The organism is Pseudomonas sp. GW821-FHT09A09 (genome assembly GCF_059418405.1).
Window position 1 is genome coordinate 1 of record NZ_JBWKPU010000034.1, and the last position, 56,988, is coordinate 56,988.

General features: G+C 62.1%; 52 protein-coding genes and 1 riboswitch (1 of these 53 only partly in view). Of the genes, 27 read left to right on the plus strand and 25 right to left on the minus strand.

Annotated elements, in window-relative coordinates:
• Window positions 1–232 precede the first annotated feature (232 nt).
• Window positions 233–435: riboswitch (cobalamin riboswitch) on the plus strand.
• A 96-nt stretch (window positions 436–531) separates the two neighbouring features.
• The 4 genes from AC07OV_RS24215 to cobM all read left to right on the plus strand — a co-directional run bounded on the left by AC07OV_RS24215 (window position 532) and on the right by cobM (window position 2,642).
• Entirely contained in the window at window positions 532–720 is a 189-nt protein-coding gene (locus AC07OV_RS24215; protein ID WP_176997787.1) for a CbtB domain-containing protein, read from the plus strand.
• Window positions 721–731: 11 nt separating this feature from the next.
• Window positions 732–1,436: a CbtA family protein gene (locus AC07OV_RS24220; protein ID WP_494998020.1), complete on the plus strand. Its 705-nt coding sequence runs from the start codon at window positions 732–734 to the stop codon at window positions 1,434–1,436.
• On the plus strand, window positions 1,433–1,825 hold the full coding sequence (locus AC07OV_RS24225) for a cobalamin biosynthesis protein (RefSeq protein ID WP_495093126.1): 393 nt from the start codon (window positions 1,433–1,435) through the stop codon (window positions 1,823–1,825). The genes AC07OV_RS24220 and AC07OV_RS24225 overlap by 4 nt, the downstream gene beginning before the upstream one ends.
• Window positions 1,826–1,895: 70 nt before the next feature.
• Complete coding sequence (gene cobM, locus AC07OV_RS24230) at window positions 1,896–2,642, plus strand: precorrin-4 C(11)-methyltransferase (protein WP_495093127.1); 747 nt, start codon at window positions 1,896–1,898, stop codon at window positions 2,640–2,642.
• Window positions 2,643–2,876: 234 nt separating this feature from the next.
• Here the strand turns inward: cobM and nfuA are convergent, their stop codons facing one another.
• Both nfuA and AC07OV_RS24240 read right to left on the minus strand, forming a co-directional pair.
• Window positions 2,877–3,461 carry a Fe-S biogenesis protein NfuA gene (gene nfuA, locus AC07OV_RS24235; RefSeq protein WP_003190728.1) on the minus strand — a complete coding sequence of 195 codons (585 nt, stop codon included), beginning with the start codon at window positions 3,459–3,461 and terminating at the stop codon, window positions 2,877–2,879.
• Between the two features lie 952 nt (window positions 3,462–4,413).
• Window positions 4,414–6,705 carry a fatty acid cis/trans isomerase gene (locus AC07OV_RS24240; protein WP_494998017.1) on the minus strand — a complete coding sequence of 764 codons (2,292 nt, stop codon included), beginning with the start codon at window positions 6,703–6,705 and terminating at the stop codon, window positions 4,414–4,416.
• A gap of 166 nt (window positions 6,706–6,871) precedes the next feature.
• Between AC07OV_RS24240 and metH the strand changes: the two genes are divergently transcribed.
• The 4 genes from metH (at window position 6,872) to AC07OV_RS24260 (ending at window position 13,565) form a co-directional block, all read left to right on the plus strand.
• Entirely contained in the window at window positions 6,872–10,582 is a 3,711-nt protein-coding gene (gene metH, locus AC07OV_RS24245) for a methionine synthase (RefSeq protein WP_495093128.1), read from the plus strand.
• A gap of 165 nt (window positions 10,583–10,747) precedes the next feature.
• Entirely contained in the window at window positions 10,748–10,966 is a 219-nt protein-coding gene (locus AC07OV_RS24250) for a DUF2970 domain-containing protein (RefSeq protein WP_176997793.1), read from the plus strand.
• 462 nt (window positions 10,967–11,428) lie between these two features.
• Entirely contained in the window at window positions 11,429–13,087 is a 1,659-nt protein-coding gene (locus AC07OV_RS24255; RefSeq protein WP_178923056.1) for a nitrite/sulfite reductase, read from the plus strand.
• Window positions 13,071–13,565: a DUF934 domain-containing protein gene (locus AC07OV_RS24260; RefSeq protein WP_003235539.1), complete on the plus strand. Its 495-nt coding sequence runs from the start codon at window positions 13,071–13,073 to the stop codon at window positions 13,563–13,565. Before AC07OV_RS24255 ends, AC07OV_RS24260 begins: the two co-directional genes overlap by 17 nt.
• 42 nt (window positions 13,566–13,607) lie before the next feature.
• Here AC07OV_RS24260 and AC07OV_RS24265 read toward each other — a convergent pair whose 3' ends face one another.
• A complete protein-coding gene (locus tag AC07OV_RS24265) occupies window positions 13,608–14,012 on the minus strand; it encodes a MerR family transcriptional regulator (RefSeq protein WP_494998015.1) in 405 nt (134 codons plus the stop codon).
• Between the two features lie 72 nt (window positions 14,013–14,084).
• Here AC07OV_RS24265 and AC07OV_RS24270 point away from each other — a divergent pair, with 72 nt between their 5' ends.
• Both AC07OV_RS24270 and poxB read left to right on the plus strand, forming a co-directional pair.
• Complete coding sequence (locus AC07OV_RS24270; RefSeq protein ID WP_495093129.1) at window positions 14,085–15,317, plus strand: NADH:flavin oxidoreductase/NADH oxidase family protein; 1,233 nt, start codon at window positions 14,085–14,087, stop codon at window positions 15,315–15,317.
• Window positions 15,318–15,394: 77 nt separating this feature from the next.
• Window positions 15,395–17,119, plus strand: coding sequence for a ubiquinone-dependent pyruvate dehydrogenase (gene poxB, locus AC07OV_RS24275; protein ID WP_495093130.1), 1,725 nt, complete (start codon window positions 15,395–15,397; stop codon window positions 17,117–17,119).
• A gap of 3 nt (window positions 17,120–17,122) precedes the next feature.
• Here the strand turns inward: poxB and AC07OV_RS24280 are convergent, their stop codons facing one another.
• Window positions 17,123–17,977, minus strand: a complete 855-nt coding sequence (locus AC07OV_RS24280) for a LysR family transcriptional regulator (protein ID WP_495093131.1) — start codon at window positions 17,975–17,977, stop codon at window positions 17,123–17,125.
• Window positions 17,978–18,072: 95 nt separating this feature from the next.
• On the opposite strand from AC07OV_RS24280, the gene AC07OV_RS24285 reads away from it, so the two are divergent.
• The gene (locus tag AC07OV_RS24285) at window positions 18,073–18,702 is read left to right on the plus strand and encodes an FMN-dependent NADH-azoreductase (protein ID WP_495093132.1); all 630 of its coding nucleotides are present in this window, start codon (window positions 18,073–18,075) and stop codon (window positions 18,700–18,702) included.
• A gap of 99 nt (window positions 18,703–18,801) precedes the next feature.
• Here AC07OV_RS24285 and AC07OV_RS24290 read toward each other — a convergent pair whose 3' ends face one another.
• Window positions 18,802–19,359, minus strand: coding sequence for an NADPH-dependent FMN reductase (locus AC07OV_RS24290; RefSeq protein ID WP_494998010.1), 558 nt, complete (start codon window positions 19,357–19,359; stop codon window positions 18,802–18,804).
• A gap of 228 nt (window positions 19,360–19,587) precedes the next feature.
• On the opposite strand from AC07OV_RS24290, the gene AC07OV_RS24295 reads away from it, so the two are divergent.
• Window positions 19,588–19,824 (plus strand): hypothetical protein, encoded by a 237-nt coding sequence (locus tag AC07OV_RS24295; protein ID WP_176997799.1) that lies wholly within the window; start codon window positions 19,588–19,590, stop codon window positions 19,822–19,824.
• Between the two features lie 60 nt (window positions 19,825–19,884).
• Here the strand turns inward: AC07OV_RS24295 and AC07OV_RS24300 are convergent, their stop codons facing one another.
• A complete protein-coding gene (locus AC07OV_RS24300; protein WP_494998009.1) occupies window positions 19,885–20,241 on the minus strand; it encodes a hypothetical protein in 357 nt (118 codons plus the stop codon).
• 102 nt (window positions 20,242–20,343) lie between these two features.
• Window positions 20,344–20,793, minus strand: coding sequence for a type II secretion system major pseudopilin GspG (gspG, locus tag AC07OV_RS24305; RefSeq protein ID WP_495093133.1), 450 nt, complete (start codon window positions 20,791–20,793; stop codon window positions 20,344–20,346).
• Between the two features lie 131 nt (window positions 20,794–20,924).
• Between gspG and AC07OV_RS24310 the strand changes: the two genes are divergently transcribed.
• Window positions 20,925–21,818 (plus strand): LysR substrate-binding domain-containing protein, encoded by an 894-nt coding sequence (locus AC07OV_RS24310; protein WP_495093134.1) that lies wholly within the window; start codon window positions 20,925–20,927, stop codon window positions 21,816–21,818.
• On the opposite strand, the gene AC07OV_RS24315 is transcribed toward AC07OV_RS24310, so the two are convergent.
• The 3 genes from AC07OV_RS24315 to dnaQ all read right to left on the minus strand — a co-directional run bounded on the left by AC07OV_RS24315 (window position 21,815) and on the right by dnaQ (window position 25,577).
• Window positions 21,815–22,396, minus strand: a complete 582-nt coding sequence (locus AC07OV_RS24315; RefSeq protein ID WP_176997803.1) for a GNAT family N-acetyltransferase — start codon at window positions 22,394–22,396, stop codon at window positions 21,815–21,817. The genes AC07OV_RS24310 and AC07OV_RS24315 overlap by 4 nt on opposite strands.
• An 8-nt stretch (window positions 22,397–22,404) precedes the next feature.
• A complete protein-coding gene (locus AC07OV_RS24320) occupies window positions 22,405–24,660 on the minus strand; it encodes an Orn/Lys/Arg family decarboxylase (RefSeq protein WP_495093135.1) in 2,256 nt (751 codons plus the stop codon).
• A 176-nt stretch (window positions 24,661–24,836) separates the two neighbouring features.
• Window positions 24,837–25,577, minus strand: coding sequence for a DNA polymerase III subunit epsilon (dnaQ, locus tag AC07OV_RS24325; RefSeq protein WP_176997838.1), 741 nt, complete (start codon window positions 25,575–25,577; stop codon window positions 24,837–24,839).
• 200 nt (window positions 25,578–25,777) lie between these two features.
• Here dnaQ and AC07OV_RS24330 point away from each other — a divergent pair, with 200 nt between their 5' ends.
• Window positions 25,778–26,086, plus strand: coding sequence for a DUF2388 domain-containing protein (locus tag AC07OV_RS24330; protein WP_176997805.1), 309 nt, complete (start codon window positions 25,778–25,780; stop codon window positions 26,084–26,086).
• Window positions 26,087–26,089: 3 nt separating this feature from the next.
• Here the strand turns inward: AC07OV_RS24330 and rnhA are convergent, their stop codons facing one another.
• Window positions 26,090–26,542 (minus strand): ribonuclease HI, encoded by a 453-nt coding sequence (rnhA, locus tag AC07OV_RS24335; RefSeq protein WP_016972779.1) that lies wholly within the window; start codon window positions 26,540–26,542, stop codon window positions 26,090–26,092.
• 45 nt (window positions 26,543–26,587) lie between these two features.
• Window positions 26,588–27,346: a class I SAM-dependent methyltransferase gene (locus AC07OV_RS24340; RefSeq protein WP_178923694.1), complete on the minus strand. Its 759-nt coding sequence runs from the start codon at window positions 27,344–27,346 to the stop codon at window positions 26,588–26,590.
• 65 nt (window positions 27,347–27,411) lie between these two features.
• Here AC07OV_RS24340 and gloB point away from each other — a divergent pair, with 65 nt between their 5' ends.
• The 8 genes from gloB (at window position 27,412) to AC07OV_RS24380 (ending at window position 38,165) form a co-directional block, all read left to right on the plus strand.
• On the plus strand, window positions 27,412–28,179 hold the full coding sequence (gloB, locus tag AC07OV_RS24345) for a hydroxyacylglutathione hydrolase (RefSeq protein WP_495093136.1): 768 nt from the start codon (window positions 27,412–27,414) through the stop codon (window positions 28,177–28,179).
• A gap of 98 nt (window positions 28,180–28,277) precedes the next feature.
• On the plus strand, window positions 28,278–29,690 hold the full coding sequence (locus AC07OV_RS24350) for a transglycosylase SLT domain-containing protein (RefSeq protein ID WP_178923698.1): 1,413 nt from the start codon (window positions 28,278–28,280) through the stop codon (window positions 29,688–29,690).
• 237 nt (window positions 29,691–29,927) lie between these two features.
• Window positions 29,928–31,757: an extracellular solute-binding protein gene (locus AC07OV_RS24355; RefSeq protein WP_495093137.1), complete on the plus strand. Its 1,830-nt coding sequence runs from the start codon at window positions 29,928–29,930 to the stop codon at window positions 31,755–31,757.
• The gene (locus AC07OV_RS24360) at window positions 31,754–33,592 is read left to right on the plus strand and encodes an extracellular solute-binding protein (protein ID WP_494998005.1); all 1,839 of its coding nucleotides are present in this window, start codon (window positions 31,754–31,756) and stop codon (window positions 33,590–33,592) included. Before AC07OV_RS24355 ends, AC07OV_RS24360 begins: the two co-directional genes overlap by 4 nt.
• Window positions 33,593–34,666, plus strand: a complete 1,074-nt coding sequence (locus AC07OV_RS24365) for a microcin C ABC transporter permease YejB (RefSeq protein ID WP_176997811.1) — start codon at window positions 33,593–33,595, stop codon at window positions 34,664–34,666.
• Between the two features lies 1 nt (window position 34,667).
• Window positions 34,668–35,687 (plus strand): ABC transporter permease, encoded by a 1,020-nt coding sequence (locus tag AC07OV_RS24370; RefSeq protein ID WP_017738565.1) that lies wholly within the window; start codon window positions 34,668–34,670, stop codon window positions 35,685–35,687.
• 1 nt (window position 35,688) lies between these two features.
• Window positions 35,689–37,293, plus strand: a complete 1,605-nt coding sequence (locus tag AC07OV_RS24375) for an ABC transporter ATP-binding protein (RefSeq protein WP_495093138.1) — start codon at window positions 35,689–35,691, stop codon at window positions 37,291–37,293.
• Window positions 37,290–38,165, plus strand: a complete 876-nt coding sequence (locus AC07OV_RS24380) for an AraC family ligand binding domain-containing protein (RefSeq protein WP_495093139.1) — start codon at window positions 37,290–37,292, stop codon at window positions 38,163–38,165. Before AC07OV_RS24375 ends, AC07OV_RS24380 begins: the two co-directional genes overlap by 4 nt.
• Here AC07OV_RS24380 and AC07OV_RS24385 read toward each other — a convergent pair.
• Window positions 38,107–38,694: a LysE family translocator gene (locus AC07OV_RS24385; RefSeq protein ID WP_176997814.1), complete on the minus strand. Its 588-nt coding sequence runs from the start codon at window positions 38,692–38,694 to the stop codon at window positions 38,107–38,109. The two genes, AC07OV_RS24380 and AC07OV_RS24385, sit on opposite strands and share 59 nt — an antisense overlap.
• 169 nt (window positions 38,695–38,863) lie before the next feature.
• Between AC07OV_RS24385 and AC07OV_RS24390 the strand changes: the two genes are divergently transcribed.
• The 3 genes from AC07OV_RS24390 to AC07OV_RS24400 all read left to right on the plus strand — a co-directional run bounded on the left by AC07OV_RS24390 (window position 38,864) and on the right by AC07OV_RS24400 (window position 41,500).
• A complete protein-coding gene (locus AC07OV_RS24390; protein ID WP_495093140.1) occupies window positions 38,864–39,883 on the plus strand; it encodes an NAD-dependent epimerase/dehydratase family protein in 1,020 nt (339 codons plus the stop codon).
• A 131-nt stretch (window positions 39,884–40,014) separates the two neighbouring features.
• A complete protein-coding gene (locus AC07OV_RS24395) occupies window positions 40,015–40,857 on the plus strand; it encodes an alpha/beta fold hydrolase (protein WP_495093141.1) in 843 nt (280 codons plus the stop codon).
• Between the two features lie 64 nt (window positions 40,858–40,921).
• A complete protein-coding gene (locus tag AC07OV_RS24400; RefSeq protein ID WP_495093142.1) occupies window positions 40,922–41,500 on the plus strand; it encodes a TetR/AcrR family transcriptional regulator in 579 nt (192 codons plus the stop codon).
• Window positions 41,501–41,506: 6 nt separating this feature from the next.
• On the opposite strand, the gene AC07OV_RS24405 is transcribed toward AC07OV_RS24400, so the two are convergent.
• Both AC07OV_RS24405 and AC07OV_RS24410 read right to left on the minus strand, forming a co-directional pair.
• A complete protein-coding gene (locus AC07OV_RS24405; protein ID WP_495093143.1) occupies window positions 41,507–43,195 on the minus strand; it encodes a phospholipase D-like domain-containing protein in 1,689 nt (562 codons plus the stop codon).
• Window positions 43,196–43,248: 53 nt separating this feature from the next.
• Complete coding sequence (locus AC07OV_RS24410; protein ID WP_494997998.1) at window positions 43,249–43,683, minus strand: winged helix-turn-helix transcriptional regulator; 435 nt, start codon at window positions 43,681–43,683, stop codon at window positions 43,249–43,251.
• Between the two features lie 107 nt (window positions 43,684–43,790).
• Between AC07OV_RS24410 and AC07OV_RS24415 the strand changes: the two genes are divergently transcribed.
• Entirely contained in the window at window positions 43,791–44,489 is a 699-nt protein-coding gene (locus tag AC07OV_RS24415; RefSeq protein ID WP_495093144.1) for an SDR family oxidoreductase, read from the plus strand.
• On the opposite strand, the gene AC07OV_RS24420 is transcribed toward AC07OV_RS24415, so the two are convergent.
• Window positions 44,479–45,363 carry an NAD(P)/FAD-dependent oxidoreductase gene (locus AC07OV_RS24420; protein ID WP_495093145.1) on the minus strand — a complete coding sequence of 295 codons (885 nt, stop codon included), beginning with the start codon at window positions 45,361–45,363 and terminating at the stop codon, window positions 44,479–44,481. The two genes, AC07OV_RS24415 and AC07OV_RS24420, sit on opposite strands and share 11 nt — an antisense overlap.
• Window positions 45,364–45,508: 145 nt before the next feature.
• Between AC07OV_RS24420 and AC07OV_RS24425 the strand changes: the two genes are divergently transcribed.
• The gene (locus tag AC07OV_RS24425; RefSeq protein ID WP_176997820.1) at window positions 45,509–45,946 is read left to right on the plus strand and encodes an Rrf2 family transcriptional regulator; all 438 of its coding nucleotides are present in this window, start codon (window positions 45,509–45,511) and stop codon (window positions 45,944–45,946) included.
• Here the strand turns inward: AC07OV_RS24425 and AC07OV_RS24430 are convergent.
• From AC07OV_RS24430 to AC07OV_RS24470, 9 genes are all read right to left on the minus strand, one after another.
• A complete protein-coding gene (locus tag AC07OV_RS24430; RefSeq protein WP_495093146.1) occupies window positions 45,943–46,572 on the minus strand; it encodes a ribonuclease T2 family protein in 630 nt (209 codons plus the stop codon). The two genes, AC07OV_RS24425 and AC07OV_RS24430, sit on opposite strands and share 4 nt — an antisense overlap.
• Before the next feature lie 46 nt (window positions 46,573–46,618).
• Entirely contained in the window at window positions 46,619–47,599 is a 981-nt protein-coding gene (locus AC07OV_RS24435) for a Gfo/Idh/MocA family protein (protein WP_495093147.1), read from the minus strand.
• A gap of 77 nt (window positions 47,600–47,676) precedes the next feature.
• The gene (locus tag AC07OV_RS24440) at window positions 47,677–48,390 is read right to left on the minus strand and encodes a transporter substrate-binding domain-containing protein (protein ID WP_495093148.1); all 714 of its coding nucleotides are present in this window, start codon (window positions 48,388–48,390) and stop codon (window positions 47,677–47,679) included.
• The gene (gene acnA, locus AC07OV_RS24445) at window positions 48,383–51,037 is read right to left on the minus strand and encodes an aconitate hydratase AcnA (protein WP_495093149.1); all 2,655 of its coding nucleotides are present in this window, start codon (window positions 51,035–51,037) and stop codon (window positions 48,383–48,385) included. The genes AC07OV_RS24440 and acnA overlap by 8 nt, the downstream gene beginning before the upstream one ends.
• A complete protein-coding gene (rocD, locus tag AC07OV_RS24450) occupies window positions 51,034–52,227 on the minus strand; it encodes an ornithine--oxo-acid transaminase (RefSeq protein WP_495093150.1) in 1,194 nt (397 codons plus the stop codon). Before rocD ends, acnA begins: the two co-directional genes overlap by 4 nt.
• A gap of 144 nt (window positions 52,228–52,371) precedes the next feature.
• The gene (locus AC07OV_RS24455) at window positions 52,372–53,490 is read right to left on the minus strand and encodes a succinylglutamate desuccinylase/aspartoacylase family protein (protein ID WP_494997991.1); all 1,119 of its coding nucleotides are present in this window, start codon (window positions 53,488–53,490) and stop codon (window positions 52,372–52,374) included.
• A gap of 207 nt (window positions 53,491–53,697) precedes the next feature.
• Window positions 53,698–54,951: an OprD family porin gene (locus AC07OV_RS24460; protein ID WP_494997990.1), complete on the minus strand. Its 1,254-nt coding sequence runs from the start codon at window positions 54,949–54,951 to the stop codon at window positions 53,698–53,700.
• Window positions 54,952–55,062: 111 nt separating this feature from the next.
• Window positions 55,063–56,706: an ABC transporter ATP-binding protein gene (locus AC07OV_RS24465; protein WP_495093151.1), complete on the minus strand. Its 1,644-nt coding sequence runs from the start codon at window positions 56,704–56,706 to the stop codon at window positions 55,063–55,065.
• Window positions 56,703–56,988: the 3' end of an ABC transporter permease gene (locus tag AC07OV_RS24470; protein WP_178923743.1), read on the minus strand. Its footprint extends 593 nt past the window's final position; the window shows 286 of its 879 coding nt (coding positions 594–879); the start codon falls outside the window, past its right edge — the gene reads right to left on this strand; the stop codon is at window positions 56,703–56,705. The genes AC07OV_RS24465 and AC07OV_RS24470 overlap by 4 nt, the downstream gene beginning before the upstream one ends.

Genomic DNA, 56,988 nt, shown 5'->3' on the forward strand with positions numbered 1-56,988 from the left:
TTAGCCGCCCCGCGCCATGGATGGCGCGTGGCGGCGGCCCCCCAAATACCTGTCGGATTACGGGCACACCGAGCCTAAGCGAGGTGCCGAGTGTTGGGGCAAGAGCCCTTTGGTTACTTTGGGGCTCTTTTCCAAAGTGACCCGCCGTAAGGGCGGAACCCATATCAGCCATTACCCAAATAACGGATATCCCCCCAGATCCAATTTGACTCCCCCCAACCCCCCATGCTCTCCTACACATCTTGTTTCGGGTGCCCTGCAAAGGGTGAAACGGGAAACCGGTACGCCATACCCCTATGGCAAGTCCGGTGCTGCCCCCGCAACGGTAAGCGAGCGAAGCGTCAGATCCACTGTGCACACGCATGGGAAGGCGACACTTTCAAAGGCGAACAGCCCCTCGCAAGCCCGGAGACCGGCCCGAAAAAATCAGATAACAAACCCGCGGTGGGCGGGCGCTGTTCGAACCCTGCGTGCCCGGCTCGCGGGGTTTTCATGCGCTCGTGTCACCCTGAAACCCTGAAGGGACGCGCCATGTCGATCATCAGCAGCACCTCGCACGCCACAGGCAACACCACCACCCTCAGCCAACGCCTGACCGCCGCCATCGGTGCGTCGATCCTCGGCGCGTGCCTGGTGTATTTCGCCGGCTTCTCGCATATCGAGGCGGTGCACAACGCAGCCCACGATACCCGCCACAGCGCCGCGTTCCCGTGCCACTGAGACCTGCCGACATGATCAAGCGTATTGCGCAAACCGCAGGATTTACTGGCCTGCTGGCCGCCCTGCTGCTGACCCTGCTGCAAAGCTTCTGGGTCGCCCCGTTGATTCTGCAGGCGGAAACCTTCGAAAACGCCCCGGCCGCCACCGAAGTGGCCCACGAACACGCCGAAGGCGCCGCCGCCCACAGCCATGACGCCGAAGCCTGGGAGCCGGAAGATGGCTGGCAGCGTGTGCTGTCGACCACCGGCGGCAACCTGGTCGTAGCAGTCGGTTTCGCCCTGATGCTGGCCGGTCTCTACACCCTGCGTGCGCCAACCCGCACCGCACAAGGACTGCTGTGGGGCCTGGCCGGTTACGCCACCTTCGTGTTGGCGCCGACCATGGGCCTGCCGCCTGAACTGCCGGGCACTGCCGCGGCCGATCTGGCGCAACGGCAGATCTGGTGGATCGGCACCGCCGCCTCCACCGCCGCCGGTATCGCGCTGTTGGTGTTTGGCCGTAACTGGCTGCTGAAAGTCCTGGGTGCCGCTATTTTGGCCGTGCCCCACGTGATCGGCGCGCCACAACCGGAAGTGCACTCGATGCTGGCTCCGGAAGCCTTGGAAGCACAGTTCAAGATCGCCTCGCAACTGACCAACGTCGCCTTCTGGCTCGCGCTGGGACTGATCAGTGCCTGGCTGTTCCGCCGCAACCGTGACGATCAATACGCCGCATGATCCTGGTGGTCGGGGTGGGTTGCCAACGGGGTTGTGAGATTGACGCCCTGCTGGGTCTGTTCGACAGCGCCCTCGCGGAGGGGGGCGTTGATCGCAGCAGTATCACCGCACTGGCCAGTATCGATCTGAAAAAGGATGAGCCGGGAATACTGGCGATGGCCCAGGCGCTGGATCTTCCGCTGCACTGTTTCAACGCAGAGCAACTGGCGGTTTATGCCGAGCGTTTGAGTCACATGTCCGAGGTCGCCTTTGCCCATACCGGCTGTTACGGCGTCGCCGAAAGCGCCGCACTGGCCCTGGCCGAACACCTCGCGGGCGCCCCTGCCCGACTGCTGATCACCCGCAAAAAAGCCGCCCAGGCCACCTTTGCATTGGCGTGCGCCGGCTAAAATCCCGATAATCGCCGCTCCCGATCATGAGCCATTTTCATGCTCGCCCGTTTTTCGACAGGAATTCCCCATGACCGTCTACTTCATCGGCGCAGGCCCCGGCGACCCGGAATTGATCACCGTCAAAGGCCAACGGCTGATTCGCAGCTGCCCGGTGATCATCTATGCCGGCTCGCTGGTGCCCGCGGCGGTGCTGGAAGGCCATCAGGCAGAAACCGTGGTGAACAGCGCCGAATTGCACCTGGAGCAGATCATCGACCTGATCAAGGCGGCCCACGCCAAAGGCCAGGATGTGGCGCGGGTGCATTCCGGCGACCCGAGCCTGTACGGGGCGATTGGCGAGCAGATCCGCCATTTGCGCGAGTTGGGCATACCTTTCCAGATCATCCCGGGCGTTACCGCAGTGGCCGCCTGTGCGGCGTTGCTGGAAACCGAGTTGACCCTTCCGGACATCGCCCAGAGCGTGATTCTGACCCGCTATGCGGACAAGACCAGCATGCCGGCCGGCGAGGATTTCGACAGCCTGGCGCAGCATGGCACGACCATGGCGATTCACCTTGGGGTAAACCACCTGGACAAGATTGTCGCCGAGCTGCTGCCACACTATGGCGCCGACTGCCCGATTGCCGTGGTGCATCGGGCGACATGGCCGGATCAGGATTGGGCGGTCGGCACCTTGGCAGACATTGCCGAGAAGGTGGCCGCCAAGGGCTTTCGGCGTACGGCGCTGATTGTGGTGGGCCGGGTGCTGGCCAGTGACAGCTTCAGCGAGTCCTCGCTGTACCGCGCAGGTCATGCTCACCTCTACCGCCCCTGATCAAATCCTGAGAGCTATGCAAAACCCTGTGGGAGCCGGGCTTGCCCGCGATGGCGGCATGTCAGATAAACATTTGTCTGCTGAAGTAACGCTATCGCAGCGATGCGGCGACCCGACAAGCCAGCTCCCACAGTTGATTTGTTTTGTTAGATAGATAGTGCAACTCATTGAATTTAAGGCATAAAAAACGGCGCTCACGGGGCGCCGTTTTTTTGTTCGCAGCGAACGCCTTACTCAGTAGTAGGCGTTTTCTTTCTGCGTGTGGTCAGTCACGTCGCGCACGCCCTTGAGCTCTGGAATGCGCTCGAGCAAGGTGCGCTCGATGCCTTCACGCAAGGTCACGTCCGCCTGGCCGCAGCCTTGGCAGCCGCCGCCGAACTTCAACACCGCGATACCATCATCGACCACGTCGATCAGGCTGACCTGACCGCCGTGGCTGGCGAGCCCCGGGTTGATCTCGGTTTGCAGGTAGTAGTTGATGCGCTCGTTGACCGGGCTGTCGGCGTTGACGTTCGGCACCTTGGCGTTCGGTGCCTTGATGGTCAATTGGCCGCCCATGCGATCGGTGGCGTAGTCGACCACGGCGTCGTCAAGGAAGGCTTCGCTGAAGGCATCGATATACGCGGTGAAGCTTTTCAGCCCCAAGGCGGTGTCTTCAGGCTTTTCTTCACCCGGCTTGCAGTAGGCAATGCAGGTCTCGGCGTACTGAGTGCCGGGCTGGGTGATAAAGACGCGGATGCCGATACCCGGGGTGTTCTGCTTGGACAGCAGGTCAGCCAGGTAATCGTGGGCGGCGTCGGTAATGGTTATGGCAGTCATGGAAACTCCTCGCAGGCTTGCCGGCAGTTTACGCCAAAATATTACGCAGGTACAAAGTCCTAGTGTTTTTGTCGGGATAGGCGGGATTCTGGGACGGGGTACATATCCGTTTTTGGGGTAACGGCTGCTTAGGGTTCCGCCCTTACGGCGGGTCACTTTTGGAAAAGAGCCCCAAAAGTAACCAAAAGGGCTCTTGCCCCAACACTCGGCACCTCGCCTAGGCTCGGTGTGCCCGTAATCCGACAGTGATTTGGGGGGCCGCCGCCACGCGCCATCCATGGCGCGGGGCGGCTAAACCGGCATCCCTGCCGGTTTACCCCCCAAATCCCTGCCGAATTCCGGCCAGCGTGTTTGACGGGGCGCTTAAGATCAAAATCAAAAGCAACAGCACAGCGGCCTGACAGCCGGCTTGAGTGGTGTGGAGCAAAGGCAACGGCAAACGCAAACCACTGTAGGAGCCGGCTTGCCGGCGATGGTAGTCAACGATGACGCAAAAAAACCAGACAGAACACCGCGCCTTTTCTGTGGGAGCTGGCTTGCCTGCGATGGCATCAACACGGTGTACCTGATTCACCGAGGTGTCTGCATCGCCGGCAAGCCGGCTCCTACAGGGGAATGCGGTCGGCAAACGCCACCGGTCGGCTCTAAGGCCGCCGCGTTTGCTTTTGATTTTGATCTTAGGCGCCCCGTCAAACACGCTGGCCGAACGCAGGCTTGAATTCGTGGCTAACCCGGCAGGACGCCGGGTTAGCCGTCCTGGGCCAAGGATGGCCCATGACGGCGGCCCACGGATTCAAGCCTTCGTTCGGGCATGCCGAGCCTAGGCGAGGCACCGAGTGTTGGGGCAAGAGCGTTTTGCTTACTTTTGCGCTCTTCAAAAGTGAGCCGCTGTAAGAGCGGAACCCATATCAGCCATCACCCAAATACCGGATATGCCCCCCCCAAAAAACCCTCACAAATTCTCATACCGATTCATATCCAACACCCCCTCCTCCACCGGCGTAGTCTCACGAATGTACTGCGACAAATCATGAAAATACTGCCAAAACAACGGATGGCTACGACGCACGCCCCAACGATCAACGATCTTTTCAAACCGGTTGGCATCCTTGGCCCGCTCCATCTGCGCCACAAACTCGGGCACTTCCTGCGCCGGAATGTTGAACATGAAATTCGGATAGCTACTCAACACCCCCGGGTAAATGGTCACCGTATCCAGCCCCGGCTGATAGCGATAAGCCTCACCCAACAGGAACGCCACGTTACTGTGGGCACGGTTGCGCAGCATGCTGTAAACCACACGCTTGCCACTGGCGGTCTCGATACGCAACATCGTCGCTTCAGGCAATTGGTCAATGACCTTAAGCCCCGCTGCCGGGCGCGAGGTCAGGCGGCTCAAGGCTTGCTCGGCGTCTTGCAACGCCGGGTCGATACCGTCGCGGGAGCAATAGGCTCCATCACAGCGATTAATCGGGTCCGGGCTGGCGTTCAGGTCGCCGTAACGACTGAGCAACTGGTTGGCAAAATCACGTTTGGGGTCTTTCTCATTCAGGTGCAGACCGGTCGGCTTGTCGTCGTCAATGGCCTCATAGTCCAGCCACATCTTGAGTTTGCCGCTGTTCTGGTACCAGTCATCGAGGAACCCGTCGCGGGAGTCGGCCGGCATCAGGCGCAGGAAGTTCTGCTCGGCACCGTTGCGGATCAGATCAAAGTACAAACGGGTCTGGGCCTGGTGCGACACATTGCCAAACACGTCGAAGTTCACCGCCAACTGGTAATAGGTGCGCTCCAGCAACGGGTAGTCGAACAGCCACATCGTCTGCGGCACTTCGCCGATCAGGCCCTTGGTCACCGACGCACTGTCAAAGTGGCGGAAGATGGTCAGCAAGGCATTGTCATTGCCCGCCCACAGGGTCGACCAGCTGGGTGGCGGCACATCGGCGTAACTGTCGCGGCGCAGGGCTTCGTATTGATTGCGCTTGTCGCGATACGACAGCCACAGACTCAGCACGCTGCCCACGTCGTCATTCTGCCCGGGCATGGCCAGCAACGGCGTGGCCTGGCCGCGGTAGCGCGCATCAGTGATGTACAGGTCGTGGTCCGGGTCCTGGAACAGCGTCCAGAAGTTGTCACGGATCACGTCGGTGGCGATCTGCCCACGGCACACCGGCCCGCGGATAAAGGTACGCACAAAGTATTCGGCGTTATCCAGCATGAACTGGTAACGCGCCTTGGCCGGGATGGCCTCGAACGTTTCGAACGGATTGGCCCGGCGCCCTGGCCCATAGCCCGGCAGCGCATTGACCTGCCAGTTACCGGCGTAGAACAGCTCTTTGATCCGCGCCATTTTCTGCGCACTGAACGGGTACGTGATGTGGGTCTTGTGCACGATCACGCCCTGCACCGGCCACAGGCGGTAATACACCTGGGTGCCCGGGTCATCGTTGGGGCGACGGGTGGCGATCAGGTCAATCGGCTGGCCGCTGGGCGTACGCGAGCGCACCCACTGGAAGAAGTGCCCCGGCTCGCCATTCTCGAAATAGATATGCGCCAGGAATAAATGCTCGAACAACCAGCGCGCCACCAGGCTTTCCCGGGCGCCGGGCTGGTTGAACAGGTTTTCCCACTGTTGCACTTGCAGCGCTTCCTTGGCGCTGGGGGCCAGGCCTTGCTCATCGATCGGCGCACCGGAAGCGAGCCAGCGTTGCAACGTCTGGTATTGCTGGTCCGTCAGGCCGGTGACCGCCAGCGGCATGCCTTCCTTGGGATGAGCCCCCGCGTAGGCATTGAACTCGCCGGGCATGGCGCACATGTTTTCGCGATTCAGGCCCAATACGATGTCTTCCGGCAGTTTGGCGTTGGGCTGCAGCGGTGCGTTGTGCCCCAACTCCAGCATGCGCGCCATCAGCGCCGCCTGGCTGCCCTGGGCATCCAGCACCGAATAGAAGCCCTTTTGCTGCCAGGCTTGCTTGCCGAAGGCGTCATAGAACAACCGCGTTGTCGGCGTGGCCTGGCTGCGCTCACCGTCGTACACCGGCACTTTGCTCGCGCCTCGGGCCGCGCCCTCGGCACTGCCCAGGTTAAGTTGGCAGGCGGAGTCGTAGCAGGCATGGCAGGCCACGCATTTCTCGGTGAAGATCGGCTGGATATCGCGGGTGTAGGAAATCGCCGGAGCGGGACTTTGTGCCTGGGTGCTGCTGGCAATCAGCAACAGCACGGCGCTGACGATAAGACGAAGTGACATGTATCCGGTCCCGATTCAATGCGTGCGCTTAAAATTTGCCGGTGATTCTACCGGGCCACATCCCCCAACAACATGAACGATATTCATGCAAATACTGTGCATGCTCTAAATCGGCACAGGTTTGCTATGATTCACGCCCTCCGAAATGCCTGACCAGAGTAGTCCCATGTCCGATCGTAGCGTTCGTCTGCAAGCCCTTCATCAAGCCCTCAAGGAACGTATCCTGATCCTCGACGGCGGTATGGGCACGATGATCCAGAGCTACAAGCTTGAGGAAAATGACTACCGTGGCAAACGCTTCGCCGACTGGCCGAGTGACGTCAAGGGTAACAACGACCTGCTGGTGATCACCCGGCCGGACGTGATCGGTGGCATCGAGAAAGCCTACCTGGATGCCGGCGCCGACATCCTCGAAACCAACACCTTCAACGCCACGCGCATTTCCATGGCCGACTACGGCATGGAAGAGCTGGCCTATGAGCTAAACGTAGAAGGCGCGCGCCTGGCGCGCAAGATCGCCGACGCGAAGACCGCAGAAAACCCGGCCAAGCCGCGTTTCGTTGCCGGCGTGCTCGGCCCGACCAGCCGCACCTGCTCGCTGTCGCCGGATGTGAACAACCCCGGCTACCGCAACGTGACCTTCGATGAACTGGTGGAGAACTACACCGAGGCCACCAAAGGCCTGATCGAAGGCGGCGCCGACCTTATCCTGATCGAGACCATTTTCGACACCCTCAACGCCAAGGCCGCGATCTTCGCCGTGCAGGGCGTGTTCGAAGAACTGGCTATCGAACTGCCGATCATGATCAGCGGCACCATCACCGACGCCTCCGGCCGCACCCTGTCGGGTCAGACCACCGAAGCGTTCTGGAACTCGGTGGCCCACGCCAAGCCGATTTCCGTCGGCCTGAACTGCGCCCTGGGTGCCAGCGAGCTGCGTCCGTACCTGGAAGAGTTGTCGAACAAGGCCAACACCCACGTCTCCGCGCACCCGAACGCCGGCCTGCCCAACGAGTTCGGCGAGTACGACGAACTGCCGTCGCAAACCGCCAAGGTCATCGAAGAGTTTGCCCAGAGCGGCTTCCTCAACATCGTCGGCGGCTGCTGCGGCACCACGCCGGGCCATATCGAAGCCATCGCCAAGGCCGTGGCCGGCTATGCGCCACGTGTGATCCCGGACATTCCAAAGGCCTGCCGCCTGTCGGGCCTGGAGCCGTTCACCATTGATCGCAGCTCGTTGTTCGTCAACGTCGGCGAGCGTACCAACATCACCGGCTCGGCCAAGTTCGCCCGCCTGATCCGTGAAGACAACTACACCGAAGCCCTCGAAGTCGCACTGCAGCAGGTGGAAGCCGGCGCCCAGGTGATCGACATCAACATGGACGAAGGGATGCTCGATTCGAAGAAGGCCATGGTGACCTTCCTCAATCTGATCGCCGGCGAGCCGGACATCTCCCGCGTGCCGATCATGATCGACTCCTCCAAGTGGGACGTGATCGAAGCCGGCCTCAAGTGCATCCAGGGCAAGGGCATCGTCAACTCCATCAGCATGAAGGAAGGCGTGGAGCAGTTCATTCACCACGCCAAGCTGTGCAAGCGCTACGGCGCCGCCGTGGTGGTGATGGCGTTCGACGAAGCCGGCCAGGCCGACACCGAAGCGCGCAAGAAAGAGATCTGCAAACGCTCCTACGACATCCTGGTCAATGAAGTGGGCTTCCCACCGGAAGACATCATCTTCGACCCGAACATCTTCGCGGTCGCCACCGGTATCGAAGAGCACAACAACTACGCCGTCGACTTCATCAACGCGTGCGCCTACATCCGTGACGAACTGCCCTACGCACTGAGTTCCGGTGGCGTGTCCAACGTGTCGTTCTCGTTCCGTGGCAACAACCCGGTGCGTGAGGCGATCCACTCGGTGTTCCTGCTGTATGCGATCCGCAACGGCTTGACCATGGGTATCGTCAACGCCGGCCAACTGGAGATCTACGACCAGATCCCGGCCGAGCTGCGTGACGCCGTGGAAGACGTGGTGCTCAACCGCACGCCGGAAGGCACCGACGCCCTGCTCGCCATCGCCGACAAGTACAAGGGCGACGGCAGCGTCAAGGAAGCCGAGACCGAGGAATGGCGTGGCTGGGACGTGAACAAGCGCCTGGAGCACGCACTGGTCAAGGGCATCACCACCCACATCGTCGAAGACACCGAGGAATCGCGGCTGTCGTTCGCACGCCCGATCGAAGTGATCGAAGGCCCGCTGATGTCTGGCATGAACATCGTCGGCGACCTGTTCGGCGCCGGCAAAATGTTCCTGCCCCAAGTGGTGAAGTCCGCCCGCGTAATGAAACAGGCCGTGGCCCACTTGATCCCGTTCATCGAGCTGGAAAAAGGCGACAAGCCGGAAGCCAAGGGCAAGATCCTGATGGCTACGGTGAAAGGCGACGTGCACGACATCGGCAAGAATATTGTCGGCGTGGTGCTCGGTTGCAACGGTTATGACATCGTCGATCTGGGCGTGATGGTGCCGGCGGAGAAGATCCTGCAGGTGGCCAAGGAGCAGAAATGCGACATTATCGGGCTGTCCGGCCTGATCACGCCGTCCCTGGACGAAATGGTGCACGTGGCTCGCGAGATGCAGCGCCAGGACTTCCACCTGCCGCTGATGATCGGGGGTGCCACCACCTCCAAGGCGCACACGGCGGTGAAGATCGAACCCAAGTACAGCAATGATGCGGTGGTCTACGTCACCGACGCCTCCCGCGCGGTGGGCGTGGCCACGCAGTTGCTGTCCAAGGAGCTGAAAGCCGGTTTTGTCGAACGCACCCGCGAGGAATACGTGGAAGTGCGCGAGCGCACCGCCAACCGCAGCGCCCGTACCGAACGCCTGAGCTACGCGGCGGCCGTCGCCAAGAAGCCACAGTTCGACTGGAACACCTACGCGCCGGTGGTACCGACCTTTACCGGTTCCAAGGTGCTGGACAATATCGACCTCAAGGTGCTGGCCGAATACATCGACTGGACGCCGTTCTTCATTTCCTGGGACCTGGCGGGCAAATTCCCACGCATCCTCGACGACGAAGTGGTCGGTGAAGCGGCCCGTGCGCTGTATGCCGACGCCCAGGAAATGCTCGCCAAGCTGATCGATGAAAAGCTCATCAGCGCCCGCGCAGTGTTCGGCTTCTGGCCAGCCAACCAGGTGCAGGACGACGACCTGGAAGTCTACGGCGAAGACGGCAAGCCCCTGGCGACCCTGCATCACCTGCGCCAGCAGATCATCAAGACCGACGGCAAGCCAAACTTCTCCCTGGCCGACTTCGTGGCCCCCAAGGACAGCGGCGTGACCGACTACGTGGGTGGGTTCATCACCACCGCCGGCATCGGCGCCGAAGAAGTCGCCAAGGCCTACCAGGATGCGGGCGACGACTACAACTCGATCATGGTCAAGGCCCTGGCCGACCGCCTGGCCGAGGCCTGCGCCGAGTGGCTGCACCAGCAAGTGCGTAAAGACTACTGGGGTTATGCCAAGGACGAAGAACTGGACAACGAAGCGCTGATCAAGGAGCAGTACAGCGGCATCCGCCCTGCCCCGGGTTACCCGGCGTGCCCGGACCACACTGAGAAAGGCACCTTGTTCCAGTTGCTCGATCCACAAGCACGGGAGATGGAAGCTGGCCGCAGCGGTGTGTTCCTCACCGAGCACTACGCCATGTTCCCGGCCGCCGCCGTCAGCGGCTGGTACTTCGCTCATCCGCAGGCGCAATACTTCGCCGTGGGCAAGATCGACAAGGACCAGGTCACCAGTTACACCGCGCGCAAAGGCCAGGACCTGGCCGTGACTGAGCGCTGGCTGGCGCCGAACCTGGGCTACGACAACTGATCTGACACAACACCAACCCTGTAGGAGCCGGCTTGCCGGCGATAGCGATTCGCCAGTTGAGAATGTATCGACTGACACATCGCCATCGCCGGCAAGCCGGCTCCTACAGGCCATGTGTGGTGGTTGGGCTATGCTTTCCTTCAGGCTCCGTCTTGCGAGGGATGTATGGACGATCCAGTCAACAACAAGCCGCCTACCTTCTGGCAGATGCTCCACAGCGTCATGGCCGCCGCCTTTGGCGTGCAGAGCGGCAAGAATCGCGCCCGCGATTTCACCCACGGCAAGCCCAGCCACTTCGTGATCCTGGGCATCCTGTTCACGGTGGTGTTCGCGCTGACACTGTTTGGCATCGTCAAACTGGTGCTGCACCTGGCCGGGGTGTAAACCCAACCTGACTGTAGGAGCTGGCTTGCCAGCGATAGCATCACTGCGGTGTGGCTGACAACCGAGGTGAGGCTATCGCTGGCAAGCCAGCGCCTACAGGGGGCCGTCTCTATGGCTACTGGTGGCTGACCCAGAACACCGCGGTGCCCACCACCAGGATGATCAGGAACAGAATGGCCCAGGCATCAACGGTACTGTCGGGTTTACGGGCTTTTGTAGAATTGCTCATCGCATCGCCTCTTGTCGGTTTTGTAGGTGATTGCACTAAGACTCGACGACAGTAAAGTTGATGATTGCCCGCATGACAAATGTGGGTAATGCGATAACCGTTCTCAATAGGCGATTTGGTTATTTGCATATACTCAAACATCACTTTTGCGCATAAACGCAAACTGGTATCGTGCGCCGGCTCCGTTGGGAGTGCGCGGCCGTGCGCGCAGATTTGCCGAGAACAGGACCTATATGTACGTATACGACGAATACGATCAGCGCATCATCGAGGACCGCGTCAAGCAGTTCCGTGATCAGACCCGACGCTATCTGGCAGGTGAACTGAGCGAAGAAGAGTTCCGCCCTCTGCGCCTGCAAAATGGCCTTTATGTTCAGCGCTTTGCGCCGATGCTGCGAGTGGCCGTGCCCTATGGCCAGCTGACTTCGCGCCAGATGCGCATGATGGCCAAGATTGCCCGCGACTACGACAAAGGCTATGCCCACATCAGTACCCGCCAGAACGTACAGTTCAACTGGCCGGCGCTGGAAGATGTGCCGGACATCCTGGCTGAACTGGCCACCGTGCAGATGCACGCCATTCAGACCAGCGGTAACTGCCTGCGTAACGTGACCACCGACCAATTCGCTGGCGTTGCTGCCGACGAGCTGATCGACCCACGCCCCTGGTGCGAAATCGTCCGTCAATGGACCACCTTCCACCCAGAATTCGCTTACCTGCCGCGCAAGTTCAAGATCGCCATCAATGGTTCGACCTCTGACCGTGCGGCCATCGAAGTCCACGATATCGGCCTGGAGCCGGTGTACAACGCAGCCGGTGAACTGGGCTTCCGCGTACTGGTCGGTGGCGGCCTCGGTCGTACCCCGGTGGTGGGCGCTTTCATCAACGAGTTCCTGCCGTGGCAGGACCTGTTGAGCTACCTCGACGCGATCCTGCGGGTCTACAACCGCTATGGCCGTCGTGACAACAAGTACAAGGCCCGGATCAAGATCCTGGTCAAGGCGCTGACCCCTGAGGTGTTTGCCCAGAAAGTCGACGCTGAAATGGAACACCTGCGCGGCGGCCAGACCACCCTGACCGAAGCCGAAGTACACCGTGTGGCCAAGCACTTCGTCGACCCTGAGTACAAGGCCCTGGCCAATCAGGACGCCGAGTTTGCAGCCCTCGATAAAGAGCACCCGGGTTTCGCCCGCTGGCGTGGCCGCAACACCCTGGCGCACAAGAAGCCGGGCTATGTCGCTGTGACCCTGTCGCTCAAGCCTACCGGTGTGGCCCCAGGCGATATCACCGACAAGCAGCTGGACGCCGTCGCCGACCTGGCCGACCGCTACAGCTTCGGCCAACTGCGCACCTCCCACGAGCAGAACATCATCCTCGCGGACGTTGAACAGAGCCAACTGTTCACCCTGTGGGGCGAGCTGCGCGAAGGCGGTTTTGCCACGCCGAACATCGGCCTGCTGACCGACATCATCTGCTGCCCAGGCGGCGACTTCTGCTCCCTGGCCAACGCCAAGTCGATCCCGATTGCCGAGTCGATCCAGCGCCGTTTCGACGACCTGGACTACCTGTTCGACATCGGCGAGCTGGACCTGAACATCTCCGGTTGCATGAACGCCTGTGGTCACCACCACGTTGGCCACATCGGCATCCTGGGTGTGGACAAGAAAGGCGAAGAATTCTACCAAGTGTCCCTGGGTGGCAGCGCCAGCCGCGATGCGAGCCTGGGCAAGATCCTCGGCCCATCCTTCGCCCAGGAAGCCATGCCTGAGGTGATCGGCAAGCTGATCGACGTGTACATCGAGCAGCGCACCGAAGATGAGCGTTTCATCGACACCTACCAGCGCATCGGCATCGACCTGTTCAAGGAGCGCGTCTATGCAGCGAATCATTAAGAACAACGAAGTCCTCGACGAAACCTGGCACCTGCTGCCCAAGGACGCGAGCTTCGACGGCATCTCCAACTGCGACGACCTGATCGTACCGTTGGCGTTGTGGCGCGAACACGGTCACGCCCTCAAGGCCCGCGACGGCGGCCTGGGTGTGTGGCTGGACGCCGATGAAGAAGCCGAAGAGATCGGCGCCGACGTGGAACACTTCCAGGTCATCGCCTTGAACTTCCCGGCCTTCACCGACGGGCGCAACTACTCCAACGCCCGCCTGCTGCGTGACCGCTACGGTTACAAGGGCGAGCTGCGGGCGATTGGCGACGTGCTGCGAGACCAGCTGTTCTACCTGCGCCGCTGCGGGTTCGATGCCTTCGCCTTGCGTGCCGACAAAGACCCGTACGAAGCGCTGGAAAGCCTCAAGGACTTCTCGGTGACGTACCAGGCCGCAACGGATGAACCGTTGCCGCTGTTCCGCCGCCGCTGAACCCTGGCGCACAAAAAAGCCCTGGCAATGCCGGGGCTTTTTTTATGCGTCGTTTTTGATGGCGGCCAGCACACGCTGCTGACCCATGGAACAGGGAGCGCCTTCGGGGTGCGCCCGTACGGTTTCGATCACGCCCAGCAATTGCGCCTTGTTGTGGGCCAATTGCGCTTGCATCTGTTCGATCTGCTGCACCTTGCGCTCCAGCGCGTCGATCAGTTCGTCGCGCTTGTGCTCGCCCGGGGCCGGCATCAAGGCCTTGAGCTCCTGCAAGGTGAACCCGGCCTTTTGCGCGCTCTGGATCAGTTGCAGGGTCTGTAACGCCTCGACAGCGTAGCGCCGGTAGCCATTGGCTTGGCGCCCCACCTGGCTGATCAGGCCTTCGGCTTCGTAAAAACGGATGCGCGATGCCGCCAAGCCACTCTGTTTTGCCAGCTCACCAATATTCATCGCCACGCCCTGCTTGACATTAAAGTTGACTTTAAGCTTAGCCTGAGGCCTCCCCCGCTCAGGAGTCAACCCATGTCACCCTTTGAAGCCTTGCAACTGCCCAACGGCCAAGTCCTCGCCAACCGCATCGCCAAGGCGGCGATGGAAGAGAACATGGCGGATGCCCGGCAGGCGCCCTCCCGCGAATTGAAGCAGCTGTACAAGGCCTGGGCCGACGGCGAACCGGGCTTGCTGCTGACCGGCAACGTGATGATCGACCGCCGCGCCATGACCGGCCCCGGCGGCGTCGCCCTGGAAGATGAACAGCACCTGGCGAGCTTTCGCGAATGGGCCGACATCGCCCGCGCCAAGGGCGTGCACTTCTGGGTACAGCTCAACCACCCCGGCCGCCAGACCATGGCCAACCTGGGCCAGCAAGCCCTGGCGCCCTCGGCGGTCGCGCTGGACCTCGGTGGTTTTTCCAAGATGTTCGCCAAGCCCAAGGCCATGAGCGAAGACGATATCAACGACGTGATCCAGCGCTTCGCTACCAGCGCGCGCCTGGCCGAGAAAGCCGGCTTCACCGGCGTGCAGATCCATGCGGCCCACGGCTACCTGCTCAGCCAGTTCCTGTCGCCGTTGAGCAACCAGCGCACCGATCGCTGGGGCGGCAGCCTGGAGAACCGCGCACGCTTGCTGGTGGAGGTGATCACGGCCGTACGCGCCAGCGTCAGCCCCGGGTTTTGTGTAGCCGTGAAGCTCAACTCGGCAGACTTCCAGCGCGGTGGTTTCGACGCAGCGGATGCGCGGGCGGTGGTCGAGTTGCTCAACACCTTGCCGGTCGACCTGCTGGAGTTGTCCGGTGGCAGTTACGAAGCCCCGGCCATGCAGGGCGAAGCACGGGACGGCCGGACCCTGGCCCGGGAGGCGTACTTTCTGGAAATGGCCAGTGAGCTGGCGGCCATTGCCCATATGCCGGTAATGGTCACCGGCGGCATTCGCCGCTTGCCGGTGGTGCAGCAAGTGCTCGACAGCGGCATCGCCATGGCCGGTATCGCCACGGCGCTCACCCTGGAACCCCAGCTGATCAAACACTGGCGTGAGGGGCGCGACCTCAACCCGCAATTGCAGCCGATCCGCTGGAAGCGCAAGCCACTGGCCTCCCTCGCCACCATGGCCGTGGTGCGCTACCAACTGCGCCGCCTGAGCCGCGGGCGCCTGCCCAACCCGACCGTCGCGCCCCTGCTGGCCCTGGTCCGTGACCAGTGGTTTATCGCACGACGCACCCGCCAATACCGTGCAGCCATGACGCAATCTTCACAATAAGGGCGGAGCATTCGCCGTGATCGAACTGTCCTCTACTGATCAGCAGTTTTTAACCTCACTGACGATTGGAGTGCTTCATGGCGAAAATCAACTTGGCCCAGCAATTGGCAACCACCCTTGAACAGGCGGGCATCAAGCGCATCTGGGGCCTGACCGGCGACAGCCTGAACGGCCTGACCGACGCCCTGCGCACCATGGACAGCATCGAGTGGATGCACGTGCGCCACGAAGAAGTCGCGGCGTTCGCGGCCGGCGCCGAGGCGGCAGCCACCGGCGAACTGACGGTGTGCGCCGGCAGCTGCGGGCCGGGCAACCTGCACCTGATCAATGGCCTGTTCGACTGCCATCGTAACCACGTGCCGGTGCTGGCCATTGCGGCGCAGATCCCCTCCTCCGAGATCGGCCTGAACTACTTCCAGGAAACCCACCCCCAAGAACTGTTCAAAGAGTGCAGCCACTTTATCGAGCTGATAACCAACCCCGCGCAGATGCCCCAGGTGCTGCACCGCGCCATGCGCTCGGCGATCCTCAACCGTGGCGTGGCCGTGGTGGTGATCCCCGGGGACATTTCGCTGCTGGAAGTCGAGGACACGCTCAAGCCCTGGCCTGCGCTGTACGCACCGCGCACCTTGCCGGCCGAACAGGACCTGCAACGCCTCACCGAGCTGCTCGACGGCAGCCAGAAAGTCACCCTGCTGTGCGGCAGCGGCTGTGCCGGCGCCCATGACCAGGTGGTGGCCTTGGCCGACGCTCTGGGCGCACCGGTGGTGCATGCCTTGCGCGGCAAGGAGCATGTGGAATGGGACAACCCGTTTGACGTGGGCATGACCGGCCTGATCGGCTTCAGTTCGGGTTACCACGCCATGCTCAACTGCGACACCTTGATCATGCTCGGCACCGACTTCCCCTACCGCCAGTTCTACCCCACCGACGCGAAGATCATTCAGGTCGACCGCAACCCACAGGCACTGGGGCGCCGTGCCACCCTGGACCTGGGCATCGCCGCCGATGTCGGAGAAACCATTGACGCGCTGTTGCCGCGCCTGACCCGCAAGACCGATCGCAGCTTCCTCGACACGTCGTTGAAGCACTACGAGAAAGCCCGCCAAGGCCTGGATGACCTGGCCCAGCCATCGAAAGCCAACCGCCCGATCCACCCGCAATATGTCGCGCGCTTGCTCAGCGAACTGGCCAGTGATGATGCGATTTTCACCGCCGACGTTGGCTCGCCGACCGTGTGGGCCGCGCGTTATTTGAAGATGAACGGCAAACGTCGCCTAATCGGCTCGTTCAACCATGGTTCCATGGCCAACGCCATGCCCCAGGCGATTGGCGCCCAAGCGGCGTTCCCCGGGCGGCAGGTGATTTCCCTGTCCGGTGACGGTGGGTTCGCTATGTTGATGGGGGATTTCATTTCGCTGGCGCAGTTGAAACTGCCGATCAAAGTCATCGTGTTCGATAACTCATCCCTGGGGTTTGTCGCCATGGAGATGAAAGCCGCCGGCTACCTGGACACCGGCACCGAGCTGAAAAACCCAGACTTTGCGGCCATGTCCAATGCCATGGGGATCCTGGGCATTCGCGTGGAGCAATCCGAAGACCTGGAACCGGCCTTGCGCCGCGCCCTGGCCCATGATGGCCCGGTGTTGGTGGATGTGGTGACGGCGACTCAGGAACTGGTGATGCCGCCGAGCATCAAGCTGGAACAGGCCAAGGGTTTCAGCCTGTACATGCTCAAGGCGGTGATGAGTGGCCGGGGCGATGAAGTGATCGAACTGGCGCGTACCAACTGGTTGCGCTGATCGTCAATAAGGCCGGGCAGCGCCGTATTGGAGCACCACACGGGTGATCACTTCGACCAAGCGCGGGTCTGCGTCCGGCGCACTGAACAAGCGGAACTGGGCGTCGGGCAAAGCGGGCAAACCGTGTTCGGCACCCAGTACAGTCAGGCCCGGCCCAACCTGGCTACGCGCCATCGGAGCGATGGCAAACCCGGCTGACGCGGCGGCCTGCAGCGCAGCATAACTGCTGCACTGCAGGGCGGTGCGCTGGGCGATACCCGCCTGGGCCAGGCGTGAAAGCGCCGCCTCACGGTAGGGGCAAGGCTCGGGAAACAGCGCCAGCGGCAAAGGCGATGGCAGCGTCACCACGGGTTGCGCAGACCAGACCCACACCAGAGGCTCCTGCCATAGCGCCAAACCCGGTTCGCCGGACTCGCACAACGACCCCACCACCACATCCAACTCGCCTTGCTTCATGCGCGTCAGCAACGTGCCGGGAATGCCGACTTGCACGCTGATGTGCATGCCGGGGTACGCGGCAGCGGCATCCTGCAACTCACGCAACAAGCGTGCGTCGGCGAACTCTTCCGACACGCCGACCCTTAACTCACCTTCGAATGCTGAGCGCGTCAGGTCCGCCCAAGCATCCCGATTCAGCGCCAAGATGCCGCGCGCGTAGGCCATCAACCGCTCACCGTCCGGCGTCAAGTGTTGGGAGCGCGTTGTGCGTGTGAGCAAGGGTTTGCCGACTTGCTCCTCCAGCCGTCGCAAGTGCCCGCTGACGGCCGATTGGGTGAGGTGCAGGCGAGCGCCAGCGCGGCTGAAGCCGCCTTCATCCACCACGGCTACAAAGGTTTTAAGCAATAACGTATCGAACATATTCCGCTCGGTGATCAATAGGCCCAATAAACTCAATTTATATTTCAATGAGCGGTATGTTGCAATGAGCGGGTCATCTTATTCCGAGGCTCACCATGACCACGCTCCTGCACGTCGAATGTTCACCGCGCAAACAGCGCTCTGCATCGTTGGAAATCGCTCGTCAATTTATCGCACGCTACCAGCACAACGCGCCGGATACGCAGGTGGTGACCCTGGACCTCTGGGCGCTGGAACTGCCCGAATTTGATGGGCCGGTGATGGATGCCAAATACGCCGGTATCAGCGGCACGCCCCTGAGTGAAGAGCAAGCCGTAGCCTGGGCGACGCTCAAGTCCTTGGCGGCCTACCTGCATCAGGCGGATGTGTGGGTGTTTTCGGTACCGCTGTGGAATTTCGCAGTGCCCTACAAGCTCAAGCACTTTATCGACGTGGTGTCGCAAAAGGATGTGCTGTTCGAATTCAGCCCCGAGCACGGTTTGCGTGGCTTGCTGCAAAACAAGACGGCAGTGAACGTGTATGCGCGTGGCATGGATTTTTCTGCGCCGGACGCGCAGGCCATGGATTTCCAGAAACCTTATATGGAGGCTTGGCTCGGCTTTATCGGGGTGAGCGACGTGCACTCGCTGTACGTGGAAAAAACCATCCTGGGGCCGGAGGTCGATCAGGCGTCGCGCCAGCAGTCCACGGCGCTGGCACTGGCATTGGCCGATCAACTGACCTGATCGTTGTAGGAGCCGGCTTGCCGGCGATGGGCCCTAAAGCCTTGCGGTGATCACGAAACCGCCATCGCCGGCAAGCCGGCTCCTACGGGGTGAGGGGTGTCAGGCGGATTGTTTTTCTACCCATTTGCTGTAGGCGTCGATAAAGGCCTGCAGGAAGGGTTTGGTTTTTTCCGACAGCTTGCCGGCCTCATCGAACAGGCTGCCTGCACCGCCCAGGTAGGCTTCCGGTTGCTGCAGGCACGGCACGTCGAGGAATACCAGGGACTGGCGCAGATGGTGGTTGGCACCAAACCCGCCGATGGCGCCGGGCGACACACTGATGATCGCCCCCGGTTTGCCGCTCCAGGCACTTTTGCCGTAGGGGCGCGAACCGACGTCGATCGCATTCTTCAGTGGAGCAGGCACGGAACGGTTGTATTCCGGGGTCACGAACAACACCGCGTCGGATGAGCTCACCTGTTGGCGGAAAGTACTGTAGGCTGCCGGCGGCGTACCTTGGTCGATGTCCTCGTTGTAGAGCGGCAGATCGCCAATTTCCACAATGTTCAACTTCAGGTTGGCAGGGGCCAGTTTGGCCAAGGCCAGGGCGACCTTGCGGTTGATCGACTCTTTTCTCAAGCTGCCAACCAGGACGGCAATCGTGTAGACCTTGCTCATTGAGGTTTTCCCGACGTCTGACTAAAGGAGCTTTTAGTTATAGAGTCTTCACGGCGTGTTCACCAGCAGGTTTTGATATTCCTCCTGAACGTTACTGCGCGTACGCATGCGTAGGAAGCGTCTGAAATTTTCAACGAATAGTATTTTTTTACTATAGGTAAACTACCCCGCTCCATGACGGTCTACAGAACCGCAAATCGAGTGTTTATCTCCAGAGGTTCTAAACAGATGGCTGCAGTACTTGTCGGACAGTTCCATGCCAGAGACGCGGAAGGACGCGTGTATTCGGTGCATGAGTTCCAGGAATCCAACCCGGCGCAGGACAGCCAGGCTGGCTCGATGCCTACCACCACCTACAAATTGGCCATTGGCGACCGCGTAGAAAAACTGGAAGGGGATGAGTTCAAGCTGATTCAGTCGGGCACCATTATTGTCCGTGAATCGGAAACCACCCTCGCGTCATAAGATCTCGCCTCACTAGACCTGCTCAGTCCTGGCCATCCGCGCCATTGACTGGGCCGGCGATCACTGCCGGCTTATCTGCGTCACCTCCACCCCCTGCTCTCCCTCCACTTGCTTGAGCGTCACCAGCACCCGCCCCTTTTCGCCTTCGACGGCAAACATCGAGCGCGTATAGCCCGGCGTACTACCTGTGGCGCCATAGCCCGGGTGCGCAACCACTTCCCTGACCAGTGCAATATCCAGCACGGCGCCCACCTGCTCGGCGACCTGTTCCTGGGAACGGATAAACGCTTCGAGGGCGTGCTTTTGCGGGGTGCTGTCGTCGGGATTACTGAAGAGGTAAGCGGCCACGCAGCCGACGGTCACCAGGACCAGCAGTTGCTTGGCCGTTACCCCGAGAAAATTCGAGGGTAGAGGCATTCGAGACCAGACCTGTTTTTGTTGTAAGTGCCGGTAACCGGCTTTGGTCGTTGATGATCAGACGCGTCATTCTAATCAGGTCTATGGGTATTGCCAGATGATTCAGTTGTCGCCGTAGGTAATATCCTTATTGACCCCAACACCGCCCAGCGTCCGGTCTTTGCCGAACGAGAACAGGTCAAACGGCGCCTGGCCCTGGGTCGCAGGGTAATGGTACTGGTAGGCAATGCCCCACGGATAGGTCAGCCATTCTTCCTTGATATAGGGGCCCTTCCACTGCGTCAGGTCGACAGGCTGCTCAGTCAAGGCCTCCAGCCCTTCTTCATCGCTGGGATAGCGGCCCGTGTCTTGATGAAAACGTTCGAGTGCCTTGCCCAACTCGGCCACCTGCGTTTTTGCCGTGGCGATCTCGGCCAGGGTCACATCGCCAAACAGCCTTGGCCCCACCGCCAGGGTCAGTAGCCCAACGATGACCAACACCACCAGCACCGCCCAACGGGTAAACCCTCGTTGGCGGTGCAGGCTGTCAATTGCTGCGGTTTTGCCGGACATCGCGACGCTCCCTCATTGTTCGTCGGTTATTACACGCTTTACATGAACCGCAGGTTGCAACGGTAGACCAGGCCCACGCTGTTTTTTGTCCAGCCATTGAAACCCCATCGCACTGAACATAGACTCCGGCGATGCGTTTACGTCATATCGAAGTGATTCAGGCCATCTTGCAGACCGGACACCTCGGCACGGCCGCCGAATGGTTGCAACTCCCCGTGGGCGACGTGGACGCCACGCTCAAGGATGCCGAGCATCTGTTGGGCTTCATGCTGTTTGCCAGTGTGCGCGGGCGTTTGCAAGCAACGCGTGAGACCCTGGAGCTGCAAACCCAGATCGCCCACCTCTACGAAGCCCTGGAACCGGTACAACGCCTGGCCAGCCGACTGAAACACCATCACGCCCCAACCTTGCGCGCCCTGTGCACGCCGCCCCTGGCCAACCAGTTGTTGCCGCAGAGTATCGCCGTGCTGCGCCGACGCTTCCAGGACACCCCGTGCAACCTGTCCAGCCAACCGACCCGGGAGATCGTACGCAGCCTGCTGCTCCACGAGGCCGACGTGGGCTTGAGCCTGCATGACCCGGAACACCCGCAGATCCAGAGCACCGTGCTGGCCCAGGGCAAACTGCAACTGCTGGCCCCCCATGGCTGGCTCAAACCCAAGCAGAAGTACATTGCGCTGCAGGACCTGGCTGGCCAGTCGATGATCGGCCTCGAAGGGCATGACCCCTTGAGCCGCCTGCTGGACGCCAAGCTGCAAGCCCTGCGCCCGCTGCCGGTGGTGCAGACGCGGGTGCAGACCTACCAGATGATGCGCAGCATGGTGGAGGCCGGGGAAGGCCTGGCGATTGTCGACCCGTTCACCGCCTACGGCGCCCGCGAAGCCGGGCTGGATGCGTGCCCGGTGTCGCCACCGATCCCGGTCAGCCTGTATGCGCTGACCCTCAGGGACGGCGCGGCGTCTCCGGCCTTGAATGCACTGCTCGAGATCGTCACGCAGAAGGCCGAAAGCCTGCTGCCGGGTTAAACCTGTTCGACTTCGCTCTTGAACAACCGGTACCAGAAAATCGCCACTTCGCGGGTCTGCGGGTCGATGCCGCGATAGCGCAGGTGGTCGATTCCGCCCATCACGTAACCGCATCGCTCATACAAACGGCAGGCGCCGAGGTTGTTGTTCTGGGTTTCCAGCATCATCCCCGGCAGGTTCTTCTTGCGGCTCCAGAACTGCGCCACATCCAGCAATGCCTTGGCCACGCCATGGCGCCGCGCCGGCAAGGCCACCGCCAGCTCGTCGACGTGGGCAAAACCGTTCCAGTTGGTGCTGACCACGATATGCCCCACCGCCCGGTCGTCCAGATAGGCCATGAAGATCGCGCTGTCCGGCGCGTCACGGAAGCTGGCGAACTCTTCGGGGTCGATCCCGTAGCACTTGCGGTACGGCACGATGCGCTCCACCGGCCACTGATCGACGCGCTTACCCATCTGCGGCTCGCCGTAAGTGCTCACCTCAAAACTGAAGTCATTGCCCCACACATAGGCGTCAAAGCCCTCGTCGGCGACCCTTACACTGAGCCCCGGGTACTTCGGGTTCATTACAGCTTGCATAAACATCCTTAACCCTTGATGCAATCGACGGTGTAACAACGACCACTGCCGTCGTCTTCGTGTTGCAACCCATGAACATCCGCGACAAAACCGGGGAAACTGCTATCGAACGTCCGGGCAAACGCCAGGTAGTCGATGATCGAACGTGTCGATTCGGTAAAGCGCTCACCGGGCATGATCAACGGAATGCCCGGCGGATAAGGCACCAGCATCACGGCTGCGATGCGCCCTGGCAAGGCATCAATGGAAACCGCCTCCACTTCACCCCGCACCAACTGGTCGTACGCGTCGGCGGGTTTCATCGCGATTTCCGGCAATACCGTGTACATGCGCTTGAGGTGCTTGGCCGTCGCATTGCTGCGATAACAGGCGTGCAGCTGGTCGCACAGGTCGCGCAGCCCCAGGCCCTGATAGCGCGCCGGCCCTTGGGCGTACACCGAAGGCAAACAGCTGGCCAAGCTGACGTTGGCGTCGTAGTTGCGCTTGAATTCCAGCAACTCGGTGAGCAAGGTACTCCACTTGCCTTTGGTAATGCCCATGGAAAACAGCACGAGGAAGGAATACAGGCCGGTCTTTTCCACCACCAGCCCACGCTCCCAGAGGAATTTACTGACCACGGCAGCGGGAATCCCACAGTCGCTCAACGCGCCCCCCGCATTAAGGCCCGGCATCACCAGCGTGACTTTGATCGGGTCGAGCAACACATAGTCTTCGGCCACATCACCGAACCCGTGCCAGTCATCCTGCGGCTGCAGCAACCAATCTGCCGTGGCGACGCGGTCGATCCCGGCCACCGAGGGCGGCTGCCAGATGGAAAACCACCAGTCTTCGGCGGCGATGTGCTGGCGCAGGTTAGCCAGGGCCCGACGAAAACTCAGGGCTTCGTCGAACATCTCCTGCAGCAACGAGCGCCCGGCCGGGCCTTCCATCATCGCAGAGGCCACGTCCAGCGAGGCAATGATGCTGTACTGGGGCGAGGTGGAAATATGCATCATGAACGCTTCGTTGAAACGGTCGCGGTCCAACTGGCGAGCGCCGCCATCCTGCACGTGGATCATCGACGCCTGGCTGAATGCCGCCAGTAGCTTGTGGGTCGAGTGAGTGGTGAACACCAGTGGGCTGTCCGGGGTACGCGAGGTGCCCATGCCATAGCGTCCAGCAAAGAATTCGTGGAACGCCGCGTAGGCGTACCAGGCCTCATCGAAGTGCAGCACCTCGACGCTGTTGCCCAATTGCTGCTTGATCAGCTCGGCGTTGTAGCACAGGCCGTCGTAGGTGGAGTTGGTCACCACGGCCATCTTCACTTTCGGCGGGCGTCCTCGGGTCAAGGGGCTGGCTTCGATCTTGGCGCGGATGGACTCAGGGCTGAATTCGCTCAGGGGAATCGGGCCGATGATGCCCAGCTCGTTGCGCTCCGGGCACAGGTACAGCGGGATCGCGCCGGTCATGATGATCGAATGCAGCACCGACTTGTGGCAGTTGCGGTCCACCAGCACCAGGTCATCGCGGCCGACCATGGAATGCCAGACGATCTTGTTGGCGGTGGACGTGCCGTTGATCACGAAGAACGTGTGGTCGGCGCCGAAGTTGCGCGCGGCGCGGGCTTCGGCTTCCGCCAGGGGCCCGGTGTGATCGAGCAGCGAACCCAGTTCAGGCACCGAAACCGACAAGTCCGAACGCAGGGTGTTTTCCCCGAAAAACTGATGAAACGCCTGCCCCACCGGGCTCTTGCGATAGGCCACCCCGCCACCGTGGCCGGGGGTGTGCCAGGAATAATTGGAGTCGGCCGTGTGCTGTACCAGGGCCTTGAAGAAAGGCGGCAACAGGCCATCCAGGTAGCCACGCGCCGCCCGGGCGACTTGCCGGGCCAGGAACGGCACGGTGTCTTCGAACAGGTAAAGAATGCCGCGCAGTTGGTTGAGTTCGCTCATGGCATCGGCCGGCGCGTTCTCCAGGGTGACTTGCTCGCCCAGGGCGAAGATCGGCAGGTTGGGCGCCCGCAGCCGGGCCAGACGGATCAGCTCGACCATGTTTTGCAACAAGTGGGTGTTTTCGCCGGCCCCTTCGGCGGCGATCAGCATGCACGCCAAACCGTGATGGGTAGAGGCCACTAGCCGGCCTTCGGCGTAATCCACCGCGGAGAAGATACTGAAGCCCTCTTGTTCCAGCTCCCGGGCGATGCCCCGAACCCGATCACCGGCCACCGTGTCGGCCTTGATGTCACGGTGCACGATAAGCACAGGGAACTTCAGGTCTTTGTACATAAGTGCGTTCAGTCCTGAGGGCTATGCACTCAAGGGTAGAAGCTTGGGGCGGATGACGCGAATGAAGATTTCGAAAGCAGTCTGTAGGAGCCGGCTTGCCGGCGATGGCGGCCGCGAGCCTTGCGCTAAAGGCAAGGGCCTCATCGCCGGCAAGCCGGGCTCCTACAGAATGGGGGCTATTGCTGGGTCAGGGTCGACCACAACGCCGGCGCACCCGCCGATTTGGCGATGGCTTCGAGGCGCGCCGCATGCTCAGCCATGTCCTGCTCGCTGGCGCGAATGATCACGCTCGGTTTGCGATCTGCCGGCAGGCGACGGATTTCCGAAGGGCGATTGCCCGAACCTTCGGCGGAACCGCTGCCGTCAGAGGCGTTGCCGGCCAGCGACAGGCTGGTCTGCCCGCCCGTCATGGTCAGGTAGACGTCTGCCAGGATCTCGGAGTCGAGCAAGGCGCCGTGGAGTTCACGGCCGGAGTTGTCGACGCCATAACGCTTGCACAAGGCATCGAGGCTGTTGCGCTGGCCCGGGTGACGTTCGCGGGCCATCATCAAGGTGTCGAGGATCGAGCAGTGCTGGGAGATGTCTGCGCGATCGGTCTGCCCCATCAGGGCAAATTCGTTGTTGATGAAGCCGACGTCAAACGCCGCGTTATGGATGATCAGCTGGGCGCCGTTGATGAACTCGAAAAATTCATCGGCGACTTCCGCGAAACGCGGCTTGCCCTTGAGGAACTCGTCGGTGATGCCGTGGACGCCGATCGCGCCTTCGTCACTGTCACGGTCCGGTTGCAGGTACACATGAAAGTGACGGCCGGTGAGGCGACGGCCCATCAGTTCGACACAGCCGATTTCGATGATCCGGTGGCCATCGGTCACCGGCATGCCGGTGGTTTCGGTATCGAGTACAACAGATCGGATGGCCATCAGGGTTCAGCTCTCAACGGGTGGTGTATTTCAAGGAGCGGGATATTAGCACGTCATGCCCCGGGCAGCCCAAGGCTGGCCTCGGGCCCTGGCGGCTCGACAGTTTCTTACACTCTTTAGCAAAGTTGCAGCAGTTCAGCCCATGCGCCCTTGTTAGCCTGCGTTCCCCAGCCCGATGCGGACCTCGCAGAAACATGAACACCTCGAAAACACTGTGCGCGTTGCTGCTGATGAGCAGCGCCCTCACAGCGCACGCCACCAGCTTTGTGATGACGACCGACTTTCTGGTCAGCCTGTCCATGAGTGCCACACGAGGCACCAGCTCTTCGTTCAAGGATGACAAGATCGTTCAGGCTGCCCGGGATGACGCCCAAGCCTTTGTAGCCACTGACGGCCAGATCCACGGCGCACGCCTGGAGTCGGCGCTGGTGCATATCCGCGAATGCCTGCCGGGGCAAACCTTCAGTGACATGCAACTGGCCCAGGCCATCGCCGCGCTTTAAACCTCAGCTCTGCTTGTAGCCGCGCACATCGTCCACGCCACGGTTGGCCAGTTGGTCAGCCCGTTCGTTGCCCGGGTGGCCGATGTGCCCGCGCACCCATTTCCAGGTGATGTTGTGGCGGTTGCACTGCTCATCGAGCAGTTGCCACAGATCGGCGTTTTTCACCGGTTCCTTGGCGGCGGTCTTCCAGCCACGCTTCTTCCAGTTGACCATCCACTCGTTGATGCCCTTCATCACGTATTGCGAGTCGGTCACCAGCAGCACGTCGCAGCGACGCTTGAGTTCTTCGAGGCCACGGATGGCGCCCATCAGTTCCATGCGGTTGTTGGTGGTGTTGGGTTCGCCGCCCCACAGTTCCTTCTCCACGCCCTTGCACACCAGCAACGCGCCCCAGCCACCAGGGCCTGGGTTGCCCTTGCAGGCGCCATCAGTGAAGAGTTCTACGGTATCGGTCATCGGTTGCATCCATCAAGACAGGCACGTCTGAAATCAAAAAAGGTATTAGGGTTCGCTTTGCTTGCGGTTGACCTTGGCCATCGGCATCGGCACCAGCTTGCCCATGGGCTGGCGCAGTACCTGGCGCACAGGGCGCAGCCCGACCACGATCTTGCGCGCGACCAACAGATAGAAGCCGCCACCCGACAGTTGCCAGGCACCCGCGCGGCGCTCCCAACCGGCCAGGCGGCCTTGCCACTTGGCCGAGGCAAGCGGCGGACGATAGCACCCGAAGCGGCGTTTCTCCAGCGCAAAGCCCAGCAGGTTCAGCCAGTCCCCTACGCGCGACGGCGAGATGCAGCGCGCCTGGCGCAAGCCGTCATGGGCGAACACATGACGCAGGCCCCAGCTGCTCCAGGGGTTGATGCCGATGATCAGCAGATGGCCACCCGGGCGCACGCTGCTGGCGGCCTCGCGCAGCAGGCCGTGGGGCGACAGGCAGAAATCCAGGCCATGCTGCAGCACCACCACATCGGCGGCATGCTCACTCAACGGCCAGGCTTGTTCCTCGCAGACGATTTCCACGCCTGGCAGCGGCGCGCCCAGGCGCACATTGCGTTGCACCTGGGGCGCGGTGGGCGGGGTCTCGGCCGACGGGCCGTAATGCACCAGGTAGCCACCGAAGAAGCGGCCCAGCTCGTCTTCGAGCATGCGCCGCTCTTCATCCAGCAAAAATTGCCCGATGGGCCCGGACAGCCATTCACGGGCCGCGCCGATCAAGGCCAGCCATTCAGGATCGGCCTGGGCGAACGCTTTATCAGTCATTGCATTCTCCAACTCGCCTAGACGTTCTAAGATGCACCAATGTGTTCAGCTTGGCGAATCGAAGAATGATACAGATCAGTGCCCTGCCCGCCTTCACCGATAACTACATCTGGTTGTTACAAGACCCCCAAAGCCAGCGCTGCGCGGTGGTCGACCCGGGTGACGCTGCGCCCGTGCTGACCTGGCTCGGGCAAAACCCGCAATGGACCCTCAGCGACATCCTGATTACTCATCATCACCACGACCATGTCGGCGGTGTCGAACAGCTCAAGCAGGTGACCGGCGCCAAGGTCTACGGCCCGGCGAACGAGAAGATCCCGGGGCGAGACGTGGCCTTGCAGGACAACGACCGCGTCAGCGTATTGGGTTGGGACTTCGACGTTTATAGCGTACCCGGCCACACCCTCGGCCATATCGCCTTTTATCACCATGGCGTGCTGTTTTGCGGTGACACCCTGTTTGCCGCCGGTTGCGGCCGCCTGTTCGAAGGCACGCCGGAACAGATGCACACCTCCCTGGAGCGCCTGGCCGCCCTGCCCGCCGACACCCTGGTTTATTGCACCCACGAATACACACAAAGCAACCTGAGGTTCGCCCAGGCGGTGGAACCGGACAACGCCGACATTGCCGAACGGGTAGAGAACGTCAATCAACTCCGGGCCCGCGGCGAGATGACGCTGCCGTCCAACCTGGCCCTGGAAAAACGTACTAACCCTTTCCTGCGTACCACTGAAACATCCGTTAAACAAAAAGCGGACGAACGGAATGGCCGCGACAACCGCTCTGGGGCCGAGGTGTTTGCTAGCTTGAGGGCTTGGAAAGATAAGTTCTAATGGATCGCAATCTGATACGTAATTTCTGAATGGTTGACCGGAACCAAAGCGCTTTCTAGAATCGCCCGACATTTTTGCCCGGAACTTACTTCCAGCCAATGTCGTCATCTATTCGTAAATCCATTTCTTCAGACGCATTGACCCGCCTGGCTCAAGCTGTGGCGGTGGCTGTGTCCGCGACTCTGGCGGGCTGCCAATCGACAAATTTCGCTGCACAATCCACCGTGCAACCCAAACCGAATCTTGCTGCCAAGATCAAGCAAAAACCTATTTGGCTATCAGAGAAGCCCAGCCCCGAAGTGCCCCAGGACGTCTGGGAACGCATGCGACGGGGCTTTCAATTGCAGGACGGCCTGGGCGTCAACCCGCGCATCGAGCAACAGCGCTTGTGGTTCGCCAGCAACCCCTCCTTCTTAGAGAACGCCGGAGAACGCGGCAGCCTCTACATTCATTACATCGTCGAACGCCTTGAAGAACGCAACATGCCGCTGGAACTGGCGCTGCTGCCCGTGATTGAAAGCGCCTACAACCCAATGGCCTATTCGCGCAGCGATGCGGTCGGCTTGTGGCAGTTCATTCCTTCCACCGGGCGTTACTTCAACCTGCGCCAGACCCGCGCCTACGACGGCCGCCGCGACATCACCGCCTCCACCACCGCCGCCCTGGACTACCTGACCCGTCTGCACGACATGTTCAACGGCGACTGGTTGTTGGCCCTGGCCGCCTACAACGCCGGTGAAGGGACGGTGAGCCGGGCCATCGAGCGCAACGAGAAGCTCGGCCTGCCGACCGACTACTGGAACCTGCCCCTGCCCCAGGAAACCAAGGACTACGTGCCCAAGTTCCTGGCGCTATCCCAGGTGGTGCTGGCCCCCGAGGCCTACGGCGTCAACCTGAGCCCGATCGCCAACCAGCCGTATTTCGAAGTGGTCGAAGTCAAGCAGAGCATGGACCTGTCCCGGGTCGCTGCGCTGGCCGAGATCGACGAAGACGAGCTGTTCCAGCTCAACCCCGCATTGAAGCAACGCACCACCCTGGACGGCCCCCAGCATTTGCTGGTGCCAAGCTCCAAGGCGCAGTTGCTGACCAGCACCCTGTCGACGATGAAGCCGGAAGAATTGCTGGCGATGCGTCCGAAGAAGCAGGTGTTCGACGAAGTCGAGACTGCACGTGTTGCCGGGCGCTCACGCAGCTACAAGGTGCGCAGCGGCGACAACCTAACGCTGATCGCCAAGGCCAACAAGGTCGACGTGCATGACCTGCAGCGCTGGAACAAGCTCAACGGCCAGGCCCTCAAGGTCGGCCAGACACTGGTGATGCAGGACACCCGCAAGCTGGTGGCCAAGGCCGACAGCAAGAAGCCGGTGCAATACAAGGTCAAGAAAGGTGACTCGCTGTACATCGTTGCCAAGCGTTTCAACGTCGAGATGCAACATCTCAAGCGCTGGAACCCGCGCACTGGCCAGGCGCTGAAGCCGGGGCAGATGCTGGTGGTGTCCGGCCCAAGATAAACCTGCAGCTGAGCGGGCTTGTGTGGGAGCTGGCTTGCCTGCGATGGCATCACCTCGGTGTATCAGTGATACCGAGCCGATGCTATCGCAGGCAAGCCAGCTCCCACATTTGATCTTCACCCCCTTCAATACCGCGCCAGCCCTCAAACCGAGGCATTCCAACGGCCTTTTTCCAACCGGAACAAGCTGTTACTGTACCGATCATAAAGCCCAAGCCGCCTGGATCGGATCTCTGACTTGAAGCGTCCCCTCCTTCTTCTAATAAGTCTGGCCTTGAGCTTTGCTGCGAACGCGACGATTACCGAGAGCCACGGTTACACGCAGTTCGGCAGGCTCAAGTACCCCGCCACATTCACCCACTTCGATTGGGTAAACCCTGCAGCGCCGAAAGGCGGGACGTTGCGGGTCATGGCATTTGGCACGTTCGACACACTCAACCCCTACACCTTCAAGGGCTCAAGCCCGGTTTCCACCCCCAATTTCCTGCAGTACGGCGTCAATGAGCTCAATGAGCCGTTGATGGTCGGCACGGGGCAGTACGCGCCATCCGGTGATGAGCCCACCTCCAGCTATGGGTTGATTGCACAGTCGGTGGAATACAGCGAAGACCGCAGCTGGGTGGTGTTCAACCTGCGCCCGGAAGCCCGCTTCCATGATGGCAAGCCGATCACCGCCTACGACGTGGCGTTTTCCTATCGCACCCTGCTCACCGAAGGCCACCCGCAGTACCGCACCAACCTGCAGGAAGTGGCCCGGGTCGATATCCTCAACCGCCACCGCATTCGTTTTGTGTTCAAACGCGCCGGCAACCCGTTGCTGATCCTGCGCCTGGGCGAGTTGCCGGTACTGCCCCAGCACTACTGGAAAAACCGCGACTTCAAGGCCACCACCTTTGAACCACCGCTGGGCAGCGGCCCGTACCGCATCACCAAGGTGACGCCGGGCCGGCAACTGGTGTTCGAACGGGTCAAGGACTACTGGGGCAAGGACCTGCCGGTCAACCGGGGCTTCTACAACTACGACAAGGTCGAGGTGGAGTTCTACCGCGACAGCGACGTGGCCTTCGAAGCCTTCAAGGCCGGCGAGTTCGACATTTATATTGAGCACCAGGCCAAGAACTGGGCCACCGGCTACAACTTCCCGGCGGTCAACCGGGGCGATGTGATCAAGGCGCAGATCGCCCACCAGATCCCAACCCAGAGCCAGGGCCTGTTCATGAACACGCGGCGGCCCACGTTCAGCCAGACCAAGGTGCGCGAAGCGCTGGGGCTGATGTTCGATTTCGAATGGACCAACCGCACCCTGTTCAGCAGCGCCTACAAACGCACACTGAGTTACTACCCCAACAGCGAATTCTCGGCGACCGGCGTGCCGGTGGGCCATGAGTGGCTGATGCTGTCGCCCTACCGCGACCAGTTGCCGGCCAGCCTGTTTACCCAACCCTTCAGCCTGCCGCAGACCGACGGCCGAGGCATCCCGCGCGAGACCATGCGCCGCGCCCTGGCCCTGCTCGGCGAAGCCGGCTGGAAGCTGTCGGGCCAGCGCCTGCTCAACAGCGACGGCCAGCCGCTGCGTTTCGAGATCCTGCTGGTGAACCCGAACCTGGAGCGCATCCTGCAGCCCTACGTCGAAAACCTGATCAGCATCGGCATCGACGCGCGCCTGCGCACAGTTGACCGCGCGCAATACAAACAGCGCCTGGATCAGTTCGACTTCGACATAATCCTGATCACCCTCAACCAGACCCTGAGCCCCGGCCTCGAACAGTGGCAGTACTTCCACTCCAGCCAGGCGGTCATCAAGGGCAGCAAGAACTACGCAGGCATCGCCAACCCGGTGGTCGATCACCTGCTGGAACAACTGCTGGCCGCGCAGACCCGCGAAGAGCAATTGGCCGCTGGCCGAGCCCTCGACCGGGTGCTGCTGTGGCAGCACTACAGTATTCCCAACTGGTATCTCAACTATCATCGCTTGGCGTACCGCAACCGGTTCGCCTTTGTCACCACGCCGCCCTACAGCCTGGGCCTGAGCGCGTGGTGGCTGAAAGCTTCGGAGAAAGCCCAATGATGTTTTTGCGTACTGCTCTGCTCTCCAGCCTGTTGCTGAGTGCCGTGGCCCATGCCGCACCGCAACATGCGCTGACGCTGTACAACGAACCGCCGAAATACCCCGCCGACTTCAAGCACTTCGACTACGTGAACCCCGATGCGCCCAAGGGCGGCACCTTCCGCGAATCGAGCATGGGCGGCTTCGACAGCCTCAACCCCTACATCAGCAAAGGCGTGCCCGCCGATAACGTGCCGCTGATCTACGACACCCTGGCCATGCAAAGCCTGGACGAGCCCATCACCGAGTACGGCCTGGTGGCCGGCAAGATCGAGAAGGCCCCGGACAACAGCTGGGTACGCTTCTACCTGCGCCCCGAAGCACGCTTTCATGATGGCCACCCGATCCGTGCCGAAGACGTGATTTTCACTTTCCAGACCCTGATGAAAGAAGGCTCGCCGATCTACCGCACCTACTACGCCGACATCGACGAAGTGGTGGCCGAAGACCCGTTGCGCGTGCTGTTCAAGTTCAAACGCACCAATAACCGCGAATTGCCGCTGATCCTCGGGCAATTGCCGGTATTGCCCAAACACTGGTGGGCCACCCGGGATTTCTCCAAGGGCAACCTGGAAATCCCCCTCGGCAGCGGGCCTTACAAGGTGGCCGAGGTCAAGCCCGGGCGCATGGTGCGCTACGAGCGGGTCAAGGATTACTGGGCCAAGGACCTGCCGATCACCCAGGGCTTCTACAACTTCGATAACCGCGTCACCGACTATTACCGCGACAGCACCGTGGCCCTGGAAGCCTTGAAGGCCGGGCAGTTCGACTACTGGCTGGAGTTCAGCGCGAAGAACTGGGCCAATGCCTACAACATCCCGGCCGTGGCCCAGGGGCGCCTGATCAAGGAAGAAATCCCCAACGGCAACCCCACCGGCATGCAGGGTTTCGTGTTCAACACGCGCAAGCCGATGTTCCAGGACGTGCGTGTGCGCAAGGCCATCAGCCTGCTATTGGATTTCGAGTGGAGCAACAAGCAGCTGTTCAACGGCGCCTACACGCGCACGCGCAGTTACTTCGAAAACTCGGAAATGGCCGCCACCGGTCTGCCCGGCCCGGACGAGCTGAAGATCCTCGAACCGCTGCGCGGCAAGGTCCCCGACGAAGTCTTCACCCAGGCGTTCGAACCGTCCAAAACCGACGGCAGCGGCATGATCCGCACCCAGCAACGCGAGGCCTACCAACTGTTGCAGGAGGCTGGCTGGCGCATCGTCGACGACAAGATGGTCGATACCACCGGCAAGCCGGTGACCATCGAGTTCCTGCTGGCCCAGACCGAGTTCGAGCGCATCCTGCTGCCGTTCAAGCGCAACCTGGCCGACCTGGGCATCGACCTGGTGATCCGTCGGGTGGACGTCTCACAGTTCATCAACCGCATTCGCTCGCGGGATTTCGACATGCTGGTGGGCAGCTTCCCGCAATCCACTTCGCCGGGTAACGAGCAGCGCGAATTCTGGTCGTCTTCCAGTGCCGACAAACCTGGCAGCCGCAACTACATGGGCCTCAAGGACCCGGCCGTCGACCAGTTGGTCGAAGAGCTGATCGACGCCGACTCGCGCAAGAGCCTGGTCGCCCACGCCAAGGCGCTGGATCGCGTGCTGCAGTTCGGCTACTACGTGATCCCCAACTGGCACATCAAGACCTTTCGCGTTGCGTATTGGGACCACCTCGGTCACCCCAAAGTCTCGCCGCGTTATGACGTAGGCACCGCCACTTGGTGGGCCAAACCCGACGCCAAGCCGGCGGTCTCCCTGGACACGACCCAAAGCGCCGATCCGGCGAGTGGAGGCGATTAAATGCTGGCCTATATCATTCGCCGCCTGTTGCTGATCATCCCTACGCTGTTCGGGATCCTGCTGATCAACTTCATCATCATCCAGGCCGCCCCCGGTGGCCCGGTGGAACAGATGATCGCCAAGCTCGAAGGCTTCGAAGGCGCCACCAGCCGCATTGCCGGCGGCGGTGCCGAGGTGTCGGTGGCCGGTTCCAGCTACCGCGGTGCCCAGGGCCTGGACCCGGCCCTGATCAAAGAAATCGAGAAGATGTACGGTTTCGACAAATCGGCGCCGGAACGCCTGTGGATCATGGTCAAGAACTACGCCCGGCTGGATTTTGGCGACAGCTTCTTCCGCGACGCCAAGGTCATCGACCTGATCAAGGAAAAGATGCCGGTTTCCATTTCCCTCGGGCTCTGGAGCACCCTGATCATGTACCTGGTGTCGATCCCCCTGGGGATCGCCAAGGCCACGCGACACGGCAGCCACTTCGACGTGTGGACCAGTTCGGCGATCATCGTCGGCTATGCAATCCCGGCGTTCCTGTTCGCGATCCTGCTGATCGTGGTGTTTGCCGGGGGCAGTTATTTCGACTGGTTCCCGTTACGCGGGCTCACCTCCAACAACTTCGACGAACTGAGCTGGGGCGGCAAGATCCTCGATTACTTCTGGCACCTGGCGCTGCCCATCACAGCCCTGGTGATCGGCAACTTCGCGACCATGACGCTGCTGACCAAGAACAGCTTTCTCGACGAGATCAACAAGCAATACGTGATCACCGCCAAGGCCAAGGGCCTGACCAACCATCGCGTGCTCTACGGCCATGTGTTCCGTAACGCGATGCTGCTGGTGATCGCCGGTTTCCCCTCGGCCTTCATCGGTATCTTCTTCACCGGCTCGCTGCTGGTGGAGGTGATCTTCTCCCTCGACGGCCTCGGCCTGATGAGCTTTGAGGCGGCGATCAACCGCGACTACCCGATCGTGTTCGGCACACTGTTTATCTTCACCCTGCTGGGGCTGATCGTGAAACTGATCGGCGACCTCACCTACACCCTGGTCGATCCGCGTATCGACTTTGCCAGCCGGGAGCATTGAGATGAACCTGTCCCCCCTCAATCGCCGCCGGTTCGAGCGCTTCAAGGCCAACAAGCGTGGCTGGTGGTCGTTGTGGCTGTTCCTGATTCTGTTTGTGCTCAGCCTGGGCGCGGAGTTGATCGCCAACGACAAGCCCCTGGCGGTGCACTTCGATGGCGACTGGTACTTCCCGGCACTCAAGCGCTACCCGGAAACCACCTTTGGCGGCGAGTTCCCGCTGGAGGCCAACTACAAGAGCCCGTACATCCAGGAACTGCTAAAGGCCAAGGATGCCTGGACCCTGTGGGCGCCGATCCCGTTCAGCTACCAGAGCATCAACTACGACCTCAAGGTGCCGGCCCCTGCGCCGCCCTCGTCGGTGAACCTGCTGGGCACCGATGACCAGGGCCGCGATGTGCTGGCGCGGGTCATCTATGGCTTCCGGGTGTCGGTGCTGTTTGCCCTGACGCTCACCGTGCTCAGCTCCATCATCGGCGTGATCGCCGGCGCCTTGCAGGGTTTTTATGGCGGCTGGGTCGACCTGGCCGGGCAGCGCTTCCTCGAGATCTGGTCCGGCCTGCCGGTGCTGTACCTGCTGATCATCCTGGCCAGTTTCGTGCAACCCAACTTCTGGTGGCTGCTGGGGATCATGCTGTTGTTCTCGTGGATGAGCCTGGTGGACGTGGTGCGCGCCGAGTTCCTGCGCGGGCGCAACCTGGAATACGTGCGCGCAGCCCGGGCCTTAGGGATGCAGAATGGCGCGATCATGTTCCGCCACATCCTGCCCAACGCGATGGTCTCGACCATGACCTTCATGCCGTTCATTTTGACGGGCGCCATCGGTACCCTCACCGCCCTGGACTTCCTCGGCTTCGGCTTGCCGGCAGGTTCGCCGTCCTTGGGCGAGTTGGTGGCCCAGGGCAAATCCAACCTGCAAGCGCCGTGGCTGGGCATGAGCGCCTTTGCCGTGCTGGCGATCATGTTGAGTTTGCTGGTGTTTATCGGCGAGTCCGCTCGCGATGCCTTCGACCCGAGGAAATGAGATGAATCAGGATAATCTGATCGAAGTCCGCGACCTCAGCGTCGAGTTTGTCACCGGCGATCACCACCACCGCGTGGTGAACAACGTCAGCTTCGATATCAAGCGCGGCGAAACCCTGGCGCTGGTGGGCGAAAGCGGCTCGGGCAAATCGGTGACGGCCCACTCGATCCTGCGCCTGCTGCCCTACCCGCTGGCGCGCCATCCGTCGGGCAGCATCGAGTACTCCGGCCAGGACCTGCTGACCCTCAAAGAGAAAACCATCCGCCATATTCGCGGCAACCGCATCGCGATGATCTTCCAGGAACCGATGACCTCGTTGAACCCGCTGCACTCCATCGAGAAGCAGATCAACGAAGTGCTGGGCCTGCACAAAGGCCTGCAGGGCAAGGTCGCCACCCGGCGCACCCTGGAGCTGTTGGAGCTGGTGGGGATCCCCGAGCCGCACAAGCGCCTCAAGGCCCTGCCCCACGAATTGTCCGGCGGCCAGCGCCAGCGGGTGATGATTGCCATGGCATTGGCCAACGAGCCGGAGCTGCTGATTGCGGATGAGCCCACCACCGCCCTCGACGTGACCGTGCAGTTGAAGATTCTTGAACTGCTCAAAGAGTTGCAGGCGCGCCTGGGCATGGCGCTGCTGCTGATCAGCCATGACCTGAACCTGGTGCGGCGTATTGCCCACCGCGTGTGTGTGATGCAGAAGGGTTGCGTCGTCGAGCAGGCCGATTGCGAGACGCTGTTCCAGTCGCCACAACACCCTTACACCCAGGAACTGCTGGCGGCGGAACCGAGCGGTGGCCCGGCGACCAATGAGGTCGGCCCGCCGCTGCTTGAAGTGGATGACTTGAAGGTCTGGTTCCCGATCAAGAAGGGCTTTCTGCGCAACACCGTCGATTACGTCAAAGCCGTGGACGGCATTAACTTCAGCCTGCCCCAGGGCCAGACCCTGGGCATCGTCGGCGAGAGCGGCTCGGGCAAATCCACCCTGGGCCTGGCGATTCTGCGGCTGATCGGCAGCAAGGGCGGCATTCGTTTTGAAGGCCAGCAATTGGACCAGCTCAACCAGCAACAAGTGCGCCCGCTGCGCCGGGAAATGCAGGTGGTGTTCCAGGACCCGTTCGGCAGTTTGAGCCCGCGCATGTGCGTCAGTGAGATCGTTGGCGAAGGCCTGCGCATCCACAAGATGGGCACGCCGGCCGAACAGGAGGCGGCGATCATCGCCGCGCTCAAGGAAGTCGGCCTGGACCCGGATGCCCGCCACCGCTACCCCCATGAGTTCTCTGGTGGCCAGCGTCAACGCATCGCCATCGCCCGCGCCCTGGTGCTCAAGCCGCGCCTGATCCTGCTGGACGAGCCCACTTCGGCCCTGGACCGCACGGTGCAACGCCAGGTGGTGGAATTGCTGCGCAGCTTGCAGGCCAAGTACAACCTGACCTACCTGTTCATCAGCCATGATCTGGCGGTGGTGAAGGCGCTGAGTCATCAGCTGATGGTGGTCAAACATGGGCAGGTAGTGGAACAAGGCGATGCCAAGGCGATCTTCGCCGCACCGCAGCATGCCTATACCCGGCAATTGCTTGAGGCGGCGTTCCTGGTGCCCAGTCCATGACCGCCGCAACGGCCCCGCTCTTCTGGCGTGACCCTGCACTGCCCTTTATCGAAGCACGGGCCATCGCCGACGGGCGCGACGTGACCTACAGCCGCCACGCCCACGAGCACTTTTCCATCGGCGCGGTCACCCACGGGCGCAGTTATTACCACTACGGCGCACAGACATTCCAGATCAGCGCCGGCACGGTGGTGTTGATGAACCCGGGGGATGTGCACGCCTGCAACCCCATCGAGAACGAGCCCTGGTCCTACCGGATGCTCTACATCGATACGCCCTGGCTCACGGACCTGCAACACCAGCTGGGTTTCAGCACCGAGGAAGGTTACAGGCCGTTCAACACGCCCTATATCCAGGATGAGGCGCTGTACAGTTGCCTGCTGGAACTGTACCGGGTACTGGTGGACGAGCACGCCGAACACCTGCACAAACAGAGTGCGCTGGTCAGTTATTTCAGCGACGTGCAACAGCGCCTGAACCCGTCGGGCAAGCCGTTGCGTGAGGTCAATGGCAAGCTGGAGCGCGCGGCCGAATACATCCGTGAACACTGTACCCAGGCGCTGAAGCTGGAAGACATTTGCCTGGCCGCCGAGCTGTCGCCCTCCTACCTGATCCGTGCCTTCAAGCAGTACTACGGGCTGACGCCCCATGCGTTCCTGGTGAACCAGCGCATCCAGTTTGCCCGCGCCCAATTGCGCCAGGGCGAGTTGATCGCCGATGTGGCGCTGGCTGCAGGTTTTGCCGACCAGGCGCATTTCCAACGGGCCTTCAAACAGCATTTTGCGGCCACGCCCGGGCAATACCGTGACGTGCTCAAGCCATCAGTAAATAACCCACACTGGCCACCAGCAACGCGGCCATTGAGCGGTTGAACAGGCGCATGCCCTGGGGGTTGCTCAAGTAGCGACGCAAAAAGGTCCCTGCATAGGCCCAGCACGCCACCGACAGGTAACAGATCACCAGGTAGAGCGCCGCAAACAGCCACACCTGCCGCGCATCGCCATCGGCCACAAACAAGCCCATCCCTGCCACGCAGGCCAGCCACGCCTTGGGGTTGAGCCATTGCATGATCGCGCCATACAGCATTGATGGCGCTGTGGCCGTGCCGTCGGCGTCCAGCCGGCCATCGTCTGCCGCCAGCTTCCACGCCATGTACAGCAAAAAGGCCACCCCGCCCCACTGGATCAATTGCGTCAGGATCGGCCAACGCACCAGCACTTCGTGCAACCCCAGGCCGATCAGCACCAGCAGCAACGTGAAGCCACTGGCGGCACCGAACACGTGCTTCTGGCTGGCGACGAAGCCGAAGCGCGCCCCCGAACTCAGCGCGACCACATTCACCGGGCCCGGCGTGATAGACGTGGCCAGGGCGAAGGCGGCCATGGAAAGAAGAGAGCTCATTGCGGTTCCTTTTAGTCGACGAGTCACGAGGGCACACGTTAAAGCGCCGTCTTCGCGGGGTATTGAAGAAAATAACCCTCTCTGAATTATTTTGTATACAACTGTAGACTTATACTGATTTCAGCCCTAGAGTCAGCCTCACTTCGTTCACACAGGCGGGAGAAAGGTTATGGCTGAGACAGTTCTGGTCACCGGTGGCACGGGCTACATCGCCGGCTGGTGCCTGGCAGGCCTGTTGCAACAGGGTTATCAGGTGCGCGCCAGTTTGCGCAGCCCTGACAAGGAGGCTGGGGTGCGCGCCGCGTTGAGTGGCTTGGGTATCGATCATCACCGGCTGACGTTCTTCACCGTCGACCTGACCCGCGACGAAGGCTGGGACGCCGCGATGATCGGCTGTGACTATGTGCTGCACGTGGCCTCGCCCCTGGGCCTGGACGCGCCGCAACACCTGGACGACATGGTCGCCCCCGCACGGGACGGCACCTTGCGCATCCTGCGTGCCGCCACCGGTGCTGGCGTGCGCCGGGTGGTGATGACCAGCGCCGCCACCGTCGCCACCCCGCCGCTGCAAAGCCCCGACAGCCTGAGCGACGAGACGGTGTGGTTCGACCCCACTGAAACCAACGTCACCCCCTACCGCCACGCCAAGCGCCAGGCCGAGCGGGCGGCCTGGGACTTCATGGCCAAGCACGAGGGGCCGACGACCTTGACCACCGTGTTGCCCGGTGCGGTCTTCGGGCCGATCATGAGGCGCGATACCCTGGGCTCGGTGCAAGTCATCGCGCGTCTGTTGCAAGGCCGCGCCAAGGGCAACCCGCGCCTGGGCTTCGAAGTGGTGGATGTGCGTGACCTGGCCGACCTGCATATCCGCGCCATGACCGCCCCCGCCGCTGCAGGCCAACGGTTCCTCGGCGTCGGCAGGTTCATGTGGATGGCCGAGATTTCCCAGGTGCTGCGCGACCGCCTGGGTGACGCCGCACGTAAGGTGCCCACGCGCACTATCCCCGACTGGCTGCTGCGCCTGTTGGCGCGCTTCGATCCCCTGCTGCGCGGTCTCACCCCCAACCTTGGCCGCGCCCACCGCCACAGCGCGGAAAAAGCCCGCCTGCTGTTGGGCTGGCAAGCGCGCCCGGCGGAGGACACATTGATCGATTGTGCCACTGGCCTGATCGACCACAAGGCGCTTTAGACGCTTTTATTCCATTGATATAGCTGAATTTTTTTCTTTCAGCTGACGATTTTCGATAGGCAAAAATGCGTTTTTGCCGACCAGTGGCGGTGCTAGAGTTCAGCGCCTACTCACTGCAAAAAGGAACCGCCATGTCACGCCGTCTACTGGCAGCTGCCTGCCTGTTGCTGTCTTTTTCCGCGGCCCAGGCCGCTGAACGCTGGGAAACCCTGCCGCCGACACCCGCCCCCGTGGCCGGCGCAAAAACCGGCTATGCCGCGGTCAACGGCATCAAGGTCTACTACACCCGCACCGGCCACGGTTCGCCGGTGGTGCTGCTGCACGGCGGCTTGTCCAACTCGGATTACTGGGGCAACCAGGTCAAGGCCCTGTCGGCCAAGCACGAAGTGATCAGCATCGACAGCCGTGGCCACGGGCGCAGCTCACGCAATGAACAGCCGTACGGCTACGACCTGATGGCCGACGATGTGGTGGCCGTGCTGGACAACCTGAAGATCCCGCGGGCTGATATCGTCGGCTGGAGCGACGGCGCAATCATCGGCATCGACCTGGCCCTGCGTCATCCGGACCGCATCAGCAAGGTCTTTGCCTTTGCCGCCAACACCCAGACCGCTGGTGTAAAAGACGCCGTCGAGAAAAACCCGACCTTTGCCGCCTTTATCGAACGCGCCGGCAAGGAGTACGCCAAGCTGTCGCCAACGCCGAAAGAGTACGATGCGTTCGTCGAGCAGATCAGCCACATGTGGGCCAGCCAACCGAACTGGACCGACGCACAACTGGCAAGCATCAAGACGCCGATCCTGATTGCCGATGGCGACCATGACGAGGCGATCAAGCGCGAACACACCGAGTACATGGCCGCGTCCATCCCCGGTGCCGGCCTGCTGATTCTGCCCAACACCAGCCACTTTGCCTTCCTGCAGGACCCGGCGTTGTTCAATGCCGCGGTGCTGGGCTTCCTCGACAGCAAATAGACCCTGTACCCTGTGGGCGCGCACGACCTGCGCGCCCACAGCCCCCAGCCACGTCAGGACGCCAATGCCCAACCCCACTCCACGACGGCGCAATGCCGCCACCACCCGCGACGCCATCCTGTTATCAGCGCGCAAGGCCTTTGCCCAGTCAGGCTACGACGGCGCCGGCGTGCGTGAAATCGCGGCCGGTGCGGGCGTGACGGCGATGCTGGTCAACCGTTACTTCGGCTCCAAGGAGCAGCTGTTTGCCGAGGTGATCGCCGAGACCATGGCCAGCCCGATCATCCTCACCGAAAACAACCTCAGCGCGCAGAACCTCGGCCGCACGATCGCCACGGCACTGGTCAGCATCACCGAGGCCGGCAGCACACCGCTGGAAGGCTTCCTGATCATGCTGCATTCGGCGTCGAGCAAACGCGCCGCCGTGATCGGTCGCGAACAAGTGGAAAAAGGCCATCAGGCAACCATGGCTGCCGCGCTCAAGGGCGCGCACCACGAAGAGCGTGCGGCATTGGTGATGGCGCTGGTCTCGGGCTTTCAGGTAATGCGCCAGATGCTCGAACTGTCGGCGCTGGCCAAGGCCGACCCGCAGGTGTTGATCGATCTGTTGACGCCGCTGTTCCAGCAACTGGTGGACGGCTGAGCGCGCTTATTTCACAAACAGCTCGCGGTCCCGCGCCTTGACGTGGCCGGGGCTGTAGTACGCGTCGAACCAGGTCTTCTGCCCTGCTGCGGGCGGCTTGGCCAGGCGCAGCGTTTGCAGCGCGCCTGGCTTGCTCGCATTGACCCGGAAGTGGAAGTGATCGAACAGGCGCAGCGCCTCGATCGCATACACCACGGCGATCTTGCGATCTTCGATGCGGATCAGATGGTCGCCGTTGTTCTTCTCACCGCCGCCCGCCAGGTTGGACGAGCCGGTGTACACCGTGGGGTTCGCCCCATTGAAGTCGGTGACCACAAACTTGTTGTGCACCATGTTCCCCGCATTGCCCGACCATTCAGCCTTGAACGGCGCCGGCACGTTGCTGGCCAGGTAGCCGAACGGCAGCAAGCCCACCGAGCCATCCGGCTTGCGCACCGCCAGCTTGCCGGTGCGCTGGGCCACGCCGTAGGAGAACAACGAGCGCTGCATCAGCGTGTCCAGGGCGTCACGTACCTTGCCGTTGATCAGGCTCAGAAACACGATGGAGTACAACACCGAACTGGTGGCCTGCTCGATGCTGGTGGCGATGGGGTCCAGGGACAGCGCGCTGTCGGCGTGGGGCGCGAAGCACAATGAGACTTTGGAACCCGGCTGATCGCGCACCACCCACCATTGTTGCGAGAGCGGGTGCTTGCGAAAGGTGGTGGGCGCCGACCAATAGGCATCGAACACTTCGGCAAACTTGCCGGCCACCGTGGCGTCGTCAAACAGCAGCACGTTATTGGCCTGAATATACAAACCGCGCAGGGCGAAATTGGTCGAGCCGCCCAACACCCGGATCGCCTCTCCCGCGCGCCGCACGATCAGCACTTTGTTGTGTTGCTGGCTGGAGAAATGCAGGCGCTGGATCTGCGCCCCCGCCGCCGTCAGGCGTGCAGCGCTGAGGCTTTCGCAACTGTCGGCGGCGCCCTGGTCACCATGGTCGTCGATGATCGCCCGCAGCCGTGGGCCGAGGCCTTCGAGGCGACGCAGGATGTCGGGTTCCTTGCTCTCGTAGATCAGCGCGTCGAGGGTCAGCTCGGGGTCATTGGCCACTTGATCCAGCACGTTGAGGATCAGCTGTCGCGCTTCGAAACCCAGCCAGGCGTAGTTGCGTTCGAAGGGCGCCATGTCCAGGTCCAGGTAGGCCCGTGGCGCAGAGCCTGGGGGCGGCAGGATGCGGGTTTCATTGTTGAAACGATCGCCGTAGGCCTGGGATGAGGCAAAGCCGCGCGTGAAGCCGATGTTCACGAAGTCGCTGATGGTTTGCGCTTCCAGGGACACCTGGTTTTCCAGGCTGACGCCCTTGGACAACGTGCCGTCTGCGCCCATGTAGCACGCTGTGACGCGGTAGCGGAACACGCCGGGCAGGATCTCGCTGGGCACGTGGATCCAGCGAAATTTCTGGAACGGCGCCTCGGTTGAAGGAAAGCTGCGCGGCTGTTCCGGGGTGGGCGGGTAGTCGAAGTGCAGGCGGTTGTGCAGCACGCCCCAGTGATCGGCGCCGGGGTAGCGCACTTCGATGCTGAACCCGACAAAATCCGGCGTCGCCAGGTCCGGCGCCAAATCGAAAGCCAACAGCGCCGCCCCCTCACCACGGTACAGCTTGAAGGTCAGTCCCTGGAACGTGGTCTTGCTCTCGAAGTCGGCGCTCAAGCGATGTCCTTTGTGCGAAGAGGCGGTGTGTAGAGTCTAGCGCGTGCGCCTGATCAAGCCACTGGGGCCTGGGTGACAATGTCTTCGAGGCCCAGCACGCGACCGTCCTCGGACATCACCTCCACCTTGCGCAATGGCTTGAGTGAACGCGCGTCCAGTACTCGCCGCCCTACCGTCTCCGGTTGGGTGTGGGTTTCGCCCCATTGCGCCAGCGTGACCAGCACCGGCATCAGCGCGCGGCCTTTGTCGGTCAGTTGGTATTCACTGCGTGCGCCCACTTCGCTGGTTTGCAGCAGGCCTTGTTCGACCATGCCCTTGAGGCGCGTGGCGAGGATGTTTTTCGCCACGCCCAGGCGTTTCTGGAAATCACCGAAGCGCGTCACGCCAGCAAACGCATCGCGGATGATCAGCAGCGTCCACCAATCCCCCACCACATCCAATGCGCGGGCGACCGGGCAACCGTCACCTTCCAGGCATTTGCGTTTCATCGTGAGGCCTCCAGGCTGTTAGAAATATTAGGTTGCATTATAGGACCGATGCGCTCAGGATAAAAACAGTTTCATCATTAAACCTAAATCAGCGTACGGAGCTCATCATGGATATTCGTGGAAAAGTGGTATTGGTCACCGGTGCCAATCGCGGCCTGGGCAAAGCGTTCGTGACGGCCTTGCTGCAAGCGGGTGCCGCCAAGGTGTATGCCGGTGCACGGGATGCGGCCAGCGTGAATATTCCCGGCAGCACGCCCATCGCCCTCGACATCACCGACGAAGCCAGCGTGCAGCGCGCCGCCGAGCAATGCAGCGATGTCAGTGTGCTGATCAACAATGCCGGTGCCCTCAAACGCGGCGCCCTGCTGGATGCCGACAGTGTCAAAAACCTGCAGCATCACTTTGATGTGAACACCCTCGGCACCCTGCGCGTGACTCGTGCCTTTGCGCCGGTCCTGGCCAAACACGGCGGCGGTGCGCTGATCAACATCATCTCGGTATTGAGTTGGCTGAGCAGCCCGGGCGCCGGAGCCTACAGCGCTTCAAAATCCGCCCAATGGGGCCTCACCAACGGCCTGCGTGGTGAATTGCGCGAGCAACAAACCCTGGTGATCGGCGTGCACCCCGCCTACATCGACACCGACATGACCGCCGGCATCGAAGCGCCGAAGAGCACGCCGCAGGAAGTGGTTGCACTGACCCTGCAAGGGCTCAGCGAGGGCCGCGAAGAAGTGGTGATCAGTGACATGGGCCACGCAGTGAAGGCGTCGCTGTCCACCGAACGCCCAATCTACCTCAGCCGCTGATCAGCGAAAAATGCGCGCCCACCCCGGCGCGCACGCCCTCACCCACTGCCAAGGCCACAGAGCCTCCGGCGAGCGCCACATCGCCACAGGCAAACACGCCGTCCACCGAGGTCTGGCGTGTTTCGTTGGTGAACAGATACGGGCCCGTGGGGCCATCAACCAACTCGCACCCCAATTGCTCCGCCAGCGGACTGATGCGGGTACGCGACATCGTAAAAATGCCATCGAGCTTGAACACCCGCCCATCGACCAGTTCCAGATCAGCACGCTCGCCGCTGATGCGTTTTACCCCCGCACTTTCCACGCTGACGCCACGCAGTGTCAGTTGCGCCTGCTGCTCGGCATCCGGCGTGAACACGCCGTTGGTGAACAAGGTGGTGCTGCCCCAATCCGGCAACATCAACGCGTGGTGCATCGCCAGGGGTGAAGTGGCCAAGACGCCGATTTGGCCCTGGTCCAGCTCATAACCGTGACAGTACGGGCAATGGAACACCCGCGTGCCCCAGCGTTCCTGCAAGCCTTCGATCGACGGCAAGTCATCGACCACACCGCTGGCCAGGATCAGGCGCTTGGCGCTGAACGTGCCGTTGCATTGAGTGCGCAGGCTGAAACCCTCAGGCTGACGCAGCGCTTCAAGCGCCGTGTCCTGTACCCACGTCACCGTCGGGTATTCCATCAATTGGCTGCGCCCTTCGGCCGCGATGACGGCGGGTGGCTGGCCATCCTGGCCCAGAAAACCGTGGGAGGTGGCCGCAAACCGGTTGCGCCGAAGCCCGGCATCAATCACCAACACCTGGCGTCGCGCCCGTGCCAGTTGCAACCCTGCGGACAAGCCGGCATAGCTGCCGCCTACGATAATGACGTCGAACATCATGGCTGTGCTCTCGCTGTGCATGCGCCCTGGTTGTCCGGGCACTTTCACGACACACCATAAGTTACGTAAAAATACGCCGTCAAGAGTCTCGCAACTTTTTAGGTTACGAACGATACTTTGCGTCGAATCGACCTGAGGTTTTTTGATGAGAAACGACACCCGGCTGTCCCGCATGCTCCACGTGCTGATCCACATGGGCCGCCACGAAGAGCGCGCTACGTCGGACACCATTGCACAAATGCTGGGCACCAACCCGGTGGTGGTGCGGCGCACGCTGGGGTTGCTCAAGGAAAAAGGCTATGTGCGCTCGGAAAAAGGCCACCAGGGCGGCTGGACCCTGGGCAAACCCTTGAGTGAAATCACCCTGCTGGACATCCACAACGCGCTGGGCACGCCGTCGATCTTTGCCATCGGCCTGTCCACTGACCACCCGCAATGTCTGGTGGAGCAAGCGGTGAACGCGGCACTGACGGACGCGTTCGAACAGGCCCAGGCCTTGCTGCTCAAGCGCCTGGGCGATGTCACCCTGGCGCAGTTGGCCGAAGATTTTGACGAGCGCTACCGCGTGGCCATGCTGCCCTAGCGCTGCGAAGGGATGCGGATATCGCCGTCACGGCATTGGCTTTTCACGCTACGCGGGCAGCCGGCGAAGGCCAGGTCTTTGGTCAGGCACACACGCACTTCCGACAGCACCTTGCCTTTGCAGATCACTGCCAGCCCACGGTTGCCCATGCGCGGGTTGCTTTGCCGAAACAACGCTTCGATCTCGCTGGCCTGCAATGAAGGCGGCGTGTTGAACGGCTGCAGCTGCTGCGGAATGACAACCGCGCCCAGCGCTGCATCGGTTTTTTCCAGGTACGCCAGCGGCTCCAGTCCGCTGCAGGTGCCATGCTTGGCCCATTCGTGCCTGAGCAGCGAACGGGTCGGGAACAGCGTTGCGCCCTTGTCGATCTCCTCGCGGCTCAATTGCGATTGCGGCGCACACGAAGCCGGCCACCCTCCCCGTGCGTATTGCGGCCACAAGCCGTGCAACACAAAACCGTAGCCTTTGCCGGAACACTGTTCATTGTCCGGGTGCGACAGGCAAAACGTCGGCGACCATGACAACGACAACACATAAAAATCAAACGCCCCAGGCGTCCCCTGTTCCCGTGGCGCTGCCATCACACTCGTGGCAATCGCCAGCCACATCAACATCCAGTACTTCATCGGTCTATTCCTTGAGAAAGTCATTCACCCTTCCACCCTAGCCCGACTATTCGGGTTGATGGGGGTTACGGAGTAGCACCCGGTCCAGAATCTTGTCGGTTTTCAACGCTTCGATCGCCAGCGACGGGTGTTCGGCCTCGCCACGAATGTGCGCATTCATACCCAGCACGTGATGCCATTGGATATGCGTGTGGCACGGCACCTCCAGCACTTCGTTGGACTCGCCCTCAAGCCGCAACGGCTGGTCGTCGAACACCGAAAACTGAATGCGCCCGCGGCTGCCGATCAGCTCCACGAGGTCTTCGCGCCGGTCCGCCACAAAGTTCCAGCAGCCCATGCCGAGTGCGCCGCTGGCAAAGCGCCAACTGGCGGTGACGGCGTCCTCGGCGGCATAGCGGCCCTCCTGGCGCGACGTAAAACCGGACACTTCGACGATATCCCCGGCCAGGTACTGGAACAGGTCAAAGCCATGGCTGGCGAGGTCGGCAAAGTATCCGCCACCGGCGATGGCCGGATCGGTGCGCCAGTTGGCGGCGCTGGCATCCTCGACGGCGGCGGGCTTGCACAGGGTCCAGGTCACGTGGCGCAACTCGCCGATGCGCCCCTCGCGCAACCAGTCGCGCACGTGCTGGAAGCGTGGCAGCGAGCGGCGGTAATACGACACAAACAGATGCAGCCCGGCCTTCTCGAAGGTGCGCTGCATCAGCGCGCTCTGCTCGGCATTCAACGACATGGGCTTTTCGACACAGCAATGCTTGCCGGCTGCCGCCACCATCAGGGCGTATTCAAGGTGGCTGTCGGGCGGCGTGGCGATGTACACCGCGTCCACTTCGGGGTCATCGATCAAGGCTTGGGCGTCGGTGTAGAAGCGGGCAATGCCATGGCGCATCGCATAATCGCGCACGGCCTCTTCGCGGCGCCCCATCACGGCCACCAGCGCGGAACCTGGCGCTTTGTAGAAAGCCGGCCCGCTCTTCAATTCAGTGACACTGCCACAGCCGATCATGCCCCAACGTACGGTGTTCATCCGTTGTCCTCGTGCGAATTCATCAGTCGGGCAGTATCCACAACCCCGAGGCTCTATGCCACACCATCAAATGCTTCCTACGTCGCCTGTAACTCAGCGCTCTGCCCGCTGGCCAGCAACCCCCGCTTCACACTGCCATTTGCTAACTGCCGTTCGACAAAGGATTTGACGAACGCGGCAGCGGCTGCATGCGCCACCGGTACGGCCATGGCCTGGCGGATGGTCATGAAGTCATCTTCCATCAGACGCCCTGGTTCACCCACGCGGGTTTGCAGAAAATCGCGCACCCCCGCCGCCGCGTCCAGGCCCTGTTCGACAAACCAGTCCACAGCCGCTGCCGAAGTGGGCGCACGCACCAGTTCCGCATGCTGCAGCGTGCGGCTCAGGTACAGGTCATAGGCCGCGCCCTGCCCCACGGCGATGCGTCGGCCCGGGGCATCCAGTTGTGCAACCTGCGTAAAGGGTGAATCAGCCGGCACCAGGTAGGTGCCCTTGATCGCCACGTAAGGCGCACTGAAGGCAATTTCCCGCTCACGCACCGGCTCGATGGCCAGGAACGCCACGCGCCACACGTCCTGCGCCAGCGCGGCAAATACCTTGCCCGCCGCCTCGAACTCAATCAACGCCAGGTCGACACCCAGCGTGTCGGCCAACGCCCTAGCCAGCGCCACCGAAACCCCTTGGGGCTCGCCGTTGGCGCCGCGTTGTGCCAGCACCGGGTTGCCAAAATTGATCGCGGCGCGCAGCACGCCCTGAGGGGCCAGTTGTTGCATGACACAGGGGTCAACCATCGAGCGCTCCTTTTCGGGTCCGTTGCACGGTCTTGCGAATCACAAACGGCAACACGCCGCCGTGCTCAAGGTACCCAAGCTCCTGCAACGAGTCGAGCCGCAAGGCCAATGCACAGCGGGACACACTGCCGTCGGCGCGATCGATCAGCAGGGTGATCGGGTTCTCGCCCACCTGGAGGGTCTCCAGCCCGAGGAACGTCAACCGCTCACTGCCGTCGAGCTGCAAGTCCTGCACCGAAGCGCCCTCGGTAAACACCAGCGGCAACACGCCCATGCCAATCAGGTTGCTGCGATGAATACGCTCGATGCTGCGGGCCACCACGGCCTTGATCCCCAGCAAGCTCAATACCTTGGCCGCCCAATCGCGGCTGGAACCGGCGCCGTAGTTGATCCCGGCAAACAACACCGTCGGCGTGCCCGCGTAGCTGTGCGCTGCCAGGTACAACGGCAAGTATTCACTGTGATCGGCATTCCAGGCCCACACGCCCTGGCGCGGTGCTTGGGTGCGGTCCAGCAGGTTGTTCAGGCCCGGGTTGGTGAAGGCGCCGCGCACCATCACTTCGTGGTTGCTGCGCCGGGTCGAATACTGGTTGAAGTCCGCCTCGGCCTCACCACGCTCGCGCAACCAGGCACCGGCCAGGCTGTGGGCCGGGATGGTGCCGGCCGGCGAGATATGGTCGGTGGTCACGTTATCGCCAAGCACCACCAGCGCCCGCGCATTGCTCAGCGCCAGGCGGTTGACCGGTCGGGGTTGCACACCCGCCAGGTACTGCGGGCGGCGCAGGTAGGTGGAATCGGGGTTCCAGGCAAATTGCACGCTGCCATCGGCCTCCAGCGCCTGCCAATGGTGGGTGCCGCGCCAGAGCAGGTCCTGGCGCTGCCGGAACACCTGCGGGCGCACTACCCGCGCCACTAGCGCGGCCACGTCGGCATCGCTGGGCATCAGGTCGTGCAGGTACACCGGCAGGCCCCGGGCATCCAGCGCCAATGGCTGGGAGGACAGGTCGATGTCGATGCTGCCCGCAATCGCATACGCCACGCACAGTGCCGGCGAGGCCAGGTAACCGGCGGGCACCCGGGGGTTGACCCGGCCTTCGAAATTGCGATTGCCCGACAGCACCACCACGCCCTTGAGCCCCTGCCCGGCAAACGCCTCGACATGCGCCTCCAGGCTGCCGGAGTTGCCGATGCAGGTCATGCAGCCAAACCCCGCCAGGTCAAACCCCAGGGCGGAGAAGTCCTCCAGCAACCCGGCCTCGTCGAGGTAGTCCGCCACCACCTGCGACCCCGGCGACAGCGATGTCTTGACCCATGGCCTGCGCCCCACGCCACGCTCACGGGCGTTGCGCGCCAACAGCCCGGCCTGGATCATCTGCGCCGGGTTGGCGGTGTTGGTGCAACTGGTAATAGCCGACATCACCACCGCGCCATGGGTCAGCGGCGCCTCAAACGACGGCTCGAAAAACTGCTGCCCTGGCTCGCCCTGCACATGCCGGTGGAAGGACGCGCCGGCGTCCGCCAGTGACTGGCGCTGATGCGGTTGATTAGGCCCGGCGACGCTGGGCTCGACCTGCGCCAGGTCCAGTTCGATCAACTCATCGAACTGCGGCTCCGGTTCACCCGCCTGCCGCCACAAGGATTGCGCCGCCATATAGGCCGAGACCTTGGCCAGCAGCGGCGCCGGTCGGGCGCTCAATTCCAGGTAGGCCAGCGTCTCGTCATCGAACGGGAAAAACACCACGGTAGCGCCATACTCCGGCGCCATGTTCGCCACCGTACCGCGCGCCGCCCACGTCAGGTTCGACAGGCCCGGCCCGCTGAACTCGACAAACTTGCCCACCATGCTGCGCTGGCGCAGCAGCTCGGTGACAGTCAGCGCCAGGTCGGTGGCGGTCACACCGGGGCGCAGGGCATTGCTGACGCGAATCCCCACCACCTGGGGAAACGGGATCGGCACCGGCTCACCGAGCATGGCCGCCTGCCCTTCCAGGCCCCCCACGCCCCAGCCCAGCACGCCGATGGCGTTGATCATCGGCGTATGGCTGTCGGTGGCGACCATGCAGTCGGGGTGCAGCAGCACACCGCCGTCGGCGGCTGGGCTTTCCCACACCACCTGGGCGATGGACTCCATGTTCATCTGGTGGATGATCCCGGTGCCCGGCGGGATCACCTTGAAGTTGTCCAGGCTGGCCTGGGCCCACTTGATAAACCGGTAGCGCTCGCTGTTGCGGCGAAAGTCGATGTCCAGGTTGGCGTGCACCGCACCGGCTTCGGCGTAGTGCTCGACGATCACCGAATGGTCGATGGTCAGCACCGCCGGAATCGCCGGGTTCACTGCCCTGGGGTCGCCGCCCAGTTCCGCCACCACGTCGCGCATCCCGGCAAAATCCGCCAGAGCCGGCAGACACGTGGTGTCATGGAACATCAGGCGATTGGGCTGGAACGGCACCTCGCAGTCCGGTCCCACCCCCGTCGCCCGCGCCAGCACCTGCGGCAGGGATGCTGGCGCACACCGGGCGATGTTCTCCAGCAAGATGCGCAGGGAGTACGGCAGCCGGTGCAACTGCGCCGGGGTCAACAGTTGATGCAGGTCGATGTAGGCGTAGCGCTGCTGGTCGACGGTCAGGTGGTTGAGAAAGTCGCTCATAGCGCTGCAAACACCCGCTCGATACGGGCCAGGCCCCAGTCCAGTTCCTCACGGGTAATGGACAGAGGCGGCGCAATACGCAGCACGTTTTCGTGGGTTTCCTTGGTCAGCAGGCCTTCGGCGAGCAACGCTTCGCAGATTGGCCGCGCATCGCGGTCCAGCTCCACGCCCACCCACAAACCGCGCCCGCGAATCTCGCGGATCGACGGGGCGTTCATCGCCTTCAGGCGCTCCACCAGGTACTGGCCCAGCGTCGCGCTGTTATCGATCAAACCTTCCTCTTCCAGCACGCTCAAGGCTTCCAGGCCAACGGCGGCGGCCAGCGGGTTGCCGCCAAACGTGGAGCCGTGGCTGCCGGCATCAAACAGGTCCATCACCGAGTGGTCCGCCACAAACGCCGACACCGGCATGATCCCGCCGCCCAGGGCCTTGCCCAGGATCAGCGCATCCGGGCGAATGCCCTCGTGCTGGAAGGCAAACCACTTGCCGGTACGGCCCAGGCCCGACTGGATTTCATCAAGGATCAGCAAGGTGTTGGTCTCGTCGCACAACTGTCGCAGCGCACGCAGGAAGCCGGCGGGTGGCACCCGGATGCCGGCCTCGCCCTGGATCGGCTCGATCAGCACTGCGCAGGTGTCGGCAGTGATTGCTTGGCGAAAGCTCTCGATATCGCCAAAGCGCGCTTCGGTGAAGCCATTGCAGAACGGGCCGAAATCGGCCTTGTAATCCGGCTCGGAAGAGAAGCCGACAATCGTGGACGTGCGGCCATGGAAGTTGTTGTCGGCCACCACGATTTTGGCCTGGTTCGCGGCAATGCCCTTGACCCGGTAGCCCCAGCGGCGCGCCGCCTTGATTGCGGTTTCCACCGCTTCGGCGCCGCTGTTCATCGGCAGCACCGAATCAAACCCGGTAATGCGGCACAGGGCCTGGAGGAAATTGCCCAGCGGCTCACTGTAGAACGCCCGGGACACCACGCTGATCTTGTCGATCTGCGCCACCGCGGCGGCGCGGATACGCGGGTGCACATGGCCATGGCTGACAGCCGAATAGGCCGACATCATGTCCAGGTAGCGCTTGCCGTCATCGCCAATGGCCCACACGCCCTCGCCCTTGACGATGACCACCGGCAGTGGCGAATAGTTATGGGCGCAGAAACGGTTTTCGAGAGTGATTGCCGGGTTGGAGTGCATGGGGGGTGTCCTGCCAGAAGAAGGTTTATCAAACAATGAAGATCAACTGTGGGAGCTGGCTTGCCTGCGATAGCGGTACATCAGACAGACCGCTATCGCAGGCAAGCCAGCTCCCACAGTGAATTGCATTTCATGGCCGCAAGGTCACGCGCTGAGCAGCTTGCCGCTGCGAATCGGCGTGGCGCCGGAGACCCGGCCCAGCGGGTCACCCGGTTTCACGAAGCGCACATCACGGCGCATGTACAGCACACCGGTGGTCTGGCTGTTGACCGTCACGGTCTTGCCGCTGTGGGGGTCGACGATGTCGAACAACGCCTGCCCCGCCTCGATGCGGCTGCCGACCGCGGCGCGGTGTACCAGCACGCCCGCGCTCGGCGCGTAGAACTGCTCGCTGCCCGCCAGTGGCGTGGCCGGGTTGCGCAGGGCCGGCAAGGGGCGCGGCGTGCCTTCGATGGCGCCGAGGTGGGTCAGGTAATCAATAATGGCGGCGGCGTCATGCTCCGCCAGCTCATAGGACACATCGCGCTGCCCGCGATGCTCCACCGTCACCGCAATGCTGCTGTCGGGGATCGGGAAACGCTCGCCCAGTTGTTCGCGCAGGTTCACCCACAACAGGTACAACGCTTCATCGAAGGAATTGGCCTGGGAGTCGGTGGCCAGCAATGTAGCTTCGGCGCCGATGTAACGGGCCAGGGGTTCGATGGTCGGCCACACCGACTCACCGGTGTAGAGGTGCATCGCCGCTTCGCGGGAGCAATGCAGGTCCAGCACGATGTCGGCGTCATGGGCCAGCAGCATCAGCGTCTGTTGCAGCGACTGGTATTCGTCCACCGGTTGAGCGGCGCGTAGGCATTCGCCCCAGGCGCTGCGGATCAGCTCGCGGTTGGCGTGGATATCCTGGCCCAACTGGTGTTCGACCTTGCCGACAATCGCCTGGTACGGCACCGGGAAACCCCGGTTGTAATTACGCCCGCTGCCCAGTTCAAAACGCCCGCTCGGGGCGCCCATGATGTACTGGCCCAGGCCCGCCGGGTTGGCCACTGCCACCAGCACAACGTGCGCATTCAAGCGCCCGGCACTTTCCAGCGCCACCAGGTGCCGACGCAACTGCGCGGCCACCAGCATCGCCGGGGTTTCATCGGCATGCAGCGCCGCCTGGATATAGATTTTTCGACCTGCACCCGCCGCGCCGTAATGCTCACTTTCCACGTACCTGTGGGTGCCCGGTGTCGCTTGCAGCAAGGGGTGTTGATTAAGTTTCATAAACCGGAAATCTCGATATTCGAGTGATGGACGCTGAAGAAATATTAACGAGCCGGTGTGATCACCTGTAAGGGCGGCCCGGGCTATCTTGATCTGCAAATCCGATCAGTGTGGGAGCTGGCTTGCCTGCGATAGCGGTACGCCAGGCAACATTGCTGTTGGCCGTGATGTCGCCATCGCGGGCAAGCCCGCTCCCACAGGGGTCAACTACCAGAGCGCCAGGGTGTAGCCCAGCAGCACGCGGTTCTCGTTGACGTCGTTGTAGAAATTGCCCTTGGCCAGGGCGTTGCGCCAGCGCATCGACACGCCTTTGAATGGACCGTTCTGCACCACGTAGCTGATGTCCAGGTCACGTTCCCATTCACGGCCTTCGCCGTTGAAACCGACCACCTCGGCCGAATCACCCTTGGCGTACTTGATGCCCATCACCAGGCCTGGCAGGCCCAGGTCGGCAAAGTTGTAGTCGTAGCGCGCGTGCCAGGCCTGTTCCTTGGTCTGGGTGAAGTTGGTGAACTGGTATTCGGTAAACAGGTACGTGATCGAGCCGTCCAGGTAGGTAAACGGCGTGGTGCCGTACTGGCGCTGGAAACCGCCGCCGATGCTGTGGCCGCCGTACTGGTAGGTCAGGCGCGTACTCAGTGCGCGGTTGTCGACATTACCCGCCAGGCCCGCGCCGTCCTTGTCCGCCTTGAAGTAGCGCACGTCGGTTTTCAGGGTGCCGGGGCCCAGGCCGAAGTTGTTTTTGAAGCCGCCGTATTGCTGGTGGTAGATGCTGTCCAGCGCCGCATAGTGGTAGCTGAGCAAGGTGTTGGGGGTCAGCGAATAATCGCCACCGGCGAAGCGGAACTGATCGCTCAGGGCCGTGCTTTTGTAGACTTTGCTGACAGTGGTCAGCTTCATGTCTTCGTAGTTGGTGGAGTCGCGGTCCTTGGCCTGGTCCAGCTGGCCAAGGCTGAGCTTGAGGTTGCTGATGTCATTGGACACCAGTTGGGTGCCGCTGAACGACTGCGGGAACAACCGGCTGGTGTTGGGTTGCAGGGTCGGAAGGTCCGGCACCAGGTAGCCCACACGCAGCTCGCTCTTGGCGAAGCGCGCCTTGGCGGTTACGCCCAGCTTGGAATAGCTGTCGGAGGCGCGCTTGTCGCTGTCACGCTGCAACAGGCCGGTGCCGGACAGCCCCGGGCTGGAATCGAGCTTCAGGCCCAGCATGCCGATTGCATCCAGGCCGAAACCCACGGTGCCGTCGGTAAATCCGGACTTGATGCCGAGCAGAAAGCCTTGGGCCCACTCCGCACGCATCGACTGGGAAGCGGCTTCCCGGTAGTCACGGTTGAAGTAATAGTTCTTCAATTCCAGCGTACCGCTGCTGTCCTTGACGAAGTCCGCATGGGCGGCGAACGGGATCATCCCGCTGCTCACGACGCCTACGCCGGTGATGAATTGAGTCAGGGATTTTTTCATTTTTTTAGCTCCTGGCAGTGGGGGGTTGGGGGTGTTTTTATTGTTCTTCGGGCATGGCTTCGCCGTTCGCGCAAATCGCTGATTTGCGCGGCGGGTGAAGTCAGTCCTGGGTTACAGCGCTAGCGGTACGGGGCCCTGGCGGATGCGGTAGCCACCGTTTTCAAGCTTCTCCAAGGGGCTGGCGGCGGCCAGTAACTTGCGGGTGTACGGGTGTTGCGGCCGGTCGAAGATCTCGTCGCGCGCGCCCATTTCCACCACCCTGCCCTCGCTCATCACCGCCACCCGGTGCGCGATGCGCTCCACCGCCGCCAGGTCGTGGGAAATAAACAGGCAGGCAAAGCCATACTGGGCCTGCAAACGCTCGAACAGCTCGAGAATCTGCTTCTGGATGGTCATGTCCAGCGCCGAGATCGGCTCATCGGCAATCACCAGTCGCGGGTGGCGCACCAGGGCGCGCCCAATCGCGACACGCTGCCGTTGGCCTCCGGAAAGCTGGTGCGGGAAGCGGTCGACAAACTGCTCGGCCAGGCCGATGTCCAGCAGCGTCTTCGCCACCCGCTCACGCTTCTGCTCGGCGTTCATGCCGGGCACGTGGCGCAAGGGTTCGGCGAGGATGTCGCCGATCTTCATGCGCGGGTCGAGGGACGAGTACGGGTCCTGGAAAATCATCTGGCATTGCAGCCGATGTTCGCGGTTGCCGGACTTCAGAATGTCCACGCCCTCGAACTCGATGGCGCCGGCACAGGCTTTGTTCAGGCCGACAATCGCACGGCCGAGGGTGGTCTTGCCCGAACCGCTGCCGCCCACCAGCGCCAGGGTTTCCCCCGGTGCAATGGTCAGGTTGGCCGAGTGCACCACCCGCTTGAACGCGGTGCGCCCCCAAAGGCTGCGCGGGCCGGGATGCTCGATGCACACGTCCTTGACCGTCAGCAACGGGCCGTCAGCCTGCGGCAAGTCTGCCAGCACCCCGCGACGCGGCAAGGCCTCCAGCAGTTGCCGGGTGTAGTCGGCCTTGGGCGCCAGCAGGATCTGTTCGATGGTGCCCTGCTCCACCGCACGGCCTTCGCGCATCACCACCACCTTATGGGCGTAGCGCGCCACCAGCGACAGGTCATGGCTGATGAACAGGATCGCCGTGCCCTGCTCGCGGGTCAGGTCGAGCATCAGCTTCAACACGTCCAGCTGCGCCAGACAATCCAGGGCGGTGGTGGGCTCGTCTGCGATCAGCAGCGCCGGGCGCAGCAGCATCACCGAAGCGAGCATGATGCGTTGGCGCATGCCGCCGGAGAACTCATGGGGGAATGAGGCCAGGCAACGCTCGGCATCCTTGATGCCGATGTGGCCGAGCATCTCCAGGCTGCGTTCGCGGATCTGCGCCTCGGTCAGCTTGGTGTGCAGGCGCAGCCCCTCAGCCATTTGTTCGCCGATGCTCATGGACGGGTTGAGCGACACCATCGGTTCCTGGAACACCATGCCGATCTTCGCCCCGCGCAGCTCGCGCAGTTGCTCGGGCTTGAGGCTGTTGAGGTCATGGCCCTGGAACCGCACCTGCCCCCCACAATGTTCCAGCGGTGGCGGCAGCAGGCCGATGGCGGCACGGGCGGCCATGGTCTTGCCGCTGCCAGACTCACCCACCAACGCGACGATCTCACCGGGGGCGATGGTGAAGCTCAAGTCATTGACCGCCAGCGGGCCGTGGGCGCCGACGCGGATTTTCAGGTGATCGACTGCCAAAAGTACGTCAGGCATGCTCATTTACTCATCCGTGGATCAAGGCGGTCACGCAAGGCATCGCCACACAGGTTGAACGCCAGCAACGCCATCGCGATGCAGACACCGGGAAACAGCCCCAGCCAACTGGCCGTGGCGATGTACGGCCGGCTGGCCGCGAGCATGTTGCCCCAAGTGGCTGCCGGTGGCGGCACGCCGAGGCCGAGGAAACTCAAGGCACTTTCGGCGAGGATCGCCCAGCCAAACATGCTGGTGGCCAGCACACACACCGGGGCTACGCAGTTCGGCGCGATGTGGCGCAGCATG

Coding starts and splice junctions, on each gene's coding strand:
- AC07OV_RS24330 (WP_176997805.1), top strand. CDS start 25,778: ATGAACACCTCGAAAACACTGTGCGCGTTGCTGCTGATGAGCAGCGCC.
- acnA (WP_495093149.1), bottom strand. CDS start 51,037: ATGAGCGACTTTCTCAACCACCTGACCGTCGACCAGCAGCGCTACGCC.
- gloB (WP_495093136.1), top strand. CDS start 27,412: ATGATACAGATCAGTGCCCTGCCCGCCTTCACCGATAACTACATCTGG.
- AC07OV_RS24460 (WP_494997990.1), bottom strand. CDS start 54,951: ATGAAAAAATCCCTGACTCAATTCATCACCGGCGTAGGCGTCGTGAGC.
- AC07OV_RS24420 (WP_495093145.1), bottom strand. CDS start 45,363: ATGATGTTCGACGTCATTATCGTAGGCGGCAGCTATGCCGGCTTGTCC.
- AC07OV_RS24380 (WP_495093139.1), top strand. CDS start 37,290: ATGACCGCCGCAACGGCCCCGCTCTTCTGGCGTGACCCTGCACTGCCC.
- AC07OV_RS24430 (WP_495093146.1), bottom strand. CDS start 46,572: ATGAAGTACTGGATGTTGATGTGGCTGGCGATTGCCACGAGTGTGATG.
- AC07OV_RS24440 (WP_495093148.1), bottom strand. CDS start 48,390: ATGGTTGACCCCTGTGTCATGCAACAACTGGCCCCTCAGGGCGTGCTG.
- AC07OV_RS24300 (WP_494998009.1), bottom strand. CDS start 20,241: ATGCCTCTACCCTCGAATTTTCTCGGGGTAACGGCCAAGCAACTGCTG.
- metH (WP_495093128.1), top strand. CDS start 6,872: ATGTCCGATCGTAGCGTTCGTCTGCAAGCCCTTCATCAAGCCCTCAAG.
- AC07OV_RS24240 (WP_494998017.1), bottom strand. CDS start 6,705: ATGTCACTTCGTCTTATCGTCAGCGCCGTGCTGTTGCTGATTGCCAGC.
- AC07OV_RS24395 (WP_495093141.1), top strand. CDS start 40,015: ATGTCACGCCGTCTACTGGCAGCTGCCTGCCTGTTGCTGTCTTTTTCC.
- AC07OV_RS24425 (WP_176997820.1), top strand. CDS start 45,509: ATGAGAAACGACACCCGGCTGTCCCGCATGCTCCACGTGCTGATCCAC.
- poxB (WP_495093130.1), top strand. CDS start 15,395: ATGGCGAAAATCAACTTGGCCCAGCAATTGGCAACCACCCTTGAACAG.
- AC07OV_RS24255 (WP_178923056.1), top strand. CDS start 11,429: ATGTACGTATACGACGAATACGATCAGCGCATCATCGAGGACCGCGTC.
- nfuA (WP_003190728.1), bottom strand. CDS start 3,461: ATGACTGCCATAACCATTACCGACGCCGCCCACGATTACCTGGCTGAC.
- AC07OV_RS24400 (WP_495093142.1), top strand. CDS start 40,922: ATGCCCAACCCCACTCCACGACGGCGCAATGCCGCCACCACCCGCGAC.
- AC07OV_RS24290 (WP_494998010.1), bottom strand. CDS start 19,359: ATGAGCAAGGTCTACACGATTGCCGTCCTGGTTGGCAGCTTGAGAAAA.
- AC07OV_RS24365 (WP_176997811.1), top strand. CDS start 33,593: ATGCTGGCCTATATCATTCGCCGCCTGTTGCTGATCATCCCTACGCTG.
- AC07OV_RS24220 (WP_494998020.1), top strand. CDS start 732: ATGATCAAGCGTATTGCGCAAACCGCAGGATTTACTGGCCTGCTGGCC.
- AC07OV_RS24385 (WP_176997814.1), bottom strand. CDS start 38,694: ATGAGCTCTCTTCTTTCCATGGCCGCCTTCGCCCTGGCCACGTCTATC.
- gspG (WP_495093133.1), bottom strand. CDS start 20,793: ATGTCCGGCAAAACCGCAGCAATTGACAGCCTGCACCGCCAACGAGGG.
- AC07OV_RS24465 (WP_495093151.1), bottom strand. CDS start 56,706: ATGAGCATGCCTGACGTACTTTTGGCAGTCGATCACCTGAAAATCCGC.
- AC07OV_RS24415 (WP_495093144.1), top strand. CDS start 43,791: ATGGATATTCGTGGAAAAGTGGTATTGGTCACCGGTGCCAATCGCGGC.
- rocD (WP_495093150.1), bottom strand. CDS start 52,227: ATGCACTCCAACCCGGCAATCACTCTCGAAAACCGTTTCTGCGCCCAT.
- AC07OV_RS24295 (WP_176997799.1), top strand. CDS start 19,588: ATGGCTGCAGTACTTGTCGGACAGTTCCATGCCAGAGACGCGGAAGGA.
- AC07OV_RS24225 (WP_495093126.1), top strand. CDS start 1,433: ATGATCCTGGTGGTCGGGGTGGGTTGCCAACGGGGTTGTGAGATTGAC.
- AC07OV_RS24250 (WP_176997793.1), top strand. CDS start 10,748: ATGGACGATCCAGTCAACAACAAGCCGCCTACCTTCTGGCAGATGCTC.
- rnhA (WP_016972779.1), bottom strand. CDS start 26,542: ATGACCGATACCGTAGAACTCTTCACTGATGGCGCCTGCAAGGGCAAC.
- AC07OV_RS24315 (WP_176997803.1), bottom strand. CDS start 22,396: ATGCAAGCTGTAATGAACCCGAAGTACCCGGGGCTCAGTGTAAGGGTC.
- AC07OV_RS24265 (WP_494998015.1), bottom strand. CDS start 14,012: ATGAATATTGGTGAGCTGGCAAAACAGAGTGGCTTGGCGGCATCGCGC.
- AC07OV_RS24285 (WP_495093132.1), top strand. CDS start 18,073: ATGACCACGCTCCTGCACGTCGAATGTTCACCGCGCAAACAGCGCTCT.
- AC07OV_RS24215 (WP_176997787.1), top strand. CDS start 532: ATGTCGATCATCAGCAGCACCTCGCACGCCACAGGCAACACCACCACC.
- cobM (WP_495093127.1), top strand. CDS start 1,896: ATGACCGTCTACTTCATCGGCGCAGGCCCCGGCGACCCGGAATTGATC.
- AC07OV_RS24260 (WP_003235539.1), top strand. CDS start 13,071: ATGCAGCGAATCATTAAGAACAACGAAGTCCTCGACGAAACCTGGCAC.
- AC07OV_RS24280 (WP_495093131.1), bottom strand. CDS start 17,977: ATGTTCGATACGTTATTGCTTAAAACCTTTGTAGCCGTGGTGGATGAA.
- AC07OV_RS24410 (WP_494997998.1), bottom strand. CDS start 43,683: ATGAAACGCAAATGCCTGGAAGGTGACGGTTGCCCGGTCGCCCGCGCA.
- AC07OV_RS24435 (WP_495093147.1), bottom strand. CDS start 47,599: ATGAACACCGTACGTTGGGGCATGATCGGCTGTGGCAGTGTCACTGAA.
- AC07OV_RS24370 (WP_017738565.1), top strand. CDS start 34,668: ATGAACCTGTCCCCCCTCAATCGCCGCCGGTTCGAGCGCTTCAAGGCC.
- AC07OV_RS24360 (WP_494998005.1), top strand. CDS start 31,754: ATGATGTTTTTGCGTACTGCTCTGCTCTCCAGCCTGTTGCTGAGTGCC.
- AC07OV_RS24320 (WP_495093135.1), bottom strand. CDS start 24,660: ATGTACAAAGACCTGAAGTTCCCTGTGCTTATCGTGCACCGTGACATC.
- AC07OV_RS24375 (WP_495093138.1), top strand. CDS start 35,689: ATGAATCAGGATAATCTGATCGAAGTCCGCGACCTCAGCGTCGAGTTT.
- AC07OV_RS24310 (WP_495093134.1), top strand. CDS start 20,925: ATGCGTTTACGTCATATCGAAGTGATTCAGGCCATCTTGCAGACCGGA.
- AC07OV_RS24455 (WP_494997991.1), bottom strand. CDS start 53,490: ATGAAACTTAATCAACACCCCTTGCTGCAAGCGACACCGGGCACCCAC.
- AC07OV_RS24340 (WP_178923694.1), bottom strand. CDS start 27,346: ATGACTGATAAAGCGTTCGCCCAGGCCGATCCTGAATGGCTGGCCTTG.
- AC07OV_RS24350 (WP_178923698.1), top strand. CDS start 28,278: ATGTCGTCATCTATTCGTAAATCCATTTCTTCAGACGCATTGACCCGC.
- AC07OV_RS24390 (WP_495093140.1), top strand. CDS start 38,864: ATGGCTGAGACAGTTCTGGTCACCGGTGGCACGGGCTACATCGCCGGC.
- AC07OV_RS24270 (WP_495093129.1), top strand. CDS start 14,085: ATGTCACCCTTTGAAGCCTTGCAACTGCCCAACGGCCAAGTCCTCGCC.